Annotated in this window: 54 protein-coding genes, 1 tRNA gene and 2 other annotated features (1 of these 57 only partly in view); of the genes, 5 read left to right on the forward strand and 50 right to left on the reverse strand. The window is 44.1% G+C overall.

What is annotated here, in order from left to right; translation table 11 throughout:
• The 14 genes from BLS49_RS08710 to BLS49_RS08775 form a co-directional block, all read right to left on the reverse strand.
• Positions 1-1,184, reverse strand: a 1,184-nt coding sequence (locus tag BLS49_RS08710) for a LysM peptidoglycan-binding domain-containing protein (RefSeq protein ID WP_139173117.1), incomplete at its 3' end; no start/stop codon positions are given.
• A gap of 162 nt (positions 1,185-1,346) precedes the next feature.
• A complete protein-coding gene (gene ilvE, locus BLS49_RS08715; protein WP_091228494.1) occupies positions 1,347-2,225 on the reverse strand; it encodes a branched-chain-amino-acid transaminase in 879 nt (292 codons plus the stop codon).
• The gene (gene pheA, locus BLS49_RS08720) at positions 2,225-3,127 is read right to left on the reverse strand and encodes a prephenate dehydratase (protein ID WP_091228496.1); all 903 of its coding nucleotides are present in this window, start codon (positions 3,125-3,127) and stop codon (positions 2,225-2,227) included. Before pheA ends, ilvE begins: the two co-directional genes overlap by 1 nt.
• A gap of 27 nt (positions 3,128-3,154) precedes the next feature.
• A complete protein-coding gene (thrB, locus tag BLS49_RS08725) occupies positions 3,155-4,129 on the reverse strand; it encodes a homoserine kinase (RefSeq protein WP_091228498.1) in 975 nt (324 codons plus the stop codon).
• A gap of 36 nt (positions 4,130-4,165) precedes the next feature.
• A complete protein-coding gene (locus BLS49_RS08730; protein ID WP_091228501.1) occupies positions 4,166-5,452 on the reverse strand; it encodes a homoserine dehydrogenase in 1,287 nt (428 codons plus the stop codon).
• A gap of 57 nt (positions 5,453-5,509) precedes the next feature.
• Positions 5,510-5,947 carry an ACT domain-containing protein gene (locus tag BLS49_RS08735; RefSeq protein WP_091228504.1) on the reverse strand — a complete coding sequence of 146 codons (438 nt, stop codon included), beginning with the start codon at positions 5,945-5,947 and terminating at the stop codon, positions 5,510-5,512.
• Between the two features lie 180 nt (positions 5,948-6,127).
• Positions 6,128-7,441 carry a GTPase ObgE gene (gene obgE / locus BLS49_RS08740; protein ID WP_091228507.1) on the reverse strand — a complete coding sequence of 438 codons (1,314 nt, stop codon included), beginning with the start codon at positions 7,439-7,441 and terminating at the stop codon, positions 6,128-6,130.
• A gap of 14 nt (positions 7,442-7,455) precedes the next feature.
• Positions 7,456-8,193 (reverse strand): Spo0B domain-containing protein, encoded by a 738-nt coding sequence (locus BLS49_RS08745; RefSeq protein ID WP_091228510.1) that lies wholly within the window; start codon positions 8,191-8,193, stop codon positions 7,456-7,458.
• A 175-nt stretch (positions 8,194-8,368) separates the two neighbouring features.
• Positions 8,369-8,680, reverse strand: coding sequence for a 50S ribosomal protein L27 (gene rpmA, locus BLS49_RS08750; protein ID WP_091228513.1), 312 nt, complete (start codon positions 8,678-8,680; stop codon positions 8,369-8,371).
• A gap of 19 nt (positions 8,681-8,699) precedes the next feature.
• Positions 8,700-9,032, reverse strand: coding sequence for a ribosomal-processing cysteine protease Prp (locus tag BLS49_RS08755; RefSeq protein ID WP_091228516.1), 333 nt, complete (start codon positions 9,030-9,032; stop codon positions 8,700-8,702).
• 13 nt (positions 9,033-9,045) lie between these two features.
• Positions 9,046-9,357 (reverse strand): 50S ribosomal protein L21, encoded by a 312-nt coding sequence (gene rplU / locus BLS49_RS08760; protein ID WP_091228518.1) that lies wholly within the window; start codon positions 9,355-9,357, stop codon positions 9,046-9,048.
• 13 nt (positions 9,358-9,370) lie between these two features.
• Positions 9,371-9,453: a sequence feature (ribosomal protein L21 leader region), on the reverse strand.
• A 96-nt stretch (positions 9,454-9,549) separates the two neighbouring features.
• On the reverse strand, positions 9,550-10,743 hold the full coding sequence (locus BLS49_RS08765) for an Rne/Rng family ribonuclease (RefSeq protein ID WP_091228862.1): 1,194 nt from the start codon (positions 10,741-10,743) through the stop codon (positions 9,550-9,552).
• Positions 10,744-10,813: 70 nt separating this feature from the next.
• Positions 10,814-11,668 carry a M50 family metallopeptidase gene (locus BLS49_RS08770; RefSeq protein WP_091228520.1) on the reverse strand — a complete coding sequence of 285 codons (855 nt, stop codon included), beginning with the start codon at positions 11,666-11,668 and terminating at the stop codon, positions 10,814-10,816.
• Positions 11,661-12,548 (reverse strand): M23 family metallopeptidase, encoded by an 888-nt coding sequence (locus BLS49_RS08775; RefSeq protein WP_091228523.1) that lies wholly within the window; start codon positions 12,546-12,548, stop codon positions 11,661-11,663. The genes BLS49_RS08770 and BLS49_RS08775 overlap by 8 nt, the downstream gene beginning before the upstream one ends.
• A gap of 185 nt (positions 12,549-12,733) precedes the next feature.
• On the opposite strand from BLS49_RS08775, the gene BLS49_RS08780 reads away from it, so the two are divergent.
• Positions 12,734-13,489 carry a YheC/YheD family protein gene (locus tag BLS49_RS08780; RefSeq protein WP_091228525.1) on the forward strand — a complete coding sequence of 252 codons (756 nt, stop codon included), beginning with the start codon at positions 12,734-12,736 and terminating at the stop codon, positions 13,487-13,489.
• A gap of 272 nt (positions 13,490-13,761) precedes the next feature.
• On the opposite strand, the gene BLS49_RS08785 is transcribed toward BLS49_RS08780, so the two are convergent.
• The 32 genes from BLS49_RS08785 to BLS49_RS08940 form a co-directional block, all read right to left on the reverse strand.
• Positions 13,762-14,232 (reverse strand): SAM-dependent methyltransferase, encoded by a 471-nt coding sequence (locus tag BLS49_RS08785; protein ID WP_245742311.1) that lies wholly within the window; start codon positions 14,230-14,232, stop codon positions 13,762-13,764.
• A gap of 113 nt (positions 14,233-14,345) precedes the next feature.
• Positions 14,346-15,275: a MerR family transcriptional regulator gene (locus tag BLS49_RS08790; RefSeq protein WP_245742312.1), complete on the reverse strand. Its 930-nt coding sequence runs from the start codon at positions 15,273-15,275 to the stop codon at positions 14,346-14,348.
• Between the two features lie 20 nt (positions 15,276-15,295).
• Complete coding sequence (locus BLS49_RS08795; RefSeq protein WP_091228530.1) at positions 15,296-16,444, reverse strand: FtsW/RodA/SpoVE family cell cycle protein; 1,149 nt, start codon at positions 16,442-16,444, stop codon at positions 15,296-15,298.
• Between the two features lie 6 nt (positions 16,445-16,450).
• On the reverse strand, positions 16,451-17,245 hold the full coding sequence (gene minD, locus BLS49_RS08800) for a septum site-determining protein MinD (protein ID WP_091228532.1): 795 nt from the start codon (positions 17,243-17,245) through the stop codon (positions 16,451-16,453).
• A gap of 3 nt (positions 17,246-17,248) precedes the next feature.
• A complete protein-coding gene (gene minC / locus BLS49_RS08805; protein ID WP_091228534.1) occupies positions 17,249-17,911 on the reverse strand; it encodes a septum site-determining protein MinC in 663 nt (220 codons plus the stop codon).
• Between the two features lie 78 nt (positions 17,912-17,989).
• Entirely contained in the window at positions 17,990-18,520 is a 531-nt protein-coding gene (mreD, locus tag BLS49_RS08810) for a rod shape-determining protein MreD (RefSeq protein WP_091228536.1), read from the reverse strand.
• A complete protein-coding gene (gene mreC / locus BLS49_RS08815; protein WP_091228538.1) occupies positions 18,517-19,395 on the reverse strand; it encodes a rod shape-determining protein MreC in 879 nt (292 codons plus the stop codon). The genes mreD and mreC overlap by 4 nt, the downstream gene beginning before the upstream one ends.
• Before the next feature lie 133 nt (positions 19,396-19,528).
• The gene (locus BLS49_RS08820) at positions 19,529-20,563 is read right to left on the reverse strand and encodes a rod shape-determining protein (RefSeq protein WP_091228542.1); all 1,035 of its coding nucleotides are present in this window, start codon (positions 20,561-20,563) and stop codon (positions 19,529-19,531) included.
• Between the two features lie 139 nt (positions 20,564-20,702).
• Positions 20,703-21,392 carry a RadC family protein gene (gene radC, locus BLS49_RS08825; protein WP_091228544.1) on the reverse strand — a complete coding sequence of 230 codons (690 nt, stop codon included), beginning with the start codon at positions 21,390-21,392 and terminating at the stop codon, positions 20,703-20,705.
• 100 nt (positions 21,393-21,492) lie between these two features.
• Positions 21,493-22,119 (reverse strand): Maf family protein, encoded by a 627-nt coding sequence (locus tag BLS49_RS08830; protein ID WP_091228548.1) that lies wholly within the window; start codon positions 22,117-22,119, stop codon positions 21,493-21,495.
• 187 nt (positions 22,120-22,306) lie between these two features.
• Entirely contained in the window at positions 22,307-23,395 is a 1,089-nt protein-coding gene (locus tag BLS49_RS08835; protein WP_245742313.1) for an SPOR domain-containing protein, read from the reverse strand.
• A 181-nt stretch (positions 23,396-23,576) separates the two neighbouring features.
• Entirely contained in the window at positions 23,577-24,953 is a 1,377-nt protein-coding gene (murC, locus tag BLS49_RS08840) for a UDP-N-acetylmuramate--L-alanine ligase (protein ID WP_091228553.1), read from the reverse strand.
• Positions 24,954-24,959: 6 nt separating this feature from the next.
• Positions 24,960-26,336, reverse strand: coding sequence for a bifunctional folylpolyglutamate synthase/dihydrofolate synthase (locus BLS49_RS08845; RefSeq protein WP_091228557.1), 1,377 nt, complete (start codon positions 26,334-26,336; stop codon positions 24,960-24,962).
• Between the two features lie 32 nt (positions 26,337-26,368).
• Positions 26,369-29,041, reverse strand: a complete 2,673-nt coding sequence (locus BLS49_RS08850; protein ID WP_091228561.1) for a valine--tRNA ligase — start codon at positions 29,039-29,041, stop codon at positions 26,369-26,371.
• A gap of 118 nt (positions 29,042-29,159) precedes the next feature.
• Positions 29,160-29,433: a binding site (T-box leader), on the reverse strand.
• A 133-nt stretch (positions 29,434-29,566) separates the two neighbouring features.
• On the reverse strand, positions 29,567-30,808 hold the full coding sequence (locus BLS49_RS08855) for a LysM peptidoglycan-binding domain-containing protein (RefSeq protein ID WP_091228567.1): 1,242 nt from the start codon (positions 30,806-30,808) through the stop codon (positions 29,567-29,569).
• A gap of 116 nt (positions 30,809-30,924) precedes the next feature.
• A complete protein-coding gene (locus BLS49_RS08860; protein WP_091228570.1) occupies positions 30,925-31,869 on the reverse strand; it encodes an RluA family pseudouridine synthase in 945 nt (314 codons plus the stop codon).
• Entirely contained in the window at positions 31,866-33,167 is a 1,302-nt protein-coding gene (hemL, locus tag BLS49_RS08865) for a glutamate-1-semialdehyde 2,1-aminomutase (protein ID WP_091228573.1), read from the reverse strand. The genes BLS49_RS08860 and hemL overlap by 4 nt, the downstream gene beginning before the upstream one ends.
• Positions 33,168-33,213: 46 nt before the next feature.
• Positions 33,214-34,218: a porphobilinogen synthase gene (gene hemB / locus BLS49_RS08870; protein ID WP_091228575.1), complete on the reverse strand. Its 1,005-nt coding sequence runs from the start codon at positions 34,216-34,218 to the stop codon at positions 33,214-33,216.
• A 30-nt stretch (positions 34,219-34,248) separates the two neighbouring features.
• On the reverse strand, positions 34,249-35,787 hold the full coding sequence (gene cobA, locus BLS49_RS08875) for a uroporphyrinogen-III C-methyltransferase (RefSeq protein ID WP_091228577.1): 1,539 nt from the start codon (positions 35,785-35,787) through the stop codon (positions 34,249-34,251).
• 5 nt (positions 35,788-35,792) lie between these two features.
• Positions 35,793-36,758, reverse strand: a complete 966-nt coding sequence (gene hemC / locus BLS49_RS08880; RefSeq protein ID WP_091228580.1) for a hydroxymethylbilane synthase — start codon at positions 36,756-36,758, stop codon at positions 35,793-35,795.
• Entirely contained in the window at positions 36,755-37,420 is a 666-nt protein-coding gene (locus tag BLS49_RS08885; protein WP_245742315.1) for a precorrin-2 dehydrogenase/sirohydrochlorin ferrochelatase family protein, read from the reverse strand. Before BLS49_RS08885 ends, hemC begins: the two co-directional genes overlap by 4 nt.
• A 210-nt stretch (positions 37,421-37,630) precedes the next feature.
• A complete protein-coding gene (gene hemA / locus BLS49_RS08890; RefSeq protein ID WP_091228871.1) occupies positions 37,631-39,037 on the reverse strand; it encodes a glutamyl-tRNA reductase in 1,407 nt (468 codons plus the stop codon).
• Between the two features lie 241 nt (positions 39,038-39,278).
• Positions 39,279-39,677 carry an adenosylmethionine decarboxylase gene (gene speD / locus BLS49_RS08895; RefSeq protein WP_091228582.1) on the reverse strand — a complete coding sequence of 133 codons (399 nt, stop codon included), beginning with the start codon at positions 39,675-39,677 and terminating at the stop codon, positions 39,279-39,281.
• 299 nt (positions 39,678-39,976) lie between these two features.
• Positions 39,977-40,564 (reverse strand): non-ribosomal peptide synthetase module, encoded by a 588-nt coding sequence (locus tag BLS49_RS08900; RefSeq protein ID WP_091228584.1) that lies wholly within the window; start codon positions 40,562-40,564, stop codon positions 39,977-39,979.
• 175 nt (positions 40,565-40,739) lie between these two features.
• The gene (yihA, locus tag BLS49_RS08905; protein ID WP_091228587.1) at positions 40,740-41,366 is read right to left on the reverse strand and encodes a ribosome biogenesis GTP-binding protein YihA/YsxC; all 627 of its coding nucleotides are present in this window, start codon (positions 41,364-41,366) and stop codon (positions 40,740-40,742) included.
• A 15-nt stretch (positions 41,367-41,381) separates the two neighbouring features.
• On the reverse strand, positions 41,382-43,718 hold the full coding sequence (gene lon, locus BLS49_RS08910) for an endopeptidase La (protein ID WP_091228590.1): 2,337 nt from the start codon (positions 43,716-43,718) through the stop codon (positions 41,382-41,384).
• A gap of 107 nt (positions 43,719-43,825) precedes the next feature.
• Positions 43,826-45,556 (reverse strand): ATP-dependent protease LonB, encoded by a 1,731-nt coding sequence (gene lonB / locus BLS49_RS08915; RefSeq protein ID WP_091228593.1) that lies wholly within the window; start codon positions 45,554-45,556, stop codon positions 43,826-43,828.
• A gap of 213 nt (positions 45,557-45,769) precedes the next feature.
• Positions 45,770-46,894: a flavodoxin-dependent (E)-4-hydroxy-3-methylbut-2-enyl-diphosphate synthase gene (ispG, locus tag BLS49_RS08920; protein WP_091228596.1), complete on the reverse strand. Its 1,125-nt coding sequence runs from the start codon at positions 46,892-46,894 to the stop codon at positions 45,770-45,772.
• A 128-nt stretch (positions 46,895-47,022) separates the two neighbouring features.
• Positions 47,023-48,279, reverse strand: a complete 1,257-nt coding sequence (clpX, locus tag BLS49_RS08925) for an ATP-dependent protease ATP-binding subunit ClpX (RefSeq protein WP_091228599.1) — start codon at positions 48,277-48,279, stop codon at positions 47,023-47,025.
• Between the two features lie 15 nt (positions 48,280-48,294).
• Positions 48,295-48,882, reverse strand: a complete 588-nt coding sequence (clpP, locus tag BLS49_RS08930) for an ATP-dependent Clp endopeptidase proteolytic subunit ClpP (RefSeq protein WP_091228602.1) — start codon at positions 48,880-48,882, stop codon at positions 48,295-48,297.
• Between the two features lie 279 nt (positions 48,883-49,161).
• Positions 49,162-50,550, reverse strand: coding sequence for a trigger factor (tig, locus tag BLS49_RS08935; protein ID WP_091228605.1), 1,389 nt, complete (start codon positions 50,548-50,550; stop codon positions 49,162-49,164).
• 180 nt (positions 50,551-50,730) lie between these two features.
• Positions 50,731-51,567, reverse strand: coding sequence for a hypothetical protein (locus BLS49_RS08940; protein WP_245742319.1), 837 nt, complete (start codon positions 51,565-51,567; stop codon positions 50,731-50,733).
• A gap of 258 nt (positions 51,568-51,825) precedes the next feature.
• On the opposite strand from BLS49_RS08940, the gene BLS49_RS08945 reads away from it, so the two are divergent.
• The 4 genes from BLS49_RS08945 to BLS49_RS08960 all read left to right on the forward strand — a co-directional run bounded on the left by BLS49_RS08945 (position 51,826) and on the right by BLS49_RS08960 (position 53,879).
• Positions 51,826-51,899: transfer RNA gene (locus BLS49_RS08945), tRNA-Arg, on the forward strand.
• A 60-nt stretch (positions 51,900-51,959) separates the two neighbouring features.
• Complete coding sequence (locus BLS49_RS08950) at positions 51,960-52,169, forward strand: hypothetical protein (protein ID WP_091228609.1); 210 nt, start codon at positions 51,960-51,962, stop codon at positions 52,167-52,169.
• 648 nt (positions 52,170-52,817) lie between these two features.
• Complete coding sequence (locus BLS49_RS08955) at positions 52,818-53,399, forward strand: thioredoxin family protein (protein WP_091228614.1); 582 nt, start codon at positions 52,818-52,820, stop codon at positions 53,397-53,399.
• A 3-nt stretch (positions 53,400-53,402) separates the two neighbouring features.
• Positions 53,403-53,879, forward strand: coding sequence for a glutathione peroxidase (locus BLS49_RS08960; RefSeq protein ID WP_091228617.1), 477 nt, complete (start codon positions 53,403-53,405; stop codon positions 53,877-53,879).
• Between the two features lie 86 nt (positions 53,880-53,965).
• Here the strand turns inward: BLS49_RS08960 and pstA are convergent, their stop codons facing one another.
• The 4 genes from pstA to BLS49_RS08980 all read right to left on the reverse strand — a co-directional run.
• Entirely contained in the window at positions 53,966-54,847 is an 882-nt protein-coding gene (gene pstA / locus BLS49_RS08965; RefSeq protein WP_091228621.1) for a phosphate ABC transporter permease PstA, read from the reverse strand.
• Complete coding sequence (gene pstC / locus BLS49_RS08970) at positions 54,844-55,791, reverse strand: phosphate ABC transporter permease subunit PstC (protein ID WP_091228877.1); 948 nt, start codon at positions 55,789-55,791, stop codon at positions 54,844-54,846. The genes pstA and pstC overlap by 4 nt, the downstream gene beginning before the upstream one ends.
• Positions 55,792-55,861: 70 nt before the next feature.
• A complete protein-coding gene (locus tag BLS49_RS08975; RefSeq protein WP_091228623.1) occupies positions 55,862-56,725 on the reverse strand; it encodes a phosphate ABC transporter substrate-binding protein in 864 nt (287 codons plus the stop codon).
• Positions 56,726-56,755: 30 nt separating this feature from the next.
• A protein-coding gene (locus BLS49_RS08980; protein WP_091228626.1) for a stalk domain-containing protein crosses the window boundary here: on the reverse strand, positions 56,756-57,671 show its 3' portion. The gene runs 521 nt beyond the window's last position; 916 of the gene's 1,437 nt are visible here — the last part of the coding sequence; its start codon lies beyond the right edge, outside the window; its stop codon occupies positions 56,756-56,758.

Genomic DNA, 57,671 nt, shown 5'->3' on the forward strand with positions numbered 1-57,671 from the left:
GGCATTCCCTGCATGTTTGGCATTCCCTGCATGTTTGGCATTCCATGCACGTTTGGCATTCCTTGCACGTTCGGCATTCCATGTATATTGGACATATCATGCATATATGGCTGACCCCAACAAGGATCATACATATGATATGGGTAACATGGGTGGCATGGATAACCTCCCATTTCCATTTCTCCCATCATTAGTGGACTTGTATATGGAGCACTTGAGAGCCCAGGATATTCGCCATCCTGCATTCCCGTTCCAGCCGCATTCCACAATTCCTGAGGAGCTTGAGGAAAATCATAGTAAGACGATACAGCCTCTGCAGGCATCTGATATTGATAAAATAAATGACTATCAGGTTGAGCTTTGTTACCCGAGCACCCACATGATGATTGAGGATAGAGAGGTGCTGTGTTAGCCATCTCTTGCGGTTGATAATCATAATATGGTGATATCGGTAATTCAGGACAAGGGCATTCAGTAGCCTGAACGCAAGATGGTTCCTCATATTTTACTGGTTCATACTTTACCGGCTCATACTTTACAGGTTCGACCTTTAAAGGTTCATAAGTAATTTGTTCAATTCCAATTTCGACTTGAATAGGTTGAAGTTGTATAACCTCCGTTTTGGTTGGTTCAATTTTTACAGGTTCAACATTAGGTTTAGTTGGCTCAACTTTTACAGGTTCAGTGTTAGGCTTTGTAGGTTCAACTTTAATAGGTGCAGTATTCGGTTTAGTCTGTTCTACTTTTCCGGTCTCTGCCTTAGCAGCAGTATTTTTTTTCCCTGTTGGACCTGGATTGGCCGTAACTCCACCTTGACCTGCGTTTACATTTGATTGAGTTCCTTTTGCTGGGATATTTACAATTTCTCCTACCTTAAGTACATTTGGATCACTTAACTGAGGATTCGCTGCGATCAGGGTTTCAAGCGGAATCCCCCAAGCTTTGGACAATTTCCATAGTGTATCACCTTGCTTGACAACATGTTTATACACTCCACTTCCACTACCGCTTCCATTACCGTCTACGGACACTGCGACTGTTGGAATTTTCACCTTATCCCCAATGTTCAATTGATCGGGATTCGCAATTTGCGGGTTACTTTCAATCAGCTTCTGCAAGGGCACATTATACTTTTTTGACAGCTCGTATAAAGTGTCGCCTTGTTTTACGATATGAATTTTCACGCGTCATAAACCTCCTAGGTTTCTTCTCCGGTAGGTGATTCTATCGCCCGGGGCCCATTTAATACATCCTATGCAGAAGCCCGGTTTTTGACATCCATGAAGGAATAAAAAAAATCCCACCCACCTCTTTCGAGATGAATGGGGTCTAGTCTATTTATCAAATTACCAAACTTTAACGCCGTCCTTATCAACGATGCTGCGGAATTCGTCCAGAAGCTTAAGAGTAATAGGCCCCGCATGACCTTCACCGATAATTCGACCATCAACTTCACGCACAGCAATAACCTCAGCCGCAGTACCTGTAAGGAAGACTTCATCAGCAACGTACACATCGTGCATGGAGAATGGTTCTTCCTTGATTTTGTAGCCTTTATTGTTGCAGATTTCGATGATAGCCTGACGCGTAATACCATCAAGTGCACCCAAATAGCATGGAGGTGTAGTGATTACACCATTTTTCACGATAAAAATATTGTCTCCAGAGCCCTCTGTAACATATCCTTGAGCATTCATCATAATCGCTTCCCCCGCACCAGCGAGGTTGGATTGGATTTTTACCAAAATATTATTCAAATAGTTCAAAGACTTGATCTTTGGATTTAAAGCATCCGGAATATTCCGTCTCTGCGATACAGACACCGTTTTCAGACCAGTCTTATAAGCTTCTTCAGAGTAAATTGCAAGTTGCTCAACGATAATGATAACCGATGCATTCGGACAACGATTAGGATCAAGGCCTAAATTTCCTGCACCACGTGAAACTACCAAGCGGATATATCCATTACGCAGCTCGTTACGACGTAAGGTCTCAACCAGTGCGTCTTCCATCTCTTGATAAGTAAGTGGAATATTCAGCATAATTGATTTTGCCGAATCATACAGTCGATCCAGATGCTCTTTGCATTTAAAGATGTTACCGTTATAAATGCGGATACCTTCAAAAATCCCGTCCCCGTATAAAAATCCATGATCATACACTGATACTTTTGCGTTCTCTTTAGTTACAAATTGTCCGTCTAGATAAATCCATTGCTCAGCCACTAGTACCGCACCTCCGTTTTAGTTCCTTCAAAAGTATAGCTTGGATAGCTCCCAAGAGCCCGTACATGACATCCTAACGCTTCAATTTCTTTAATAGCGGAGGATAACAGAACAGAATCTAATGATTCGAGAACATCCATGTAAAAATAGTAATTACCCAGACGCTTCTTCGTTGGCCGTGATTCAATGCGCGACAAGTTAAGCTTGCGCCAGGCGAAAGCAGATAACACCTGATGAAGTGCTCCTGGAAAGTTCTCTGGCAAAGTGACCAGAATACTTGTCTTCGCTTCTGAACGCCCCCCTGAAATTTTGACCTGTTGATTGAATGGCTTTGGTCCAATAAGCGCGAATCTTGTATAGTTATTGTCATGATCCGTTACCTTATCCGCCAAAATATCTAACCCATGCCGCTTAGCGCCCAGCGCCGTTCCTACCGCAGTCCATCCTTCATCAGGATGCTTTTTCACCAATTCAACTGCCTCTGAGGTGCTTCCAACATGCTCCAATTCAGCGTTTGGCATCCGGGATCTGATAAACTGCAGACACTGCGCCATCGCAACAGGATGGGACAACACTTTGCCTATTTTAGAATAATCGATATCACCCGTTGAGCCAACAAATTCCTCGCGTTTGCCTATCAAATTCTGCATTGAAGGGTATACCCATTCAATTTGCATCGGGATGTCCACTTCATGAACTAACCAATCCATATGCAGGCTTACAGAGCCTTCAATCGTATTTTCCATTGGAATGACACTGTAATCAGTCTTCCCATTTGCAGTCGCCAGAAAAACATCGGAAATTTGTTTGAAATGATGCAGCTCCACAGGTTCGTCTCCAAAAAGATGAAGAACTGCCTCATGGGAAACCGACCCTTCCGGCAACAATGCTATTCGTTTCATGCCATGACTTCCCCTCTAGCTCTGTTTTCAAAAAGTCAGATTAACTTCATTCTGAATGAGATCCAGAAATGAATCCTCTGTCTCCATAGTAATCTCCGTTACACCATCCCTGCAAGGCTTCAGCCATAGTGTCTTTGCAGTAATGTTGTGTTCACCAAGTACACTCAGAAGAAACTGCTCCAGCTCCGTTCCCGCAGAAATTCGTTGATCTGCAAGAGCTAATAACGTTGGACCTGCACCACTCAGAGCAATTCCGATAGCACCATGATCCGTAGCCTCCTCAAGTATTCGAGACATTCCCGGCACAAGAGAAGCTCGGTAAGGCTGATGCAAGCGATCGGACATACATTGCGAAATCAAGTCCAATCTGCCTGATGCGAGCGCAGCGGTGAGCAATGAGGCCCGACTGACATTGTATACTGCATCGCTTAAACTTACCTGCTTAGGCAATACTTCACGCGCTTTAGTTGTTGACAGTTGAAAGTCTGGAATGGCGACCAGTACACCAAGATCAACTGGCGGTTCAATTCGAAGCGATTCAGCGTGAATACCATCCCACACCGCAGTAATAATCCCGCCATACAATGAAGCTCCAACATTGTCGGGATGATGCTCAAGAGCAGTCGCCATATCAAACAGCTTGGCTTTGCTTAGTGGAGAGCCGATAAGCTGATTGGCAGCAAACAATGCCCCAACAATCGCCGAGGCACTGCTACCAAGACCGCGCGTAAGCGGAATATCTGAGTACATCGAAATTTCCAGCTCCAGCAACGATTCACCAGCCTCAGCGAACACGGATTGTGCCACTTTGTATATCAAATTAGATTTATCCGCAGGTAAACCCTTTAAATTATCGCCATACAAATGAAAGCTTGTCGTTTGGGCAGGTTTCATCTCTATCCACGCATACAGAGATAACGCCATACCTAGTGTATCAAATCCTGGACCCAAATTGGCAGTACTTGCGGGTACTTTAACCCGGACTCCGTTAGTTCGTATCATGATGATTCACACCCCTAAACCCCTTCTGTTCCTAATTTATCCCTCTACTCGATATACACTCTTAACGCGGTGTATAACATCAAGCGACTCAAAATGGTTCAACACTTTATCCATGTTGGCTTTACTTGCGTTATGCGTCACAATTATGATTTCTGCATCCGAGGTATTCGCATTTGGTGACTGTACGACTGATTCCAAGCTTACATCATACTCTGCAAATACTTGAGTAATTTGTGCAAGCACACCAGCTTTATCAGCAACGTTCAGCAAAAGGAAGTTTTTATATGAGATTTGATCATCACTTTTTAGCTTTTTCGGTTTGTACGGTACAATGGCTTTCAAACCGTTAACACCCAGCTTCAGATTTTTCACAACAGCAATCAGATCAGCGACGATCGAAGTAGCAGTTGGCATTTCTCCAGCTCCGGCTCCATAGAACATCGTCTCACCTACTGCTTCACCATATACATACACCGCATTAAATACACCATTAACTGCCGCAATTGGATGAGTGCTCTTGACCATCGTTGGTTGTACGCTGATGCTTACTTCTTCTTCCTCTCTGTCAGCGATTCCAAGCAGCTTTAATTCATAACCCAATCTCTTCGCATGTACGATATCTTCTTTCGTAACCGACGAAATCCCGCGAACCTCAACATCCTTAAGTTCAATATCAGTTCTAAAACCAAGTGTACCGAGAATGGTCATTTTTCGAGCGGCATCAAGACCTTCCACATCGGAAGTCGGGTCTGTCTCTGCGTACCCAAGCTGTTGCGCTTCCCGAAGCACGTCATCGTATGAAGCACCTTCTAAACTCATTTTAGTCAAAATATAATTTGTTGTGCCATTTACGATCCCCATAATTTTCATAATTCGATCAGAGGAGAAGCCCTCGATCAGTGTACGGATAATCGGAATCCCCCCCGCAACACTGGCTTCATAAAATACATCACACTGTTTTTCTTGGGCTTTAGCCACAATTTCAGACCCATACAGCGCCATTAAATCCTTGTTTGCAGTAACGATATGCTTGCCGCGATCAAGCGCCTCAAGAATATACGCTTTTGTCTCATTAACCCCGCCCATAACTTCAACGATTATGTCAATCTCAGGATCGCGAATAACATCCCAAGGATTGTCTGTTAGTTTACTGCTCTCAATCTCAATATTTCTTTTCTTATCCAGACTCCTTACGGCTACTTTTTCAATAACGACAGGTGAGCCTACTTGTCTGCTCAAATCTTCCTGGTGACCTTCTACAATGCGAATAACACCAGTTCCAACTGTACCCAGTCCAAGCAACCCTACCTTCACAGGTTTCAAATTTAGTCCCCTCCTAGTTGTTTCTATCGTTTACCATTATCTATCTTCTTCTATCTTCTATCCTTGACCCACAATCTGGGTCTTCCTTACACCGGGGATACCCTGCAGCAGTTCGATCATCCCATCCAGTTCTTCTGTGAGACGTGTGGTCTCTACCGAAATGACGACATTCGCCCTTCCTTGTAGTGGTATACTCTGATTGATCGTCAACACATTCCCGCCAGAACCAGCAATAAGTGCCAAAACTTTAGATAGAATGCCTGATCGATGCTCCAAATCAAAGGATATCGTGACAATACTCTCACGTTCAATCTGATTCAGAAGATGGATGCCGTCTTTATACTTGTAATAAGCGCTTCGGCTCAGTCCTACCTGTGATACAGCTTCATGGACCGTCCTGACATCGCCAGAGGCCAGCAGTTCCTTTACCTGCAGTGTCTTGATGACAGCTTCAGGCAAAATATCCTCGCGAACCAAATAGTAGCGTTCCTTCACAAACGTCCTCTCCTTAGAGACTGTTGTATTCGTATAGTGGACATTATAACGGAATCCATCCTTTAAAACAATCCATTTTATAATCTTTGTGCGCGGATTTTTCTATTCTAGCCGTATAAAAAAACACGGGCACAACATCCTTCTAAGGACTGCACCCGTTGGTATGATCAATATATTGTCTTAGTAGTAATAACTGCTGCCTTCTACAAATTCAAATTCGAAATCCCCGATCCGTACAATCGTTCCGTCCGTCGCACCACGTTGTCTAAGTTCTTCATCTACACCCATATGTCTAAGTGTGCGTGCCAGCTTCAAAATTGCATCATGCGTGTTAAGCTGCATCCGTTTCATCATACGCTCGATCTTTACGCTCTCAACAATAAAGGTCTCGTTTTCCCGTTTTATTGTAAAGCTATCATCTTCTCGTTTATCCAGCTTGTAGACTTTTCTTTCCTCTAGCTCTGTCACTTCTTCAATGGCAGGAGCTTCTGGAATCTGATCCAGGAGATCCGTAGCTCTGTACAGCAATTCCTGTACTCCCTGACGAGTCAGTGAGGATATTGGCATAATTTCAAGATCAGGGCGTACCTTGCCTACCTGCTCTTTAAATTTTTCTAAATTGTCAGCCGATTCAGGCATGTCCATTTTGTTAGCAGCTACAATTTGCGGACGATTCTCAAGATCGGCATTATAGAGACGAAGCTCATCGTTAATCTTCTGCCAGTCATCAAAAGGATCCCGTCCTTCCGAACCCGCCATATCTACAACATGAATAATGAGTCTTGTCCGTTCCACATGGCGTAAAAACTCATGTCCTAGTCCAACGCCTTCATGCGCGCCTTCGATTAATCCAGGCAAATCGGCCATTACAAAACTACGGCCTTCACTGACATCAACTACGCCAAGATTCGGAGTAATTGTAGTGAAGTGATAAGCACCGATTTTGGGCTGTGCAGCGGATACCACCGACAATAAAGTGGATTTGCCGACACTCGGAAACCCAACCAGACCAACATCGGCCATTACCTTGAGTTCCAGCACAATCCAACGTTCTTCCCCCTCCTCGCCGTGTTCGGCAAGCTCAGGTGCAGGGTTGTTTGGCGTAGCAAAACGAATATTACCGCGTCCACCACGACCACCTTTGGCTACTACGACCTGTTGTCCATGGCGTGTTAAATCGGCCAGAACTTCTCCAGTATCATCATCAATAATGACTGTGCCTGGTGGAATGCGAACGATCATATTCTCGGCATTAGCGCCATGCTGGCTTTTATTGCGTCCCTTCACACCACGTTGCCCCTTAAAATGCCGTTGGTAGCGAAAATCCATGAGCGTCCGCAGACCTTCATCAACTCTAAAAATGACGTCAGAGCCCCTCCCGCCATCGCCTCCAGCAGGCCCTCCTTCTGGAACATACTTTTCCCGGCGGAATGCGACGATACCGTCTCCTCCGTCGCCTCCTTTTACATAAACCTTCGCTTTATCTACAAACATGCATTCACCTCATTTTAATTTCCGCAAGCTATCCTGAGTCTAAGAGAGGATATTTCCGAATCCAGCCGTTCGGCTACAACCCGTTTTTCTTTGTCCCAATTCTCTAATAATTGTGTAAGTGTATCCACACTTCCTGAGCCTTCCTGTTCAAAAATTGCGGCCACCTCATTACCTTCAAGGCAAAAGGACAGCTTAAGCCGCACTATTTCTCCCCATGATGATCGGCCGCAAAATTGATAAGCTCGTATAGTCTCCGTAATCGCCAAGGAGAACTCTTCCCCATCCTCAGTTAGCAATAGATCATCCAGATGAAGATTTTCCTGAACATATATCTCCAATTGAATGGATCCGTTCATTTCCCGAAAAGATTGCAGATAGAACACCAAAGATGGAATACCCAGTCTTGCGATTTTGCCCTCGACTGCCATTCTTTCCTTTATTCTTTCCACACAATCGGCAAGTTTATCATATTTTCCTAATTGAATATACCCATACAAAATTTGCAGATCATTCATCCAATCATGACGATGATGGCCTAACGTTGCAGTAGCTGTTCTCTGTACCGATTCAAGCAAAATTTTCCGTTCATTAACTGCCTGCCGATGTATATATCTAATATACCACCAGCACAAAATGAGTAGGCAACAGCTAATTCCAACATAGCCGACAAGCGAAGAAATGAAATAATTAGCGCTCAGACAAGCTATAGACAGAATAACTACAATAGCTGGTACCGTGAACCGATACTTCATGACTTTCCCCGTTCCTCTGACAGATTGGGTGAACTTTCCACCCTGACATCATTACACAGTATATCATAAAAATCCTTGTGAGAATGCAGGAATTACAGCTTCTCTATTGTATACAAAAAAGCCCCCGGCACTTACATGCCAAGGGCTTATGAAGTCTTACCAGTATAAAAAAATCTTAAGCTTCTACTGCAGCCGCTACAGGAGCGATTTCCACAGGGTAGACGCTCACTTTTTTACGGTCGCGACCCCAACGTTCGAATTTAACGACGCCATCCACTTTAGCAAACAGCGTATCATCCTTACCGATACCTACGTTAGTACCTGGATGAATTTTAGTACCGCGTTGACGAACTAGAATGCTTCCGCCAGTAACGATTTGACCGTCAGCACGTTTAACGCCAAGGCGTTTCGCAATGCTGTCGCGTCCGTTCTTTGTGGAACCTACGCCCTTCTTCGAAGCGAACAACTGAAGATTTAATTTCAACATTGTCCATCTACCTCCTTCTTCAAATAATAACGTTCTGTATTTTAATATACTTTCCGTATGATCCTTCGATACTTGTAAGCATAACAACCATGGAGGCAAGCAACAGCTGCACTTGTTCTATAGCCTTCGGTTCGACATGAGATGGAAGATTGGCATTTAGAAAACCATGCTTCATCTCAGAGTCCATAACAACTCCCGTTAGGGCCTCAATGGAATTGACTGTTCCAACAGTTACAGCCGAAACTCCAGCACAAACGATATCTTCACCGGGTTTAGCATAGCCAGCATGACCTGATACTTCAAATCCAGCAATGGTGTTATCACTATGGCGTAAAATAGAGACGATAATCAATTACCGCACCTTCTTACGCTTGGATTTTCTCGATAGTCACTTTCGTGTAAGGTTGACGATGACCTTGTTTTTTGTGGTAGTTCTTTTTAGGTTTATATTTGTATACGACTACTTTTTGGCCTTTGCCGTGTTTTTCGACTTTCGCCGTTACACTTGCACCAGCAACCAATGGAGCGCCTGCTACCAAACCTTCACCTTTAGATACTGCCAATACACGGTCGAACGTTACACTTGTACCGTCCTCAGCGTTCAATTTCTCGATGTAAAGAACATCTCCCTCTTGAACACGGTATTGTTTACCACCAGTTTCGATAATTGCGTACATTTACTTGCACCTCCTCATGTCTCAGACTCGCCTGATTTAGGTGCTGCTGCCTAAGCTGCAGACTTATCAACCCGATCGGAGCGGTTACAGCATGTGTACGAGGTATTCCCATAACACATACCATAGTATGATAGCATGCCCTCAACTAAAAATCAATTTATTTTTGACAAGCAAAATGCAATCATTTCTAGATCATTCACTAACCGTAACCACATTTTCATTTCTAATTCGCTTACGTGTCATTTCCAGAAGTCCTAATTTGGTCCAACCTAAAATGTGATGCTGAGTGCGGTCTCCTTTAAAAGATTTCTCAAGAGTATCCAACACTCCAGCGCGATGTTCTTCACTATTCATATCAATAAAATCAACAATAATTATGCCGCCTGTATCACGTAAGCGTACAAGCCTGGCGATTTCTCTGGCTGCTTCCAGATTCGTCAAATACACGGTATCCTCAAGATTGTCTCTGCCGGTAAATTTGCCTGTATTGACATCAATAACTGTCAGCGCTTCGGTTGTGTCCCATACGAGGTATCCGCCACCAGGAAGCCACAGTTTTCTCAGAAAATCCTTCTCTAACTGCTGCCTGATTCCATAAAAATCAAAGATAGGGGAGTCCTTCTTATACTTCACAATATTTGGCGATTCCCCGGGAAGCATCGTAGCGAGAAAATCAGCAGCTTCTTTGGCTTGCTCAGAGCTATCCATAATAAGCTCGTCCGTCTCAGGACTATACACATCTCTCATTAATCGCTGCACCATACTGAGATCGTGATGCAGCACACAAGGAGATATACCAGTATCACTCTTGCTTAAAATAGTATTCCATCGCCCTCGAAGCAAGGTTAAGTCCTCCTGAATCGCCTCACTTCCAGCATGCTCTGCATTCGTTCTTATAATGAGTCCTTCTTCTTCCGTACGCAGCTCTTCTCCTATTACTTTCAGCCGTGATCTTTCTTCTTCAGATCCGATTTTCTTAGAGACTGCCACATACCCTGCGTTCGGCATGTAGACTAACCAACGCCCTGGCAATGAATAGTGAGTCGTTACTCTCGCTCCTTTATTGCCGATTCCTTCTTTTACTACCTGCACTATCAATTCGTGTCCCGGCTTAAGCAGCTCTGTAATTAGAGGCTTCTGCTTCGGCTGCTTCTCTAAATGAGGATGCAGCAGATCATCGATATAAAGGAATGCATTCTTCTTCTGTCCAATATCCACAAAAGCAGCCTGCATACCTGGAATCACATTGACAACCTTACCTTTGAAAAAACTGCCTACCAATCCTCTTTTCTGAGAACGCTCCGCCGCATACTCCACCAGCTTACCCTCTTCAAGCAGCGCGAGCTGGATGGAATCGACACCGCAGTGAACAATCATCCGTTTCATGATCTCACCCTTCGTTTTACGTTCTGTCAGAAACATTTCTCCTTTATTATACCATGGCTAATACTATCAGTCAGATCCCGGGGTTCCCTCTTAAATAAGAAGAGATCACCCTCTGTTCAGGCACTACGGCAACTATATTCCCTTGCTGATTAACCACATAAATAAAATGATACTTTTCCCTCTTAAATAGACGCAAAATATAATCCAAAGGTTTCGATTTATCAGCAACAATTGGCTGAGCAATATTACCATTATGCTGCTCTGAAAAAAAACGTTCTCTGTTAACTAGGAATCGTAGAAAACGATAAGGAATATTTCTATAATCACTCCAATTGGAATACAGCAAAAATGAGCCTACAAGCAATAAATTAAGCTGTACTGCTCCTTGTCCAAGCAACTGAGGAATAATTGAATATGCGATGAGCATGATGCTAAATAAAAGACTTATCCGGTGACTCCAAATGAGAGTGGCGTGATACGGGAGCAGGAGAGTGCACAGGGATTGGCTTATTTTCCCCCCATCAAGTGGCAGTATTGGAAGGAGATTAAACAGAGCAATCAAAAGATTGCTATTAATAAAATATGAAAGAAATGGCCCGTCCCATAGCCCAACAGCATGAAAAAGCAATGATAAACCGATAAGCACCATGTTCTGCAGGGGACCGGCCAAAGATATTAGGATTTCACGACCTGCTGTCAAATGACCTGTATCTTCCATAATCGCAACTCCACCAAAAGGAAGCATTTGCACTGACAGCACCTTTACCCCGAGAAATCTGGCGGCGGCGACATGTCCCAGCTCATGAATGAACACGATCACAAAAAGTGCTAGCAGCTCTAATAAATGTCCTGTTAATAATGAGGTCAGCATAATGATGACAAAAAACGGATGAAAAGAAATAACGATCCCATTCCATCTAATCAAACGAAATCAACTCCGCCGGATCAATATACCGATCATTAATTTTTAGCGCAAAATATAAAGTCGCATATGGAGGTGATGATTTCGATGGTAATACTCCAATTACATCTCCACTTTCTACCCAATCTCCCTTTTCTACAAAAGGTTCATCCAGATGCCCGTAGAGGGATTCATAGCCACCAGCATGCTGGATCACTACAGTCATACCGGTTAGCGCGTCTCGCGATACACTTACAACCCGTCCGGTCTCTGTACTTTTCACCTGCACACTGCTTTCCCCCTCTTGATCAGGGATAATCTCCACACCCTTCAAGCTTAATGCAAACGAACCTGCCAGCGTTCCTTCCATTGGAGTAGAGAATCCGTTACTTGATCCAACCTTCAAGCTTTTATCTTCGTTATGTTTAAATATCGGAATAAAAGATGGGGGCCCTCCAAAAGTACGTTCATACCAAACTTCTGCTGCCGCAAAATCCATCTCTTTAGTAAGAGCATCGGCCACGAATATTCGAATGGGAAATGCCCAAGCAGGCTCATATTGATTAATTCCCCATATGCCAACGAACAAAGCAGCACTGATGACAAGCTTGATAAACATCATGCTCCAAAATGAAGAATGCTTCCGTTTCCGTCCTCCATCCTCTATATCCCTTGATCCATAGGAGCTAATATCCGTCCAGCGCCCTTGTCCTCTTTTCCATAGAAATTCTGGATCTGACTCAGTTGCTTCATCATGTTCTGTAGCAGGTGTAACTGACATCCATTTTGAATCTGTCCCATTGCCATTGCTCCATCCCGGGAGGGCAGCACGCGCTGCATCCGCAGCTGTAAGTTGTCTGATGCGTTCTTCCCGCCGCTTCTTCACATTTGATTTAACATTCATTTTGCTCTTCCCTCCCAAAGCTGCCTTCTCTATACGTAATATTTATGAGATGTATAGGACAAATATGTACGGGCTTACAGGTCCAATTATGGAGCTTATAAGGTCCAGGCAAATAAATCCTGCATAGGATATATAGGTTACACCAGTGGCCCTTACAATTTATTTGAACAGGAGAGATCGGTGGGATGAGAGAGAAAAAACACCGTAGCGTATTATTGAGCAAGTGGACCAAAACGAAAGCTCTTCTTGGTAGTAGTGAGGTGCGTCGGTTTATTCTGGACACTCGAAAATTCAGTAAGCCCAATCTTAAAACCATGCTAGAAGCCTACAACATGATATATATAAAACCTGAGATTGGCACATATGGTAAGGGGGTCACTCGTGCGGAGAGGCTAAATACCGGGGAGTACACTTATCAAATTGAGACAAAAGTCAAAACATTTCGGGATTTCGAAACATTTCACCGCTCTCTACTAAAAATCAAGGGTAAAAAAAGCTATCTTATCCAGAAAGGCATTCACTTGGTTAAGTATAATAAGCGACGTTTTGACATACGGGTTATGGTGCAGCTTAGTCCTAAAGGAATATGGGAGACAACAGGACTCATTGGGCGGGTGGCACAGCCGGGAAAAATCGTTACTAATTATCATAACGGGGGGAAGCTTATGGATGTTAGACGCTTATTTTCCGCACATCTAACATCCACTGATATGGAGAGGGTGATTCATACTTTAGAAAAACTAGGTGTCAACACTGCAAAGCATCTGCATAAAAAATATCCTGGATTCCGCCAGATTGGCCTGGATGTCGGATTTGACCGTTCATGGACCCCTCGAATTATTGAAGTAAATACGAATCCAGATCCTTATATATTCAACAAACTATCGGATAAAAGTGTATATCGGAAAGTCATGCGTTATAGACGGTTGGCTAAAATTTAGATTTATTGCCTGTTCCAAAAGTAGTTTTCGTTGACTAGTAGCTATTACTTGGAAAAAGCAGCGAAATAGGCACTATATCAGTCAACAATTCCAGGAATACCGCATCACAACACGGCTACACTTGAGAAAATGTTATAGAATCAGGAGGAATCAAGCGGTACAGGGAAGGGATAAGCTTTCTTGTACCGCTATATCTAGTTCTGACATACGAAGCGTCCCATGAACTGAACAAGCCTACTTTTGGAACAGCCCCATGATCACATATATTTTTTTCAAAAGTTAAATTCACTTTCCCAATCAAAATCACTCGACTGCTCAATGCTCTTTGGCCAGTGTCTGCACCAATCAGGAACACCTGGTGATTCGACCCGATCAAGGCTTGGGGTATACGGCTTTAAATCAATAACCGGTGATCCATGATTCGCATCAATATAAGGAATTCGAATTATACCTCGGTCTTCATCCACGTTAATGATTTGCACTACAGAGAGAGCAACCGGATTGGGTCTGATTGGAGAACGTGTTGCAAAAATGCCCATTTTTTGAGGAGCTTTTTTATAAGGAGCTTCCACTTCTACTATACTTCTCGCTTCTACATTGTCAAAATCGTCGAACCACCAAATCACATTAACATGACTAAATCCGGTCAGCTCTTTTAACGCCTGCTTGTACTTGCTTTCGACAATGATAAGTATTTCGTCTTGATCCACAGTGATTTTTCCGATTGGATTTACATTAAACATCCTCATCATAACCTCCTGAATTTTCATTTACTACAATTTCACTGTAAAACCTACCACCATGTGAGAGTCAATTCTAAAAAAAAACCGACAGTATATTCTGTCGGCGGTTGGTATTAATCTCCAGTATTGAGCTGACTTTCCACGGGAATTTGTATTTCAGTAAGATAGCGATCAGGATCCTCTTCGTTCCATGGACCCCTATGACAAATTTGCCTGTTTCTACCTTTCATTCTATATTGATTATGCTGCTGAAGCCAATGAGCAAACGACGAGTAACCAGAAGCAATATTTTCAAACGGACCGTATACCCAGGTATAAGCCATAGTATCGACTTTTTCGGTCTGGCGAAATGTAAAGCCATCTTTGCTGATTCCTGATTGATTTACAACGACGCAGACCTCTACATCAACATTAGCCTCTTTATACTCATCATCATGATATATAGCAAACGAACTACTATTTTGTGAAATATTCAATCCTTCCTCTTCAATAAAACGTGTAAGTTCTTTCCATAATAGTTCCTCAGAAAAATAATCAGGAATGATCTTTCGCAAGGAGAGCACCTGTAAGCTTGGTATGCTCTTAAGAGAAACATCGTAATGTACCCTCGTTTTTCTTTCTGTTAAGTCATGAAGTGCAGTTTCAATTTTTTTTAGTCTCTCTTGTTCTCTTGTAATGGCACGTTCGATTTCCAGATATTTGTCCTTAAGCTGATCGGTCAGGAATGCATCTTCCCAACAATTTAATGTAACTGCAATTTCAGACACCGAAAATCCCGAATCACGCAAAAAAATAATTTTATGTAAATGAGATATTTGTTCAACAGAATAGAAACGATAGCCTGTGAATTTATCTATTCGCGCTGGTTTTAACAGGCCAGTCTCATCATAGTATCGTAACATTCTTATAGAGACCTGAGTTAGCTTTGAAAATTCTCCAATTTTAAAAATAACAATACCTCCCCTTCCTTTAATAAAATTATCAATCACTATAACATGGATGAGCTTTCGTTCACTATAAGAAAGACCACTGGAGAGATTCACTCCAATGGTCTTATCAAGTGCTAATCCACCTTATATTTCTCCTGATGCAGCTTAATGCTGAACACTAGCCCAATACACAGCATATTGATCAATAGGGAGGTTCCCCCATAGCTGATAAATGGCAACGTAATACCTGTTATCGGCATTAAGCCAATCATCATACCAACGTTCTCAAATATTTGAAACAGAAACATCGCTACGATGCCTATTATGATATAAGCGCCTCTTTTATCAATACAACGCATTGCAATCAAGATCATCCTGTAAATAAACATGAAATAGAGCAGTAACAACAATGAAGATCCTACAAATCCAAATTCTTCACCTACAACGACAAAAATGGAGTCCGAATAAGGATAAGGAATGAACTTCTTATTCTTCAGCTCGCCATTCATGTATCCATCACCTAGAAGCCCGCCTGAGCCTATTGCCATTTTAGCGTAGCTGGATTGATGTCTTTCATCGTTGGATGCTTGATCTGGATTAATAAACGTGTTGATCCGCTGATACCAGTGTTGCTTGTTATTCTCTTCTAAATACTCACGAATTTCTGTATTAAAAGTATTAAATAATGTAACGAAAAGAATGAGCGCTCCCAGCAGGATGGTAAATGCAATGACCACATGACTGTACTTGGCATTACCGATCCATAGCATAGCTACAAGTATAATCAAATAAATAATGGCGTTACCAAGGTCAGGCTGGATAACCACGAGTACAAAGGGTATGAGGGTTACTGCAGAAATGGGGATAATATCCCTGCCAAAACGCAAATGTTGTTGTTCTCGTTGTCCCAATAAATATGCAGTAGTCAGAATCAGGATTACTTTCACGAGCTCGGCAGGCTGGAACAATAGGTTACCAGGCAATTCAAACCAGCTTCGGGCACCATTTTTTACGGGAGCAAAAAGATAGACCAGGATTAGCATCAAACAACCTGCTCCATAAATAAACCAGCTGTATTTCAAAATTGTACGATAATCTACTAAAGACATGCCAAACACAACGATAAATCCTATAACATAGAATACTAACGTCTTAAGATCATAGGCATTAAACTTACCCTCATACGGAGCAATCGCACTTCGAACTAATAACGAACTAAGCACCATAAAAATGACAAGAATGCCTACCATAGGCCAATCTACTTTTTTCAGCTTAAAAAACAACGAATATCAACCCATTCCAAAAAACTTTTTGAAACGCGTAAACATGCCTTTCTTCTGATCGATTAACATTAGGGGCACGGTATCTCCCAAAATTCTTCGCGCAATGTTCCGATAAGCGATAGCTGCTTTGGAATCGGGATTCATTACTGTGGGTTCACCTGAATTTGCAGCTTTGATCACAAGCTCATCATCGGGTACAATACCGATTAAATCGATATTAAGCACTTGCAAAATATCCTCAATATCAAGCATATCCCCGGATTTCACCATGTTAGGCCGAATCCGGTTTACAATCAATTTTGGCGCAGCCACATGCGAGCTTTCAAGCAAACCGATAATTCGATCGGCATCACGAACAGCAGCATGTTCCGGCGTTGTAACAACAATAGCCTGATCAGCACCTGCGATTGCATTTTTGAAGCCTTGCTCAATCCCGGCAGGACAGTCGATAATAACGTATTCGTATTCCTTCTTGAGCTCCAGGATGATGTCCTTGACCTGTTCCGGTGTAATGGCATTTTTGTCTTTTGTCTGTGCTGCAGGCAGCATGTACAATTCGTCAAAACGTTTATCCTTAACAAGAGCCTGATTTAATCGGCAGCGCCCTTCCGCTACATCAATCAAGTCATAAATTATTCTATTCTCCAGACCCATCACGACATCCAGATTACGCAAGCCGATATCCGTATCGACCAGACACACCTTTTTACCCAGCAATGCAAGTGCCGTACCAATATTGGCCGAGGTTGTCGTTTTACCTACACCGCCCTTGCCTGATGTGACAACGATAGCTTCTCCCATAATTCACACCCCTTTAAACACATTAAAATCCGGTCTGATCCGGAACATATTGGTCATTTTGTCAATTTGCATCTTTCCATCACACAAAAAAGCAAATTCCATGCTTGTCTCACGATTTTCCCATTCATCCGGCGGTCTGCTAATAACTTCGGCAATGCGAAGCTGCGTTGGAGCCAAATAAGAAGCTGCAATCACTGCCCCTTCGTTACCTTCTATTCCTGCATGAGCCATTCCTCTTAGTGAACCAAGAATAAAAATATCCCCAGTACAGGCAATTGTTCCTCCTGGATTCACATCACCCAAGAACATCAGGTTCCCATTGTGGTGAAGTACCTGACCAGAACGAACAATTCCGCTCATCGTGGTCAATATTTCTTTAGTCTCTGACTCTTCATGGAGTTCAGGCATCTCGAAAGAACGGATTAACAGATTGCCCTTTTGCTTTAATATATCAAGAATCATCTCTTTCTGATCTTCCGTTACGATTCGCTCACCCAGCTTCACATCTACATGAACGATCGGGCCAGTCAAAATATTTTGGTGGCTGTACTCCAATTTATAACGAAGTTCCTCAAGGAGAGCCGAAAATTCACATGTATCGTCTAGCAGGAAAACCAGGCCATCTTTGATGCCTTTAATCGTAACGTGATTGGATTTAACTGTCATAAGCCTGTACCTCCCTCCTATTCAATTCGCGTAGAAGCAGACAAGTTCCTGCTTGCTATGATGAAAAGTCATAAAGAGTCAGGCTTTCTCCTCAGGAGAACGACGTCTTGTGATGATCTCCAATTCCCGCCGGAGCGGCACATAAACGATGAGTGCAAAAATAAATTGAATAAAAAGGTTGGGAATAATATGATTCATCAATGCCCATGTATAAGGTTGATGAGTAAGCTCAAATAATCGATATGTCCCGAACAATATGGAATCCAGAAGCATACTTCCAACCATGACGACAATCATCATAAGCGGAAGCGGGGCCTGGCGCACGCGGAATATCAGACCCATCAAATAGCAGGATAAACCCATAGCAAAGGAGTAGGCTCCTATCAGTGCTCCATAGTAGACAACGTCTTGAAGTAATCCGAAGCATAATCCGAGAACAAGGCCAGTATGCCTGTTATCGTAAATCGAAATAAACAATATAGCCACGTACACCAGATGAGGAAAAATTCGAGTCTGCCATGAACCCGGAACAAGCCAAGGTACTATGGCCCCCTCAACAACAAACAACAGAAACAGCTGCAGAATCAGGATATATTTACGCTTCCTCACTCTTTTTCAGCCTCCGGAGTAAATACTACAAACAGCTCTTTCCAATCCGTAAAGGTAGCTGCCGGTTCAACGTATGCTGTATAAGTCAGGCCGTATTCACCTACCTGAATGTCAGTCACCTTGCCAACGACAATACCACGCGGAAATACCCCGCCTACTCCCGAAGATATAATCGTATCACCCTTAGCAATCGGAGTGGAATCTTCGATTCTGCTCATGAGAAACGTACCGCTTGTGCTGTCATATGATTCAATGACTCCAAACACGTCATTCTCCTTGCCCTGAACAGTAACGGCAATACCGTTGGAGTTAGGATCTCTGGCATCCATCGTAGTAGCCAACTTCACTGTTGAAGTAAAATTGCTGACACGACTGACCACCCCTACTAATCCTAAATCCGACGAAACAGCCATTCCTTCTCTAACACCTTCTCGACTACCAATGTCAACTACAATTGTATTAGTGACCGGATCATTGTTTACACTAACGACCTGGGCAATTTTCCAAATGTAATCATATTGTTTCTTCTGGGCTTCCGTAAAATCGAGCTTCTGTTGCAACCGTTTATTATCCTGTTCAATCACATTAAATCTCGCTTTATCTCTAGTATAATGAGCCAAAGCAATCTTCAGCTCCTCATTCTCTTCCTGAAGCGCATGCAAATCTGAAATATCTTCAAACAAGCCCCCTATATAAGCAGCGGGCTTGTAAAACACATATTGCACAAAGCCAACGGTATCCTTCACGAACTTCTCCGGCCAGGACAAGCCGGCCCTTGCTCCAAGAGTAACGCCCATAACCGCTATAAATAGAATAAGTCCAATAAGCAAAATAAACAGTCTTTTATTGCCAAGCAACTTAAACAGTTTAAGCACCCTCCAACCTTACAATATTCTCCCTAATCCCGAAGAAGGGATCGCATACAATAAAACAATCCAAAAATAAGAGAAAACGGTCGGCCGTCCTACAGGACGGCGCCGCTTATCATCAAGGTTGTATTCTTATAGTTTAGCGTTTGGAACGAAGGGCAGAACTGCTTTTTGTTTTGAATAAATGAATGTTGTCTAACGCTCTACCTGTTCCGATAGCTACGCAATCAAGAGGATTTTCTGCAACAATTACAGGCATTCCTGTCTCACTAGCTAACAGCTTATCAAGATTACGAAGCAGCGCTCCACCACCAGTCAATACGATTCCACGATCCATAATGTCTGCAGCCAATTCCGGTGGACATTTCTCAAGAGTAACTTTCACGGCATCAACGATTGCGCCTACTGTATCGCTAAGTGCATCGGAAATTTCGTCAGATGTAATTGTGATTGTCTTAGGAAGACCTGATACAAGATCGCGGCCGCGAATTTCCATCGTTTCTACTTTTTCAAGAGCCAGAGCAGAACCTACGTCCATCTTTAACTGTTCTGCAGTTCTTTCACCAATCATTAAATTGTATTGTCGTTTGATATATTGAATGATTGATTCATCCATTTCATCACCAGCAACACGTACAGATTTGCTCGTCACAATACCGCCAAGAGAAATAACAGCTACCTCTGTTGTACCTCCGCCGATATCTACGACCATGCTGCCAGTTGGCTCCCATACCGGCAAATCTGCTCCAATTGCTGCTGCGAATGGCTCTTCAATTGTATAAGCTTCACGTGCACCAGCTTGTTTCGTTGCATCCTCAACAGCTCTTTGTTCCACTGCCGTAATCCCTGAAGGTACACACACCATTACATTAGGATGACGTTGGAATAATGAACGCTGCTTCTGTGCCTGACTAATAAAATATTTGATCATCGTGGCAGTCGTATCGAAATCAGCGATTACTCCATCCTTCATAGGACGAATCGCCCGAATGTTCCCAGGAGTTCTACCGATCATTTTCTTGGCAGACTCACCAACTGCGACAATACCTTTAGTATCGGTGTTAATAGCTACTACTGAGGGCTCTCTTAGAATAATTCCCTTTCCGCGAGTGTAAACCAGAGTATTCGCCGTCCCTAAATCAATTCCTAAATCTTTCGTAAAGCCACCAAACATGCTGTAATCTCCCTTTCCATCTGTATCTAATCTATTATATTAGAGGTTGTTCAAAAAGTCAGCTTTTGATCGCTAAGCAGACTAATGAAGCATAATCGACTTTGAATCACTGAAAACCCGACTTTTTGTACTCGCATTATTACATCAAGCCTTGCTCCTTCAAGCTAACAAATTCCCCGTCTCCGATGACGATATGATCTAGCACATCGATACCAACAATTTCTCCAGCCTCGCACAGACGGTTCGTTATGAGAATATCCTCTGAACTTGGTGTCGGGTCTCCGCTGGGATGATTGTGGGCGCAGACGATAGAAGCACTGCAACACTTGATCGCCGCACGAAACACTTCCCGTGGATGAACAATCGATGCGTTAAGGCTTCCAATAGAAAGCGTCTCCTGAGCAATGATATGATTTTTCGTATTCAAAAATAGACACACAAAATGTTCCTTTTGCAAATATCGAAGTTGTTCCATAACGATGTCCGCAGCATCACGAGGACTGCGAATAATTGGTGCCTCGGGCTGGCGTGACACTGTCAAACGTTGCCCAAGCTCGATTCCAGCCTTGATTTGTACCGCCTTGGCCGGACCGATTCCCCGCATCTTCGTTAATTCTTCAAGACTAAGGTCCATAAACCCTCGAATTCCGCCAATTTCTCCAATCATGCGTTGAGCCATATGGATGGCGGATTCTTGATGAGTGCCTGTCCGAAGTAAAATGGCTAGCAGTTCAGCCTGACTGAGCACGCCTGCTCCATACTTCATCATTCGCTCTCTTGGTCTTTCCTCATTAGGAATGTCACGCAGCATATAGGTTGTTTTTCCCATACTTCATACTCTCCCCCGAATGTTAATAAACATCTCGGAAGGATATGCTTTATCTCTTCCTAACGTATGACTTTATCATTTGGTTAACAAATCGCGTCTGTTACTTTTTTCCATTATCCAATATCCTGATACCGAAATGTTCAAGCATTTGAGCAAGCAATGATAATGGTAGTCCAACTACATTAAAATAACAACCTTGAATCCCGGTCACAAGTGTCGCACCAAGACCCTGTATAGCATATGCCCCGGCTTTATCAAGTCCTTCCCCGCTTCTAGCGTATGCAAGAACCTCTTCGTTCGATAAACTTCTCATCGTAACCTCAGTAGAGCGATAATCCACCAGCGTCTCCCCAGTATTACTGTCTATACAAGCTACTCCAGAATACACGGTATGACTTCTACCTTGAAGCGAAGAGATCATCGTGGCTGCCTCATCTTCATCACTTGGTTTGCCCAGCACTTCTCCATCCCTTACAACAATCGTATCACTGCCAACAATTACTCCATCTGGGCTACTGGAACCGGATGACTTCAAAGAGCTATAGACCGCTTCAGCTTTACGCTTGGCGAGTTCTGTCACAATTTGATCTGGACTCCAATTCTCGGGTGTGGTCTCATCAGCATGACTTGGTACGATATCGTACGGAATATTAAGGGAAGCTACAAGTTCCTTGCGTCGCGGCGAGGTCGAAGCCAGTATAACACGACGTAATGATGGGGATGCCAAGTTAAAAACTCCTTTATAACTATTGTAATATTAGACGGTATAACAGCTTTACACTGTCATCCTCGCCATTTTTTGACACTTTATTATTATAAGGTTAATTCACCAGCAATACAAACAGAAAAAAGCAGGGGGAAATATTGCCATATCCCCCTGATCATTATTTCCTCAAGGACCATTTTTCACCGAACTATTGAAGCATACTTTGCTGGGCCATAATATAGCGCATGATTTCGTTTTGAACTTCCCACAGCAAGGTTTTAGCACCTTTTTTGTTATACTCCCCCATCGCCTCAACCGCACTATTGATTGCCTTCTCCATCTCATTCGCATTAGTCTCCAAGGCTGATGATAAATGTCCTCGCACAGCCGCCGCACTCTCCGTCCATTGTTGATGACTCTCACCAAGCGTCTTAGTCTCGTCCGAACTCAGCATCTTGGGTTCCGATTCAACAAGGCGAGAAGCTGATGAAGCGCTTAACTGCTTAACAAGTTCAGCACTCTGCGTTAAGTATCGCTCCAAATGTGATTTGTCTCCATCATATTCTACATTAGCTGATGCAGGCAGCGAAATCTCATGTAAAATGAGATGAACACCTGCCGACTTAAGCTGGCTGCTAAGCAGCTTGGCCTGTTCCCGATCCGTCGATACTCCTGCATAGACCCTTTTTGTATCCACAGTATCTCTGGCAGCAGCAATACCGGAATCCTGCAGCTCCTTCTGAGCCAGCTCTACACCTTCAGCAGTACTGAATACCCCGTATTGTAAAAAGTGATAGGTTTGAACAGGTAAACGAACCTCAACCTTTGTCACTATTTCCTCCGCAGGCAGAAGAGCTGTTTCCTCCGAGATTTGCCCGATTACCGGGATATCCGCTGCTCCGCCTTCTGCCGACTGCTTGGATGTGCCGATTCCTGGAACAGGAAAGGTCACTTCCTGATTAAATAACGATAATACCACAAACCCGAACAGAGCCCCTGTCACAATCGCGCCCGTTATTGAACCGGCGACTTTCCACCAGGAAGTACGAGGGGAGGTTACGGAATATGCCGGAACCATTGTTCCTCCGGTTTCAGTATAATCTGTAAAAGGATCTCCCCAATCCTGATTTTGTTCAACAACTCGGTAACTATTATTCCACAAGTCCTCATTATCGACATTAAATGCCTCTAGCGATGCTTCATCTGTTATATAACGATCCTGATTGACAGGACCTTGTGATGAATTACTTTCACGTCCATGCTCATCAAATCGGAATGTCATTCTGCCCTTATTCACTCCAAGCACGCTCCTTGTCCATTCATCTACCATATCCATATGAATTTCAAAGAGCTTATATGCTAGCTATGCAATCCGTCCAACCAAAAATATTGTGTCATCAGAGTAAAAATAAAACGACCTGCTCATCGAATCTATCGATTCGTGAAAAGGCCGTCTATATATTGCTTACTTCAGCTTCTTACTTCTTCAGCTTCTTAGCTAGCTCATATCCAACTTTCCAAATGTCACCGGCGCCCATAGTAAGCACCAGATCGCCAGGCTGAAGCCGATTCTGAAGTTCGCTTAGAACATCTTCCTTAGTCGGAAGATATCTTGCTCCCGCGTTGCTATTTTCCTTAATCAATTCTACCAGCTTCGAGGAATTAATTCCTTCAATCTGCTTCTCACCTGCTGGTGAATAGATATCCGTAATAATAACTTCATCCGCTTCTCCAAAAGCACGACTAAATGCATCCAGCAAAAAGAACGTACGAGTATAGCGCTGCGGTTGAAATACGGCAATAATCCGCTTGTCAGTCGCCTTGGCAGCAGTAATCGTAGCTTGAATTTCTGTAGGATGATGAGCATAGTCGTCAATGACAAGAATGTTGTTGCTCTCTCCGAGCACTTGGAACCGTCTCTTTGCACCATGGAATTGTTTGATTGCAGCCGTAATGTCCTTAAACGGAATTCCCGCTTCTAGACACACAATAATGGTTGCCATCGCATTATAGACATTATGTCTGCCAGGTACTGAAAGCTCAACAGAACCTAGCTCCTCAGTTCCCCGTTTCATCGTAAAAGCTACACGGCGATCTCCAAGCGTAATTTGATGAGCCGAGTAATCACACTCGTTCTCAATACCATAAGTGATCACGCGACTGCTTAACTTAGTTAATAGCTCACGAATGTTATCGTCATCGCCACATACAACGGCTACCCCATCAGGCTTGATCTGGTTCAAAAATTGGACGTAAGCTTCTTTGAGCCGCCCAAATTCCCCGCCGTAATTTTCAAGATGGTCTGCTTCGATATTGGTTACAACACCTAATGAAGGATGGTACTGAAGGAAAGAACCGTCGCTTTCGTCCGCTTCCGCTACGACGCATTTTCCTTTCCCTGCCTTTGCATTCGTACCGATATCCATAATTTCGCCACCGATGATATATGTCGGATCGGTTCCACACTGCTCCATAACGAGAGCAATCATTGAAGACGTGGTAGTTTTCCCATGAGCTCCGGCCACAGCTACTCCGGTACGTTCATTCAGCAATCTTGCAAGCATCTGTGACCGATGCAAAATCGGAATACCTTGCTCCTCAGCTTCAACTCGCTCCACATTGTCCTTTGGCAATGCTGTAGAATACACGACTAAATCAGCACCATGTACTTGTTCCGCCGTATGACCGATATAAATTTTTGCTCCTTTTGCTGCAAGTTTCTCTGTAAGTTCTTGAGCTGCTACATCTGATCCAGTTACAGTATAGCCCATTTCAAGCATTACACGAGCTATTGCACTCATGCCATAGCCGCCTATGCCTATAAAGTGTACATGTTGTTCTGTCGTATTTAACAATTCATTTCACCAGCCTTTTTCAGAATCGGTTTGATGCAAAAGGGTCGCACGCACATCGGAAATCATGTACAAAGAACCTGCTACTACCCCAAGATCTTCCCGTTCCGTTCGCGACTGAAGCAGCGTTAGCGCCTTTTTCCAGTCGCGTTCTACAATAATTTCCAAATCTGTTTTCGCATATGCTTCTCTTAATTGTTCAACGAGGGCAAAGAGTGCCTCGGCATCCAGCTTCCTACGAAAATCAGGCTCGGTCAGAATCAGTGTATCCACTATAGGTAATATATGCTGCAAGTATGCACTATGATGCTTATTAGCAAGCATCCCCATCATCAAATTCAGCTTACGATAGTGATATACCTCAGGGATTGTTTTCGCAATAGTTTCTGCCCCTTCAGGATTATGTGCACCATCCAGCACTATACGCGGCTCATCCGTCACTTTTTCAAGACGTCCTGCCCAGAAGGTTGCACGGAATCCTGCCAGAACATGTTCGTCATCCAATACAAATGCCATGTACTGTCGCAGCACTTCGAGCACCATCATGACACCTGCCGCATTTTTGCTTTGATGTTCTCCCAACATAGCTATATTAAATTCCAGCTCACGAAAAGGCCCACGGAATCGCACGCCTTGTCCATCTTCACTCACCTGAGTTCGTTTAAAGGAAAACTGTTCTCCCAATAAGTATAGTGTGGAATTTTTCTCTATTGCGGTCTCTTTTAATATGGATATCGCCTCAGGCTGTTCTACACAGCTGACGACAGGAATTCCCGGTTTAATGATCCCCGCCTTTTCACTGGCGATTTGTTCGATAGTGTCACCAAGAACGTCCATATGATCATGCCCAATATTCGTTATGAGAGATACGATCGGCGTTACAATATTGGTTACATCCATCCTTCCCCCAAGACCTGTCTCCCATACTACAACATCAGGATAACATTCCTCGGCAAAATAAAGAATGGCAAGCGCAGTGCTGACTTCAAACATCGTAGGAGAGCCTTGTTCACTCTCCGCCATCTCCTGTACCAAAGGAAATAAACGACCAGCAATTGAAAGCAGCGTATCTTCCGGAATATCCTGATCGTTGTACTGAAAGCGATTCGTAAATTTAGTGATATAAGGGGACGTATATGTCCCCACACTATATCCGCACTCCATTAATGTTTGAGTCAAAAAGGCGCAGGAGGAGCCTTTACCGTTCGTCCCCGCGACATGAATAAATTTAAGTCTACGGTGCGGGTTGCCCAAACGTTCCATCAGAAGCTCGATCCGTTCCAGACCCGGACGTATTCCGAACGGAATCAATCCGTTTATCCAATCAACCGCCTCTTTATAATTGTGAAACGGTATCTGATGATCCCCTTCAGTATAAGCCCTCATGTAGTTCACCTTCATTTTGAATGTTAAATTACTTATCTTTTGAGTTCTTCAATGCGAGTCAGTACCTTGTCACGTTTATCAGCATAGTCAGCCATCTTGGCACGCTCTTCTTCAATTACTTTCGCAGGTGCTTTAGCGACAAAGCCCTCATTAGCCAATTTCTTCTCAACGCGCTCAACTTCCTTATTAAGGTGATCAAGCTCTTTTTCAAGTCTGGCAATTTCCTGGCTAATATCGATCAAACCGGAAAGGGGAAGATACAGCTCTGCCCCTGTTACTACTGCAGTCATCGCTTTATCAGGCACAGCAGCATCCAGAGACGCTTCGTATTCTGAAGTGTTACAGAAACGACGGATGTAATGACCGTTGCGGTTCACAATGTCCAGCATATCTTCAGATCCTGGTTTTACGATCAATTCGATCTTTTTGCTCATCGGAACGTTCACTTCGGAACGGATATTGCGTACAGCTCGAATCACATCAATCAGCAGATTCATTTCCTGAACTGCATCTGGTGCTTCAAGTGCAGCATCGTACTGCGGCCATTCCGCCACAGTAATCGATTCGCCACAATGCGGCAGATGCTGCCATATTTCCTCGGAAATAAACGGCATAAACGGATGGATCAGCCGCAGCGTGCGATCCAATACATATGCAAGCACAGATCGGGTCTTGCGTTTGGATTCACTATTGTCACCATAGAGAGTTAACTTCGCGAATTCAATATACCAGTCGCATAGGTCATCCCAGATAAAGTTATACAGTAAACGTCCTGTTTCACCAAATTCGTAGGAATCGATCAGACGTGTAATATCGCGAGCTGTCTCATTGAATCGATGCAAGATCCAACGATCTGCAGTAGACAAGTCTCCACTGATGTCGATGTCATCATAGGTTACACCTTCCAGATTCATTAATGCGAAGCGGGAAGCGTTCCATATTTTGTTAGCAAAGTTGCGTGCTTGCTCAACACGTTCCCAGCGGAAACGAAGGTCTTGCCCCGGTGTGCTGCTCGTAGAGATCATATAGCGCATGGCATCTGCACCATATTTTTCAATAACCTCTAGAGGGTCTACACCGTTACCGAGTGACTTGGACATTTTACGTCCTTCGCTATCGCGAACCAAGCCATGGATCAGAACATCCTTGAACGGAATTTGCTCGGTAAATTCAAGCGACTGGAAGATCATACGTGCTACCCAGAAGTAAATAATATCGTACCCTGTAACGAGTACATCTGTTGGGAAGAAACGTTTGAAGTCCTCACTGTCCTCATTTGGCCAGCCAAGGGTAGAGAACGGCCATAGAGCGGAGCTGAACCAGGTGTCGAGCACATCATTATCCTGTACAAGATCATCGCGTCCAAGCTTCGCTTTAGCTTCTTCCTCATTGCGAGCTACAACCATTTCTCCTGTGGATTCTGAGTACCAAGCCGGAATACGATGGCCCCACCACAATTGACGGGAAATACACCAGTCGCGTACATTTTCGATCCAATGCAAATATATTTTCTCGAATCGGTCAGGGACAAAGCTTACGCCCTTGCCTGTTTTTTGTGCTGCAATTGCTGCCTCAGCGAGCGGCTTCATTTTTACGAACCATTGTGTAGAAAGGTAAGGTTCTACAACTGCCCCGCTACGTTCACTATGACCTACCTGGTGCACATGATCTTCAATTTTGATCAAAACACCCATATCCTGCATGTCTTTAACAATTTGCTTGCGACATTCACTGCGATCAAGTCCTTGATACTTACCGGCAGCCCCGTTCATTGTTCCGCTCTCATCCATTACAGTGATTTGCGGCAAATCATGACGAAGACCTACCTCAAAGTCATTCGGATCATGCGCTGGTGTAATTTTAACCGCACCGCTGCCGAATTCCTTCTCTACATATTCATCGCCGATGATCGGAATTTCCCGTTCGATAATAGGCAGAATTAAAGTTTTGCCGATCAGATGGCTATAACGCTCATCCTCTGGATGAACAGCTACAGCGGAATCACCAAGCATCGTTTCCGGACGTGTTGTCGCGACCGTAATATAACCACTGCCATCCTTGAGAGGATATTGCAAGTGATACAGATGGCCGTTAACTTCTTTATATTCAACCTCAATATCAGAGAGTGCTGTACGAGCAGCAGGGTCCCAGTTAATGATATACTTGCCGCGATAGATCAAGCCTTTTTCATACAGCTTTACAAACACTTCACGAACGGCATCGGACAGACCCTCGTCAAGTGTAAAACGTTCACGGGAATAGTCAAGTGAAAAGCCCATTTTAGCCCATTGCTCATGAATCGTTTCCGCGTATTGATCCTTCCATTCCCATACTTGTTCAAGAAATTTCTCGCGACCCAAATCATAGCGGCTAACTCCCTGTTCACGCAGCTTTTGTTCTACCTTAGTTTGTGTAGCAATCCCTGCATGGTCTGTCCCAGGCAGCCATAATGCATCGTAACCCTGCATCCGCTTAGTCCGGACTAAAATATCCTGAAGTGTAAAATCAAGCGCATGGCCGATATGAAGCATACCGGTTACGTTAGGCGGTGGAATCACGATCGTATACGGCTTTGCATCTGGTTTTTGCCCGGCTTTGAAAAAGCCGCCTTCCATCCAGTGACGGTACCATTTCTGTTCCGCCGACTTGGGATCATACGTTGTCGGCATTTCCGCTGAAGAATGTTGTCCTTGGTTTTCTGTCATTTGTGTCAACCTCCGTTACAAATAAGCATAGCCTTGGCGAAAATAGGCTAATCTCCCTAATGGGCATGGCCTGCTTTTTCGTCTCAAGAGCGGTAAAAAAACAAAAAAAGCCCTCGTCTCAAAGGACGAAAGGCTTTACTTTCGCGGTACCACCTTTGTTTCGCAGACTCTCAAGCTATATTTCCCACCGGGAAATATACAGCGAAAGCCGCGACACTCTAATGCAGATAACGGCTGCAACCGATCCGTTCTAAAAGTAAGAAGGAATTCATACTGCTCAAACGGACGACTCCCGGGCGACTTCGATCAGCTATATCCTGCGGTATCTTTCAGCGACACAATCCCGCTCTCTGAAGGGTTTACTGCCTACTCTTCCCGTTCCAAGTCTTTAATAAAGACATTTTCTAAAGTATATCTACACTATAATAACTTGGAAAAGAACAGTAGTCAATATTGCCCATCATATTCGCACTTAAGAAACAAAAAACTGCGCATAGACTGCGCAGCAAAATTATTTTCTTAACATCATGGTATATATAGCACTTGACCTTCAGCCAACTGCTGCTCGGACAAGCGATTATATAATTGTAATTCTCGCGAGCTCAGATGGTATCGCTGTGCAATATCCTCCAGCGTCTCTTCCTGCTGAACGATTACAAGCTTCAATTTACGGAATGGCTCTTGTTCTCCGCTTCGAATAAAGAGCTTTTTCCATTGCAAGTCCTCTGCCTCTCCTCCACCAGTTGCTGCAAGAGACTCCTCATCCTGTTTGTTCAATAGCTCCAATTGACTTTGATTAGGTTCATTGCCGATCCGATTGCCGGTTATTAGATTCGTTATTCCAAATCCATCGTTCGGTACATCTACAGTATTCTTTTTACTGCCAAGAGCAATTTTGAGTTCCTTCTTCTCTTCCAGTTGCGGACGGCTTGGTTCAGATTGTTCATCCAGCACCTGAGCCTGTTCCAATCCATCATCTAAGCCAATTTCACCAGAAACAGGAAAACCAAGATCAGGTCCATTTTGAAAATCATATGTTTCAACTTCATTCTGTACAACAGCTTCAGCAGACACTTCATCAGGGGAATTCTGTCTCTTCTCAAAATTCTGGAACCAAACATGTTGTTCCTCCTCAGGCAGCTCTTCTGGATCTCTAGAAGTTACTTCCGATTCCAGAACAGCCTCAGGCTCCTCATTATCCTCAAATATCGCTGGTGTTTGAGCAGAAGCGAAGCTATTATTCCATGACAGTGGTTGTTCCTGCTCGTCCGTATTCGAGACTTCATGCAGCTCATTCACTTCTTCAGACCTGATCCACTCGGAAGACGGGTTATTCGCAGTCTCCTGAAAAGGCTCATGCGCTACAACATACTCTCTGTCATTCCAGCCTTCTGTATCTACTGCTACAGAGGAAGTCTCAATTCCCTGCAAGGATAATACACCTGTAATGTTTAGACTACGAGCACTAAGCAAATCTACATCAAAGGTCTCAATTTCAACTGCGATATCCTCCAGTTTATTCACCCGACTAAGAGGAATCGTAATTTCAACTGGAATCCAATGCTCTAGCTCACGTGTCTCACCTTCTCCCAGGTACAATCCGGATAACAGTAAATGACCCCGCAGCGCCGCATAATCATCGCCGGGAATAACTTGGATTCTTGGAAAAAGTTCTATTTCCTCCAATTCTTCGATGCCGACCACATCTTCCGATAAATGAATGCGCTCATAAATATCGAAACGCAGGCCGTAGGATTGATCAACCAAGAGCGTTACCTCCCTTCAGCATATCCAAACATGATTTTGTATCCTTAATAACACATGATCCAAATCATCGCTCGTTTAATCTATATGCTTGGAAAAGGAGGGCATTCCTGCTTTTTTTATATTTGCTTCATAGAGAGCCGCTTTTGTACATCATTCCATGCTTCCGGCCAGGGATCACTGATATGTAGCAATTCTCCTGACAAAGGGTGCTGGAAAGAAAGACTTTCACCATGAAGCATTTGATAGGGATATAGCTTCGTACTACCACCATATAAAGTATCACCAATCAACGGATGTCCCTTGTGACTTAAATGAACACGAATTTGATGAGTTCTGCCCGTTTCAAGTGTAAGCCGGACAAGACTGGCATTTTGATAGGCTTCTATCAGTTCTACATGCGTTACAGCTCGTTGACCAGTACGAGACACAACTCTTCGAGAATTATGATGACGATCTTTGCCAATTGGTTCATCAATCACATGCAAGGAAGGATTCACAACTCCCTGAACAAGTGCAACATATACTCTCCCGATATCCTTTTGGGCCATCGCGGCATCCAGTTTTAGCTGAGCAAAAACATTTTTAGCATACAGCACCGGGCCTGAAGTATTTTCATCAAGCCTATGGATATGCTGAGGCGCGACTGATTCACCTCGACTAGAATAGATCGCAGAGACCATATTAGCTAATGTTGGGACATGACTTCCACCATCGGGATGTACTTTCAAACCAGCTGGCTTATGAACTACAAGGCAAAAATCATCCTCATAAAGTATTTCTACTGAACGCTCTCCGCGCACTGTCGGCTCGTATACCCCAATATCCGTTGGCTCGTATTGAGAAGTTTTAGGTGGAAACAGCTGCAGCCGGAGACGATCTCCGGCCAGCTTAATCCCGCCATCGTGTTCTAATCTACCCAGCAGTTTGGCAGGCACACCTAACACTCTCTCAAGCCATAGAAGAGCCGCTTCGTAACGCCCTCCGCCTTCAGGGACAGGAAGCTTGCCGGGTGTAAGCTCCAGCCATTCTCCGCGGCGGTTTCCAGAAATACGCTGACTCACAGCGATTGCAGCGCGCGGCGCTGCGCTTCAATTGTTGCATCAATATCAGCTTCAGTATGAACTCCAGAAACAAACATTCCTTCGAATTGAGAAGGAGCGATGTTAACCCCTTGTTCTACCATTGCCGCAAAATAACGGCGGAATAAATCCAAATCACTGCTCTTGGCAACATCGTAATTGATCACAGCATGATCCGTAAAGAATGGGCAGACCATCGAACCTACACGATTAATTGTGCATGGAATTCCTTTTTCCTTAGCATTAACTGTAAAACCAGCTTCAAGTCTTGCAGATAAAGCCTCCAGCCGATCGTATACTTCAGGTGTAAGAAGCGATAACGTTGTGTAGCCTGCTGTCATAGCAAGTGGATTACCACTCAAAGTACCCGCTTGATAGATTGGACCTGATGGGGCGATTTGCTCCATAATTTCCTTTTTACCGCCATATGCTCCTACTGGCAGCCCTCCGCCAATAACCTTGCCTAGACAAGTCAAATCAGGAGTGATACCGAAACGTCCTTGGGCACAGTTCAAATCCACACGGAATCCGGTCATAACCTCGTCGAAAATCAGAAGACTGCCATATTGCGTAGTTAAACTGCGCAATCCATCCAGAAATCCCCGCTGCGGAGGAACGACACCCATATTGCCTGCAATAGGCTCAACTATTACACCAGCAATTTCTTCGCCATAGCGTTTAAATGCCAATTCCACAGATTCCAAATCGTTATATGGAACGGTAATCGTGTTGATCGCTGTTCCTTCCGGAACACCGGGACTGTCAGGAAGACCTAAAGTCGCTACCCCGGAGCCTGCCTTGATGAGCAAGCTATCCGCATGTCCATGATAAGAACCTTCAAATTTCATAATTTTGTTTCTTCCAGTATATCCACGAGCCAGACGAATCGCGCTCATAGTCGCTTCAGTACCGGAGTTTACCATCCGAACGATATCAATCGAAGGTACACGTTCAGCTACTAGCTTTGCCATTTTCGTCTCAATCAGCGTAGGCGCTCCAAAGCTAGTTCCTTTTACTGTTGCATCCAACAATGCTTTTACCACTTCTGGATGAGCATGTCCCATAATAAGCGGTCCCCATGATGCAACATAATCTATAAATTCATTGCCATCGATATCAAAAACATGTGAGCCCACACCATGATCAATATACATCGGGGTTAACCCGACGGATTTAAAAGCGCGTACAGGACTGTTAACCCCACCCGGCAAATATTTTTTGGCTTCATCAAAAGCTTCGCGCGACAGCTGTTCACTGCGGCGTCCGATCCCTTCACTCATTCAAGACACTCCTTATCATTTGACGTATTGATATATCAATGTTCAATTATTTTCCTTCACGAAGCCATCTGGCGGCATCTTTGGCAAAGTACGTAATAATGATGTCTGCTCCCGCACGTTTCATGCCTAGCAGCATTTCTGTCACAATCGCGCGCTCATTTATCCATCCTTGCCGGGCCGCAGCTTTGACCATCGAATATTCACCACTGACATTGTACGCTACAAGCGGGAGATCAAATTGATCCCGCAGCATACGCAAAATATCCATAAATGCGAGCGCCGGCTTGACCATCAGCATATCCGCACCTTCCAGCACATCGGACTCCGCTTCACGAAGCGCTTCTCTCGCATTGGCCGGGTCCATCTGATACGTTTTGCGATCACCAAACTGCGGTGCTGAATCAGCCGCTTCACGGAACGGGCCATAGAAAGCCGAAGCATATTTTACTGAGTACGACATAATCGGCACATGGCTGACCCCATTTTCATCAAGTCCTGCTCGAATGGCCTGCACAAAACCGTCCATCATATTCGATGGCGCAATAATGTCAGCCCCTGCCTTCGCTTGGGATACTGCGGTACGAACTAACAAACCAAGAGATTCATCATTCATTACATCTCCGCATACATGACCATCACGTTCAAAGGTGTGAACCATCCCGCAATGACCATGATCCGTAAATTCACACAGACATGTATCTGCGATAACTAGCAAATCGGGATAAAGCGATTTGATCTTACGAGTAGCTTCCTGTACGATCCCATTCTCTGCAAAAGCAGAAGAACCTACGCTATCCTTGCTCTCTGGAATACCAAACAGAAGCACCGCAGGAATCCCCAGTTCCACGATCTCTTTAACCTCTTCCTCCAAATTATCGAGTGAGAAGTGAAATACACCTGGCATTGAAGAGATTTCCTTCTTGATCCCACTGCCATATGCAACAAATATCGGTTGAACAAAATCATCTACCGTGAGCACTGTTTCGCGTACCATACCACGAATAGCCGCCGATTGACGTAAACGGCGATGTCTTACTATTGGAAAAGTCATGATGATTACCTCCTGAATTTCAAACTTACACTAGTTGTTTTGCAGCTTCCACGCACATAAACCGGCAACCAAGCTGTCGATTGTTGCTTCTTCAGCAAGAATGTCTACCTCAAGGCCGGCCTTCTCTGCAGTATTTGCAGTAACCGGACCAATACATGTTATCTTCACTCCGTTCAACGCTTGAACCGGATTTTCAACACCCATTTGAGTTAATGCCGCCAGGAAATTGGTTACTGTTGACGAGCTTGTAAAGGTCGCAGCATGAATTCCACCCTTATGAAGCAGCCTTAGCAACTCATCATCTTCATCATGGGTAGGAACGGTCTCGTACATTATGGCTTCAGTGACAGACAAGCCCTTCTCTATCAAAATTTCAGGGAGCCAGGATCTCGCAAGATCCCCCCGAGGGAGCAACACCTGCTGCCCTGCCTTCAATAAATCTCCAAACGCCTCAATAAGCCCTTCAGCCTGAAACCTTCCCGGCAGTTCCTCCGAAACAATACCATACCTTCTAAGTGCCTCTTTTGTCGCTGGTCCTACAGCGGAGATACGAGCTTTATGGAGGCTGCGAATATCTTGTCCCAGTCTCTCCAGATGATGAAAGAAATACTCTACCCCATTTACGCTTGTGAAGAATACCCAGTCATACTCTGATAAGCGTTGCAGAGCGGCGTTTGTTGCTTCAAGCTTCTCTTTAGCCGGCATCTCTATCTCAATAACAGGGAACTCATACGTTTCCCCGCCTAAATCCTCAATCTTTCTAACCAAATCGCTGGCCTGAGTACGAGTGCGTGTTACCAGGATACGAGTACCAAAAAGCGGCATATTTTCCGCCCATTTCAGCTTATCACGCTGATTCACCACATCACCAACAACAGTAACCGCAGGCGGCTTGAAGTTTGCCTCTTTAACTTTTTGTTCAATGTTCCCTAAGTTTCCAATCAAAGTATCTTGTTCAGCACGTGTGCCCCATCTGATGAGAGCAACAGGTGTATCCGAAGGCCGACCGTGCAAAATAAGCTGCTTTGAAATGTGTCCAATATTGGCGACCCCCATCATGAACACCAGAGTCCCGGTTGCGTTAGTTACCTTCTCCCAGTCTATCGACTCATCAAGCTTATCCGGACTTTCATGACCTGTAATAATTGACATGGAGGAGGCAAGCTCCCGGTGTGTTACGGGAATGCCTGCATATGCCGGAACCGAAATAGCCGCAGTAATACCCGGAACGATTTCGTATGTTATTCCATGCTTACGTAGCATCTCGGCTTCTTCCCCAACACGGCCAAAAATCGTAGGATCACCGCCCTTAAGGCGGACCACATTTTTACCGGATAACGCTAAATCAACAAGGAGCTGATTTATTTCCTCTTGCTTGAGCGTGTGCCGATCCGTGCGTTTACCCACATAAATTTTCTCCGCTCCACGCTTCATCTTCTTTAACAGACTTGGATTAGCCAGACGATCATATACAATAACGTCTCCCTGCTCTATGCAATTCAAGCCTTTTACTGTAATTAGTCTCGGATCACCAGGACCCGCACCTACCAAATAGACTTTTCCCACCATCTCTATCACTCCTTGGCAGCTGCCAATATTTCGTCCGCTCCTCTTGAAATCAGTGCGTTAGCAACCGCCTCCCCAAGACGAAGTGGATCATCCCCTCTAAGACTTTCCTTCAAAATAATGCTTCCGTCCGGAGAGCCTACCATTCCTGTTAATACGATACCCCTGCTACCTTGTATTTCAGCATCCGTCTTTCGATCATCTACCAAGGTAGCATAAGCACCGATCGGAACCTGGCAACCCCCATTCAGCTTCCAGAGAAAACGACGCTCTGCCGCTACGGTTAGTGCGGTATCGCCATCATTGTACAGTGATAGCAAATGACGTACCTCATCATCGTTCTCACGGCACTCGATGCCAAGAGCTCCTTGGCCAACAGCAGGGAGACAAACCTCAACCGGCAAATAGGCGGTGATCTTATCCTCCCAGCCCATCCGCTGCAGCCCTGCCGCAGCTAATATAATTGCATCAAAATCCTCTGTCTCAAGCTTGCGCAGCCGAGAATCAATGTTCCCACGAACAGGCTCTAAAATAAGATCCGGACGATAAGCACTCAGCTGACTTGAACGTCTCAGACTGCTTGTGCCCACTTTAGCTCTATGAGGAAGCTCATCAAGATTAAGCCCTCCTTTAGAAATCAACGCATCCCTTGGATCAACCCGCAGCGGAATAGCCCCACTCATCAATCCATCCGGAAGCTCAGAGGGCATGTCCTTCATACTATGTACTGCAAGATCAATTTCTCCAGCCAGCATTGCTTGTTCAATCTCTTTAACAAACAAGCCCTTCCCGCCTACCTTTGATAAAGTAACGTCCAAAATACGGTCGCCCTTTGTCACAATTTTACGAATCTCGAAATCAAACGGAAGTTTATGCTCTTCACAAATTGCAATTAACGCATCAATAACCTGCCCCGTCTGGGTTAAAGCCAATTGACTCTGTCTTGTACCTACCACTATTGTACGCTTTGTCATCTCATTTCCTCCTGATGTTCTGCAATCACTTCTTCAATCCAGCATCTGATCATGTCCTGATCCCAATTATGAAAAGTTCCAGCAGAAATTTGTGACAATATGTCCAGCTCTGACAATAACCTGAATATTTTTTTCCGTAGTCCTTCATGATGAACCATTCTCTTTACTTCCGATCTAACACTACTAAGAAAATGTATATACATCTCATAATCATCGCCATAATGCTCATTAATAGTACGACATAAATCACGAGAAGCTCCTGGACCCGCACCTGAAGTGGATACGGCCACAACAAGCTTCTCGCGACGCAGAACACTAGGTGTTATAAAAGAACCTCTCTCTCCATCACCTGTATGATTAACCGGAATGTTAAGATAGTTAGCTTCCTGAACAACAGCGTCATTAACCTCAGCTTGGTTTGTAGCTGCAAAAACTAGAAAAGCTTCATTTAGATCTCCGCGCTGATAATTGCGATTCATCCACAATAATCGTCCTTCTTCATATCGATGTCGCAGCGTTTCTGTCATCTCTGGACTAATTACAACAATCTCAGCTCCGGCATCAACCAGTGAGCTGACTTTACGCTCTGCAACATGACCCCCGCCGACAATAACGCAACGCCTTCCATGCAGGTCTAACATGACAGGAACATAGTATGCCAATGGTTATCACTCCCCGGGAGACAAAATCGAATGATCTGCATATAACTCCATACAGTAATGCATATAGCATACTCTAACCTGCTTGATTTTTCCATTCACAGCTCACCAAAAACAACAAGCCCTGCGCTCATCCGCTTCGATTCCTATCCGCATGATCTGCAGCATGGAAATAAAACAGAAGGCTCAGGGCATATATTTCACAGCTCTACCTTATACCGAAACCTGTACTAAAGGAATCTTTGACTGTACCTCTTGCTCTTGAGAAGGCTCTGTCTCAGGAGGTATATCCTGTATAGCATACATCTCCTGAGAAGCCCCGCTCTCATTATGACCTTCTGCCATAACCTCAAGCTGCTCTTCCAACGCAAAAATATGAGTGAACATATTTAGCGCATCAGAACCATGCTCTTCTCCGGCAAGCTCCTTAATACGATTAATCGGATCATGCATCATTTGATTGACAATACTTTTAGTTAGACGACGAATCACTTTCCGCTGATGTTCATCAAGCTCCGGGAGCTTGTTAAACAGACTATCCAGCGTGTTCTGATGAATGGTCGAGGATTTCTCCTGAAGCGCGCGAATGACCGGTTTGACGCCTAAAGTCTGCAGCCATTTACCGTAAGCAGCAATTTCCTCTTCAATCATTTGCTCGATTTTGACTGCCTCTTCCCGCCGCATTTCAAGATTACTCTCTACGATTCCTTCTAAATCATCAATATCATATAAGAACACATTAGGCAGCTCACTAATTGCCGGTTCAATATCACGAGGCACAGCAATATCAATCATAAATAACGGACGATCCTGACGGGACTTCATGCTCTGTGCAACCTGGGATGATGTAATAATGTATCCTTCCGCTCCAGTCGAGCTGATGAGAATGTCCACATCAGATAATCTTTGCATTGCCTCTCTCATTGTACACGGCGTTCCGTCAAATTTAGAGGCAAGCTCCTGTGCACGACCAAATGTCCGGTTAGCTACGATAACCTCTTTAGCCCCACCACCGCTAAGGTGTTTTGCTGTCAATTCACTCATTTTCCCTGCACCTAGAATAAGAACTCTCTTATCTGTAAAGCTGCCGAAAACTCGCTTGCCAAGCTCAACTGCCGCATAACTAACAGATACTGCACTTTCTCCAATAGCCGTCTCGGAATGCGCACGTTTGCTAAGTGTAATAGCCTGCTTGAACAATGTGTTGAACCATTTGCCAGTTACATGATGGCTTTGGGATAACAAAAATGCACTTCGAACTTGACCTAAAATTTGTGTCTCACCGAGCACCATTGAGTCAAGTCCACAAGCCACCCGAAACAAATGACGAATTGCATCCTCATTCTCATACATATATAAATGCTTGGTAAATTCCTCTCTCGGAACCCCAAACCATTTCTCCATAAAGGAACGTACATAATAACCACACATCTGCAAACGATCCACTACAACATATATCTCTGTGCGATTGCAGGTCGCTATAATAACGCCTTCCAATACACTTGTAGTGCGTTTAAGCTCCTGAAGGGCTTGTGGCAAATCCTTTTCCGCAAAAGAAAAACGTTCCCTGACTTCCACAGGCGCCGTTCGATAGTTCAAACCGACAACGACAATGTGCATTGTAAGTTCACCTGCCTTTATTTTCATGTCAACAATAAGCATGAATCTCCAACAAACTATGTTAATTATATCACAGGGTTTGTCCTATCCCTTGTGATTTGAATAATATTTTTATGAATTATTTATGAATTGTAAACGCTCATCCTTGAAAAAAAATAACCATGGAGTACCTCCACGGTTATCTTATTCTTCCCAATTATTCAAAAACTAAAAAGATTTGAACAATTAAGTTTATCATTCTTTATACAAGTTCCACCTGATTCAAATCAGGTGTTACTACTTCTAGTTCACCTAAGCCGCGAATGAGCTTCTTCGCGTAAGCTTTCTCCGGTCTCAAAACGGATACCAGGTAATCAATCGCCAATTGCGGATCTACATCCTCCCCGCAAGTGTAACAATCAATAGCAGCAAACCCTCTCTCAGGATACGTATGAATCGAGAGGTGGCTCTCCGACAGCAAAACAAGTACTGTGGCACCTTGTGGCTCAAACTGTCTGGATTGCATCGACAACACTGTAGCTCCGCAAGCTTCGGCAGCTTCTACCAAATGGGCTTGCAATAGCTCCGCATTGTTGAGCACATCAAAGTCTACTCCCCAAGTATCAACAGCAACGTGTCTTCCGAAAGTTGAATATTCCATCTTTCGGTTCCCCCTTCCTAGGAATAAAATGTTTGAAGAAATTTCATCCGCTAGGACCTACGTCATTCACTTCTCGAGGGAAAAATCTCTCGCAACATGTCCATGTCCTGAGTGAATCCTGGTTCCTATATTCTTTTCAACGAGAATAAAAATAACATCTATCCATGACAAATGCAACTCTTTTTTTAAAGCACACACATTATTGCCACATAAAAAACTACCCTCATTAAGGGTAGTTTATACAATTCACATTATGCTGTCATTCTTCATATGGTGACAGGTAACTAGCTGCCCATTGTTCAGGCTTCGAGAACAAACAATCTCCGCGTATGCTGCCGAAGTTCATCGTCAATACCGCTTACTTTTGCATGATCATTCGTTACAAATCGTAAATCCAGCAATGCATTAATGCTTTTTTGGATCAAAGCTATTTCTTGCTCCACATCATTGCTACGGAAAATCCTTTGCAGTTCTCCTGCCGTATCCTTGAGTTCAAACACAAGCTTATAGGAATCACGAGAATATTCTACAATTTTACGAACACGGCCTTCTTGATAATAATACATCATCATGAATCCATTATAAATTCTTGTAACCATACCCGATCCCTTAAAAGCAGCGAATAGAAGACGCATTACATTAGTTAGGTGGGGTTTTTCCAAGCGGAAAGACAACTCGCAGACATAATAACCGTCTTTGCGGTCAAAAGGCAGATGGACTTCATCACCGCCGTCATCCTCCAGAACCACTTCATGGCCACCATTCTCCAGCACTTTTACCCGCTGTTGAACATGAGGATCATACACTTTGTGAACAAACTGAGACATCTGAACTTCCGACAAACGCAAACTGGCATTAACATACTCTGTGGCTAACCGCTGAGCCATAAAAATCTCCTCAATTCTCTTTTAACAATCCTTTGTAAATAATTATACACTAGACCTCGAAGCATTTGCTCAGCGACCAAAACGTGAATTCCCGCCATATTTCAGAAAAAAATGGATTAAGACGTTTTTATCTGCAAAAATCCCCCTGCATACTCACTTTCCTACCGGAAGTTCTTTAAATCCCTTCTGTATCCATCGATTCGTGATAGTTTTCCGTTTCCCCTGTATGCTGCATTATTTGGTTCCACAGCTCGTCCTTTCCGATCCCTTCCTCGGAAGAAAACATGACAAACGAATCCTGTGGCCGCATAACCAAAGCATCTTTAATAATTTTCATATGCTTTTGCCAACGCGATTTAGGAATTTTATCCGCTTTGGTAGCTACTACGCATACGGGAAGATCGTAATGCTTCAGCCAATCATACATCAGCTCATCATCCTTGGAAGGCGGATGGCGCAAATCGATAACAAGAAGAACAAGCTTTAACGTATCTCTTTCAAGCAAGTACTTCTCAATCATACTCCCCCACACTTGACGTTGCGATTTGGATACCTTCGCATAACCATAACCCGGAAAATCGACGAAATACATGCTGTCGTTAATCCGGTAATAGTTCAAATGCTGTGTTTTACCCGGGGTTGAGCTTGTACGGGCTAAGTTTTTACGATTGATCATACGATTGATCAACGAAGATTTGCCCACGTTCGAACGCCCTGCCAGAGCAATCTCTGGCAAGGCATCGTCAGGGTATTGATCAGGGCCTACGGCGCTAATAATAAATTCTGCCTTTGTTACTTTCATCGTTCCAAATCCTCTCTAATGCACCCCTGGTTGTTCCACAAGCGCATGCTCCAGCACCTGATCCATATGCGATACAGGTACAAAGACAACATCTTCTTTTACACTGTCCGGAATGTCACGCAAATCGCGCTCGTTGTCTTTTGGAAGCAGTATTTTTTTGTATCCCGCACGATGGGCTGCCAGAGATTTCTCCTTCAGCCCTCCAATTGGAAGAACACGTCCGCGCAAAGTAATTTCTCCTGTCATAGCCACGTCCTTTGAAACATGACGCCCTGTCAGAGCAGAAATTAACGCAGTTGCAATCGTAATGCCAGCGGAAGGGCCGTCCTTTGGAATAGCTCCCTCAGGAATGTGAATGTGAATGTCATTCTTCTCATGGAAATCGGCTGAAATTCCTAGCTCTTCCGCTTTGGAACGGGTATAGCTGAATGCCGCCTGAGCAGATTCCTTCATCACATCACCTAGCTTGCCCGTTAGAGTCAGCTTGCCCGCACCGGGAACTACCGTTACTTCAATGACAAGAGTCTCACCGCCGACCTCTGTCCAGGCAAGGCCTGTAACTGTACCGACCTGATCCTCTAATTCAGCTACTCCATGACGGTATTTTGGAATTCCTAAATAATCCTTAACATCCTCAGGGTTAATGATAATTTGTTCCTTGTCCTCAGACACAATCTTTCTAGCTGCCTTCCGGCACAATGCCGCTACCTGCTGCTCCAGATTACGAACACCCGACTCACGTGTGTATTCACGAATTGTCCGCAAAATAGCATCATCCCCAATTTGAAGCTGTTCCTCTTGAAGTCCATGCTCCCGCTTCTGCTTAGGAAGTAAATAACGAGTCGCAATTTGCAGCTTCTCAAGCTCCGTATAACCCGGGATATATAACATTTCCATACGATCCAGTAGTGGGCGCGGGATGTTATGCACCGCATTTGCTGTCGTTACGAACATTACATTGGACAAGTCAAACGGCACTTCAATAAAGTGATCGCTAAATGTGTTATTTTGTTCTGGATCAAGAACCTCCAACAGAGCTGACGAAGGGTCGCCGCGGAAATCGGAAGCCATTTTGTCAATCTCATCAAGCAAAAATACCGGATTCAGCGTACCGGCTGTTTTCATTCCTTGGATAATGCGTCCCGGCATTGCCCCAACGTAAGTACGCCGATGTCCACGAATTTCAGCCTCGTCACGAACACCGCCTAAGGAAATACGAACAAATTCTCTGCCAAGTGAGCGGGCGATTGAACGGGCAAGCGAGGTTTTACCTACACCCGGAGGCCCTACCAGACACAGAATTGGCCCTTTCAGCCTCTTAACCAGCTTTTGAACAGCCAAATATTCAAGCACTCGCTCCTTCGGCTTATCAAGGCCATAATGATCCTCATTCAGCACTTGTTCCGCCTTAGCCAGGTCGAGATCATCTTCAGTTTTATTGTTCCATGGCAAGCTGAGCAGCCAATCAACATAATTGCGAATTACGCCGCCTTCCGCAGAGCTCGCAGGCATTTTTTCGAGTCGATCAATTTCTTTAAGCGTCTTCTCGCGTACTTTGTCAGGCAGACCTTTCTCTTCAAGCTGTGCACGAAGCTCTTCAACTTCACCTGCACGGCCTTCCTTTTCACCCAGTTCTTTTTGAATGGCTTTCATTTGCTCACGAAGGTAGTATTCTTTCTGCGTCTTCTCCATCTGTTTCTTGACACGTTGACTAATTTTGCGTTCAAGCTCAAGAACTTCACGCTCATTGTTCAAAATATCAAGCAGCTTTTCCAGACGCTTTCTGACATCAATCAGCTCCAGAATTTCCTGTTTATCCTTGATTTTGAGTGATAGATGGCTCGTAATGACATCCGCAAGCCGTCCTGCCTCTTCGATATCAGATACCGCGGCCAGCGTCTCAGGGGTCACTTTCTTGGATAAATTGATATAGTGTTCAAATTGTGCAAGAACCGTACGCATAAGGGCGTCCACTTCAGGATCATCAGTTTCCTCTTCTGGACGTTCCTTCGCAATTACTTCGTAATATTCTTCATTGTCCAAATACTCTACAATTTCGGCGCGTTCCATTCCTTCAACCAGCACTCTTATTGTACCGTTGGGAAGCTTCAGCATCTGGCGTACTTTCGCCACTGTACCGATCCGGAATATATCCTCTTGGGTCGGTTCTTCAATGTTCACCTCAGATTGAGAACACAGGAGAATTAAATTGTCGTCGACCATCGCTTTTTCCAGCGCTTTGACCGACTTTTCCCGACCTACATCCAGATGGAGCACCATACTTGGGTAGACGAGAAGGCCGCGCAAAGGCAATAAAGGAAAACGACGACCTTTGGATTTATGGGGTCCCATCGCTTTCGCACCTCCAGAAGTTCTCGGGTCAATATCATTCCTATTTTAGCAAATGTTACATGAAAACACCAACGAAGGGCGACTGCATGATGACAGCCGCCCAATTGTTACATTACGTTATTGGTAGACGGTGATTCAGCATGGAGAAATGAGGTTGGGGCCGGAGTTGATGCTGGAGCCGGAGCAAACAGTTCCCCTCCCGGGGCCAGTCCGAAATTTTTCTCGGCTTCTGGACCAAATACATGCAGGAATACTTCGCTGACAGCTTCAACCGGAATAACACGCAAACCATCCAGCCCTTCAAATAGTGTCTGCCAGTTATCCTTCGGAATAAGCACCGTCTTGGCTCCAGCCTGAAAAGCTGCTTCAACCTTAGCAACAACACCACCAACCGGCTTCACTTTACCGTAGATGCCCAGCTCTCCAGTCATCGCAATCTGATGATCGACAGGCATGCGCTTTATCGCTGATGCAATCGCGGTAGCTATCGCCAGACCAGCCGAAGGACCATCAATCGGTGTTCCGCCAGGAAAATTAATATGCAGATCATATCCGGAAGGATCTAGTCCAATTCGCTTCAACACAGTGAGTACGTTCTCCACAGAACCCTTAGCCATGCTCTTGCGGCGCAGCGTCCGACTGCCTCCTCCAATTTCTTCTTCATCAACAACCCCGGTAATGTTGTACGTGCCTCTCCCAGGTTCTACCGGAACTGCAGTCGCCTCAATCTCCAGCAGAGTGCCCATGTTGGCTCCGTACACCGCAAGACCATTCACTACACCGATTTCCGGACCGGCTGGAATTTTGCGATCCGGACGCGGTGCTAGCTGACTGCTCGTTGCAACCCATTCAAGATCAGATGCCAGAAGATGGTCCCGTTTCTCGGTAAGCGCGAGTCCAGCTGCAAGCTGAACCATGTTGACTGCCTCCCGGCCATTGGTCGCGTATTTTTTAATGACTTCAACTGCCTCTGGACAAGGCTGAAATCCTATTCTTTTTACTGCATCCTCAGCGATTTGCGCAATTTCCTCTGGAAGAAGAGGACGGAAATATATTTCCATGCAGCGAGAGCGAAGCGCTGGCGGTATCTCTTGAGGTGAGCGGGTGGTGGCACCAACAAGTCTGAAGTCTGCTGGCAATCCATTTTGAAAAATATCATGAATATACGCCGGAGTTCCCAAGTCCTCCGAGTTGTAATAGGCGCTCTCAAGATATACTTTACGATCCTCCAGCACCTTAAGCAGTTTATTCATCTGCATCGAATGCAGTTCACCGATTTCGTCGATAAATAAAATTCCTCCATGCGCCTTGGTTACCGCCCCTGGCTTCGGCTGTGGAATTCCTGCAACACCCATAGCTCCTGCACCCTGATAGATTGGATCATGCACCGAACCGATCAACGGGTCCGCAATGCCGCGCTCGTCAAATCTGGCAATCGTCGCATCAATTTCCATAAATTTTGCATCTCCCTTAAACGGGGATACCGGATTTTTCTTGGCCTCCTCCATCACTACACGCGCTGCCGCAGTCTTCCCTACTCCTGGTGGACCATAAATGATCACATGTTGCGGATTGGCACTGCAGAGCGCAGCTTTTAGAGCTCGAAGACCATCCTTCTGTCCAACGATGTCATTCATCGTAGACGGCCTTGTTCGCTCGGCCAGCGGTTTAGTCAATGACACTGCTCTAAGCTTGCGCAGCTTTTCCATTTCTTTCCGCGATTCACGGTCCACTGCTGTCCTATTGCCTTTTTGACTACGCAATTGATTCCAGAAGTAAATACCAATCACAACCGCAAAAAACATTTGAACTGACATCAGGATAATATTCAAATCCATATGACTGAACCTCCCCATTTTAATGACAATTAGAACCAGCTCTTTAACTGATACTTGGTAGTATAGCCTTTTCAATCCATCATAAAACGGGGTAATTAACAAAAGTATGCTGAACAATGGTGCATAAAGCTGCCAAAAGAAAAACCGCAGGCTGCTTAATGCAGCTTACGGCTATTTAAAGCGAAACTATTATCTAGCAAAATGTAATTATGATTACGCTTGTGCATGATGCCCACGGTGTTCTTTTCGGCCTGGAATTTCACCCGTCTCTTCATACACCTTAACAATGTGGTCGATTTCTTTTTTGAGCTCATTCAATAGCTCTGCTTCAGGAACTTTACGGATCATCTCTCCATAACGGAACAGAAGTCCCTCCCCACGTGCACCGGCGATACCGATATCTGCCTCACGCGCCTCACCTGGGCCATTAACTGCACAACCAAGCACCGACACCTTAATGGGTACCTTCAGGTTCGAGATGTACTCCTCTACTTCATTAGCGATGGAAAACAAGTCGATATCAAGGCGCCCGCAGGTTGGGCAAGATACAAGAGTGGCCGCATTCGTAATAAGTCCAAATGTCTTCAGCAGCTCCCGAGCCACTTTCACTTCTTCAACCGGATCTGCACTAAGCGAGATACGCAGGGTTGAGCCGATACCCATAGAGAGAAGTGCACCAATACCCGCAGCGCTCTTCACCGTGCCTGTAAACAATGTACCTGCTTCTGTAATCCCTAAATGAAGTGGGTATGGGATAACTTCGGCCGCTTTTTTGTAAGCAGCAATTGCCATAGGCACATCCGAAGCTTTTAATGACACAATGATATCGTGAAAATCCAGCTCCTCCAAAATCCCGATATGGAACAGAGCACTTTCTACCATAGCTTCTGGGGTTGGATAACCATATTTCTCAAGAAGATGGTTCTCGAGCGAACCGGCATTTACGCCGATCCGAATCGGAATGCCACGCTCTTTGCATGCTTTAACTACGGCTTCCACTTTTTCCCTTCGGCCTATATTACCCGGATTGATCCGCACTTTATCAATGCCATTCTCAATCGCAAGCAGAGCCAATTTGTAATTAAAATGAATATCAGCTACAAGTGGAATATGAATTTGTTTCTTGATCTCTTTGATCGCCGCAGCCGCCTCTTCATTGTTCACCGTCACACGCACCAATTGGCAGCCTGCTTCTTCTAAACGAAGAATCTCGGCGACAGTAGCGGCTACATCAGCCGTTTTTGTTGTACACATGCTCTGAATGATCACTTCGTTACTGCCGCCGATCGTCAGATTACCGACCCTCACTGGCCGCGTATCTTGTCTCAAGAATGTCATATCAGGTCTCTCCTAATAACGCCAAAGCTCCACCCCCACATACGGAATCACACAACTTCTGCGTCCCGTTAAGCAAAGGTGGAGAATTTGACATCTATTTTGTCGCGTTGCTTGTCACTTATGACCTCTTACGCGCTCTCTTCTTGCTTCTTGCTCTTTGTCGTTTCGAGCTCCGGCAGCGTCTTTTCCTGAACGACCTTTTCCGTAATAACACAGTCGGAAATGTCATCACGGGAAGGAACCTCGTACATCACATCCAGCATAATACTTTCAATGATAGCCCGCAGTCCGCGCGCACCTGTGTTGCGTTTGATCGCTTCACTTGCAATGGCTTCAAGAGCTTTCGGTTCGAATTGCAGGTTCACATTATCCAGTTCCAACATCTTCTGATATTGTTTAACCAGAGCATTCTTAGGTTCGGACAAAATACGAACGAGCGACTTTTCATCCAGCGGCTCCAAAGTAGAGATCACTGGCAAGCGACCTACAAATTCAGGAATCAGGCCGAACTTAAGCAAGTCCTCTGGAAGTACCATAGACAAGTATTCGCCTGGCTTCAATTCCTTTTGTCCATCGTTAGCCGTGTTAAAACCGATTACTTTCTTACCGATCCGACGCTTGATCATTTGCTCAAGTCCGTCAAACGCACCGCCGCAAATAAACAGAATATTCGTTGTATCAATTTGAATAAATTCTTGATGAGGGTGTTTACGTCCACCTTGTGGCGGTACTGAGGCAACTGTACCTTCAAGAATTTTCAATAGAGCCTGCTGAACGCCTTCACCGGATACATCGCGTGTAATGGATGGATTCTCGGATTTACGAGCTACCTTGTCAATCTCGTCGATGTAAATAATGCCGCGCTCAGCTTTTTCAACATCATAATCGGCAGCCTGAATCAGCTTCAGCAAAATATTCTCAACATCTTCCCCGACATAACCCGCCTCTGTAAGCGATGTTGCGTCAGCGATAGCAAAGGGTACATTCAAAATTTTGGCCATTGTTTGTGCCAGCAAAGTTTTACCTGAACCCGTAGGCCCTAACAGCAAAATGTTACTTTTCTGCAGCTCAACATCCTCGATTTTGCTCTGCGTATTCACCCGTTTGTAATGGTTATATACGGCTACGGATAGTGATTTTTTTGCAAAATCCTGTCCGATAACATATTGATCCAGAATATCGCGGATTTCTTTTGGCTTAGGAATTTCTTTCAGATCAAACTCTTCCTCATGCCCGAGTTCCTCTTCCACAATCTCTGTGCATAGTTCAATACATTCATCGCATATATAAACGCCGGGACCGGCAACAAGCTTACGAACCTGTTCCTGCGACTTGCCGCAGAATGAGCATTTTAATTGTCCTTTTTCGTCGTTAAACTTAAACATATATACACCCCTTTATCATTTAATGGGCTTACTGATTACCTGGTCTATAAGACCATAGTCTTTAGCCTCTTCCGCGCTCATGAAGAAGTCGCGGTCCGTATCACGCTGAATTTTATCAAGGGGTTGACCCGTCCGATCCACATAAATCTGATTCAGTTTTTCCCTTGTCTTGATAATCCAGTCGGCATGGATTTTAATATCCGTCGCCTGGCCTTGAATACCTCCCAGCGGCTGGTGAATCATAACCTCACTGTTAGGCAATGCAAAACGCTTGCCAGGCGCTCCTGCAGTCAGCAAAAGAGACCCCATGCTGGCAGCCATCCCTACGCAAATGGTAGATACGTCAGGCTTGATGTATTGCATAGTATCATATATACCCATCCCTGCAGTCACAGAACCACCAGGAGAATTGATATACAAATGAATATCCTTCTCCGGATCTTCTGCTGCCAGGAACAATAGTTGGGCTATCACGAGATTGGCTACATCATCGTCAATCGCGTTACTGAGAAAAATGATACGATCCTTGAGCAGTCTTGAATAAATATCGTAAGACCGTTCTCCTCGGTTTGTTTGTTCTACGACCATAGGTATCAGACTCATGTGACCAACCTCTTTTCCTTTTCAATTAACCTGCACTTACAGATTCCATTCTATCACGTTTAAAAACGCATGTCATTTTTCACACTATACAGTCTATGACCTTCGAAATACAATATATACCCCATCACTCTCCAAGGATAATATGGAAAAAATTGTATATGTAAAAGGTGAAAAATTAAGACACGCATTAGTATACGTGCCTTAACATTAACTTGATTTATGTGTCAACTCGATGTCAGTTGAAGACATGTATTGTATGACTAAAAATCAATCATTCGATTATTCTTCAGTTGCTTCTTCAGCTTCCTCTGTTGATTCAGCTTTAGTTGCCTTTTTTGTCGCTTTTTTAGCGGATTTTGCTGAAGCTTCTTCCTGGGCAGCAACTTCCTTGCTATTTTCAACGAGGAATTGAACTGTTTTACGAAGAGTCACATCTTCATTCAAGCTACCGAGCGAACCGTTAGCTGCAAGAATGTTGTGAATTTCATCTGTAGTACGCTTGTAGGCACTCGCCATATCTTCGAGTTCCTTGTTGATTTCCTCTTCAGTAGCTTCGATTTTCTCAGCCTTGGCTACTTGTTCAAGAACAAGGTTGTTACGAACGCGTTTTGTAGCGTCATCCTTCATTTGTCCTTTCAGATCATCAACAGTTTGACCGGAGAAGGAAAGGAACATATCAAGGTTCATCCCTTGGGAACGAAGACGGTTGTCGAAGTCGCGAACCATGTTTTGAACTTCGCCCTCTACCATAGCTTCAGGGATTTCAACTTCAGCGTTCTCGCCTACTTTGTCGACAACAGCTGCTTCTTTAGCTCCTTTAGCTTCTTGTTCCTTACGGGATGCCAATTGTTTCTTCAAATCTTCTTTATATTCATCCAATGTATCGAACTCACTTACATCTTTAGCGAATTCATCATCAAGTGCAGGAAGCTCTTTACGTTTGATTTCATGAACTTTCACATTGAAAACGGCTTCTTTGCCAGCCAAGTCTTCAGCATGATACGTTTCTGGGAAAGTTACAGTTACGTCCTTGAAGTCACCCGTTGCAAGACCAACTACTTGCTCTTCAAAACCAGGGATGAACGAACCGCTGCCAAGCTCCAGAGAGTAACGTTCTGCTTTACCGCCTTCAAACGCAACACCATCAACGGAGCCATCAAAATCGATAACTACAGTGTCACCATTCTTAGCTGCTTCATCGTCAATTACAACGAGTTCAGCATGGCGTTGTTGCAGACGTTCGAGCTCTTCGCTCAACTCTTCTTCGCTTACTTCAACGTTTACTGCAGGAACTTCGATTCCTTTGTAGTCTCCAAGAGTAACTTCTGGTTTAACAGTTACTTTAGCCTTGAATTTGAACACCTGTCCTTTTTCGAATTGCTCTACGTCAATTTCAGGACGATCCACTGGGAAAATCTCAGTATGATTAATAGCCTCTGAGTATACCTCTGGAAGCAGAATATCGATAGCGTCCTGATATAAGCTCTCCACGCCAAAACGAGATTCAAAAATACTCCGAGGTACTTTACCTTTACGGAATCCTGGTACGTTAACTTTCTTTACTACTTTTTGAAAAGCTTTATCCAGTGCAACAGATACACGATCTGCTTCCACTTCAACCTCGAGTACGCCGAGGTTCTTCTCTATTTTTTCCCAAGTTGCTTTCATTTTATGCTTTCCCCTCCAAATTTCACTATACTTAAAATACTGAAACCAAATCGCGATAAAGCAGCTATCCGGGTTCCAGTATAGCTGTCCTTAGTCCACGTTCAGAATAACCATTATATTATAAACAACAATACATCTTTTTACAAGAGCCGTTAAAAGCAGGATTACACATGAGCTATTTTAACTATGGGCACCGGCAGCTACAAACTGACGCATTGAGCGACAAGCCTGCTCAAAACGGAGTCTCAGGCTATCTGTAATCCCGTATAGACCACGGATTTCCTCATCTGTTATTCCACCAGGAAGACTGTCAGAGATCATTTGATGAAGCGCTGCCGCCCAAATATCGATCACTGCGTGATCTTCACTCATCATGGAATTATAATCCATCGTGCCATAGACAGCCATAACAAATTGAGTCCAAAGCTCCTGAGCAAAATAAAACAAGGTTGGATCATGCACTTGAGTTTGTGCCCCTACTCGTTCCAGAACGCTCTGTACCGATTGGGGAAAATCCTCCGGCTTTAAGGGCACTGCCTCAATCTCGATATTTACAAGCTCTCCCCTGCGATACAAGGAGATTACTCCCTGTGTCCCTCTTCGCTTCAATATTTGAAGAACCCGGTATTGTAGAAGCGGGTGCAATGAGTTCTGTGTAAGCCACTGGATAAGTTCATCGTCAACTTCAGATCTATCCAGATAAGCCAGCTGTTCGAGTGCCAAAAAAGTCTGCTCCGACAATGGTTTGTCCATCACAGTCCTTAAGAGTTTATCAGCATAATCCTGATCTTCAGCAAGCTTGGCTTCTACATGCTGTCTAGCCAAAGCCTCCTCGTCGTCGTCATCGTCATGGTCAAAACCAGCATCCTCAGAATCACTTCCCAGCTTTGGAAATGCACTGATTAGCCAATCGAGTAGCGCCTGCCATTCTTCATAATGCCTGGGATCTTGCCCCTGACATTGAAGCAGAAATCTCAGCAGATCAGCAGCTTCCCCATATCTTTCAGTCTCCAGCATTCTTGTTAATTCTATCTGATATAAATCAAGTGTTTTTGGAAATAGTACGATGTTGTCCACGTTATCCTTCTCATCAGGTCGATAATTGCTAATACGGGCACCTCCTTCCAACCGAGTTAAGCTTACTTGAAATTATAACATAGTGGTTATCGAAGTAAAAAATCTCACCCCGTGTTGGATTAAACTATTAGAAGATATTGCATATCTTCATTTCCTGTGGTAAACTATTTTTTGCTTGCGTTTTATTTAATATCATATGTCCCAGTAGCTCAGCTGGATAGAGCAACGGCCTTCTAAGCCGTCGGTCGGGGGTTCGAATCCCTCCTGGGACGTAAAGTAAGAGGCTCTCCTTTTGGAGGGCCTTTTTACTTTACGTCAGGGATGAGAACCCCATGGGGTTCGTCGGAGTGAAGGTCACCGCGGTTTGCGGGTGGACTGAACGGAGTCTCGCACTGGTAGCACGAGTACGCGACTGGGACGATCAGGGGGCTGTCCCAAAAGTAAGTTTACTGTCAAACCTAGAAATAGCGGTGCAAGGAAGACGATCCCTGCACCGCTTGATCCTGCCACTTGCTATGATCGTATCTCATATCTCATGGTAACAGTGTCGTGATGCGGAATTCCTGTAGATTCCTGCAAATGTGCAGGCTTTGTTTATGTAAATCCTCTAAATGCCCTAAATTGCTGCAAATGCGCAGGCTTTCTCTAAGAATTCTCTTCAAGCAAGTCTATTCTGAACAATTTTCCTGCATTTTTGCAGGCTTTTGTTCATCCTTTTATGGCTACTTTGAAAAAAACTGCATTTTTGCACGCCCTGATATCTTGCATCTCCACCGCTGAAAAAGAAGCGCCCTCAAAATTTACTTAGTAAACGGCCTCTTTTTACATTACGTCAGTGGATGAGAATCCCATGGGGTTCGTCGGAGTGAGTCACCACGGTTTGCCGGTGGACTGAACGGAGTCTCGCACTGGTAGCGCGAGTACGCGAAATATACCCAATTTTCCGGACACAGGAGGCCTCATTAATTAATATTTCAGCTGATTTATCTCTATTTTGCTAAATAAGATCATCCCTTTCCGTCAACTAATTCCGACCGACTGATCGATATCCATATCAAAAATGCTGCTTTCTCGCATCACGAACGAGCAAATTCTACTATAAAATACTACAAAATTGAGATTTCTTCATAAAATAGAGTACAATAACGTTGATCTGATTATGACTATTAAACTGAGGGAGGTTTGATGAGATGAGTTTTACTTTGGCTCTTGGGGCTAAGGCTCCTGATTTTCGTTTACCTGCAACTGATGGCGCTTCATATTCGCTCGATCATTTTTCCAACAAGCCTTATCTAGTTGTATTTTTCACTTGCAATCACTGCCCGTATGTCATTGGATCAGACGAAGTTACACGACAAACAGCAGAGAAATATCATGATCGTGGTGTGGCTTTTGTAGCTATCAATTCAAACAGTGAGAACACGAATGCAGATGATTCCTTTGAGCATATGGTGAAACGGATGGAAGAGCATAATTTCCCATGGGTATACCTTAGAGATGAGGATCAAGAGATTGCAAAAACTTATGGTGCTCTCCGTACTCCGCATTTTTATGTTTTTGATAGTGGACGCAAGCTTGTGTACACAGGCAGAGGTGTAGACAGCCCTCGTGATACGTCCAAAATGACTATAAACGACCTTGACAGAACGCTAGAGGAGCTCACTTCAAATCAACCGATTTCGACTCCAGCAACAAATCCGATCGGTTGCAACGTTAAATGGGAGGGACAGGATGCCCACTGGATGCCAGCTGATGCCTGTGATTTGGTGTAAGAGATGAACATTTACGATATCAAGGTAACTACCATTGATGGCAAAGAAACCTCACTTGACCTCTATAAAGGCAATGTCCTACTCATCGTTAATACCGCGAGTGCGTGCGGGCTGACGCCGCATTATAAGGGACTTCAACAGCTGTACATTAGCTATCAGGAGCAAGGTCTGGTTGTTATGGGCTTTCCATGCAATCAATTTGCAGGACAGGAACCAGGTACTGATGAGGAAATTCAGAGCTTTTGTGAATTAAACTATCAGGTTACCTTTCCTATGTTCAGCAAAATAGATGTTAAAGGCGAGCACGCGCACCCCCTTTACCAATACCTTGTGGAAAACACTCCAGCTCCCTACAAGACAGGCGACATTGAATGGAATTTCGTGAAATTCCTAATTGATCGTGATGGAAACATCGTGAAGCAATTCAGCGCACGTACGGAACCTGCCGAATTAGAGGAAGAGATCAAACAGCTTCTATAAAATTAACTAAATTCAAGCCAACACAAACAACCTTCAACCCCACTTGTTCCGTGGTTTGTTGAAGGTTATTTATTGTTAGAAGCTCTCTATTTTCTAACATTTCGTTTGTTAAACCATAAAGGCACCCGGAACACGAAATTAATCAAAAGCACAACGAACACAAGCACGGCTGCTGATTTATCCGCAATTTGGCGGGCATCCTCCACGATCGCTTCGGATTGTACATACCACAAATGAACAGCTAACGTCTCACCAGGCGAGAAGAGATTAAAATCCCACATTTCTCCTGAAGTACTTAATCCAGCCGTCAAGATAATAACCGCGGATTCACCAAAAGCACGTCCAGCCACCAAGCAAATACCTGTAATGATCGCTTCCATAGCTACAGGAATAACGATCGTTTTTATCGTCTGATACTTCGTAGTGCCGAGCGCATATGCAGCGTTGCGCAAATCGTTCGGAACAGCGCGTACAGCCTCTTCCGTAACTCTTGCAAGCATGGGCAAATTAAGGAAAGCCAAGCTGACTGCACCACCAAGAATCGTTAGGCCAACACCAAAATATTCAGCAAAAATGGCCAGGCCCAACATTCCGAACACAATCGATGGAACCGATGAGAGCGACTCTACACAAATCCGAAGCATCTCGGTAAATTTATTCTTTGGTGCATACTCAGCCATGTAAATGCCTGCACCAAGTCCGATCGGGACCGAAATCAGCAGAGACAGGATTAATATATAGAAGGAATTAAACAGCATCGGCCCGATACCGCCACCAGCAGCAATCTCTTCCGGCAATTTAATCAGAAACTCCGGTGTAATATCAAAGAGTCCCTTGCTCAAAATGGTAACCAGAAGCCATGCTATAAATAAAAGAATCAATGCACCAAGACCATAAAAACATCCCGTTGCAAAACGGTCCATGAACAAGGCGCGCGCGTTTTTTTGCGTTCTGGCAAAGCTATTCATGCTTCATTACCTCCTTTTCTGCCCAAATAACGAATGAACAGAATCAGAATAAATGAAATAATGAGCAGCAAAAATGCCATCATATGGAGCGCATGATTCCAGGTTGAGTCGAATTCAACATTTGAAATCTGCATGACGATGTTGCTCGTCAACACGGATGCAGGGGAGAATAAGGATTTTGCCAGCTGAGCCGTATTTCCAATAACCATAACAACAGCCATCGTTTCCCCGATTGCTCTTGTCATACCTAAAATTATCGATGCAATAATCCCCCGACTTGCCGCTGGAAGGACCACTTTAAAAATAACTTGTAATCTAGTCGATCCAAGGGCATAAGCGGCTTCGCGATATTTTGTAGGGACAGCTGTAATAGCATCATCACTTATACGGCTAATCGTCGGAAGAATCATGATCGTAAGCACTAGCGCAGCAGCCAATATACCGTCACCCAATCCTTCTCCACTTGCTTCCCTAAGGATCGGAAGTAGAATGGTGAGCCCTAAATACCCGTATACGATCGAAGGTATTCCTACGAGCAGATCAAGGACGGGGCGAATGAAATTTCTCATCCACTTCGGTGCTATTTCTGCAATTAGAATGGCCATTCCTACAGAGATGGGCACCGCAATAATTAATGTCAATGCAGTAAGAAACAATGTATTTATAATAAATAAAGCTGCTCCGAAATACCCTTCCTCTGGAGTCCAGTTCAGGGAAAAGAAAAATTCAGCGATTGAAACTTCCTTAAAAGTGAGAATTGCAGTTCTGCCAATAAAAAAGATAACCATCGCAAGGACAAAGCACAGCATTAAAATGCTGAGCAAAAAATAGTTTTTAAACAGCCCATTCATGAAGTTGGCCCGGGCTTGCCGCTTGGTGAATTTTCCACCAACCTTAAATTTTGGCCCTAACTCCTCCTGTGAAAGTGCTTTTTGGACTGACATGCTCACTTTTGCTTCCTCCTATACAGCAGCCAGCCCTGAAAATATAGGGCTGGCCGGTTAACGACTTTTACTATTTCATCGCTGAAATCGGGATAAATTTCAACTTTTTAAGGGAACCCTCCTGGAACTTTTTGCTTTGTACATATTCAATGAAAGCTTTCGTTGCACCAGTTGGTTCACCCTTAGTCATGTAGTACCCATAGGACCAAATTTTATATTTACCGCTAATTACGTTTTCTGTCGTTGCGGCTACTCCGTCATGCTTTACTGCTTTGATGTCACTGCCGCTGATGTAGGTCAAATCGATGTAGCCAATGGAGTTAGGAGTTGTAGCTACAGCTGTCTTCATATCGCCGCTGGAGCCAACCTCCTTGTAGTTCTTTTCTTTCTTAACGATGTCACCGCCGCCAAGAGCTTTTGATTGGTAGTTAACACGTGTACCAGAACCAAATGAACGGGTAATAACTACGATATCTTTATCTTCACCGCCAACATCTTTCCAGTTCGTAATTTTACCGGAGTAAATTCCTTTTAACTGTTCTGTCGACAAGTCATCCACTTTAACACTTTTATTTACGATAGTAGCAAATGGAATTACTGCTACCTTGTTAGCTACTTGACCGGAAAAAGCTTTAAATCCAGGTACATCAACGCTTGCATCCCAGTCGCATGCACCGATATCAGCGATCCCTTTTTTGACTGCTTGTGGACCAGTAACTGAGCCTTTACCGGAAGCCGCGATCTTTACCTTTGGATGCAGCTTTTGGAATTCTTTCGAAGCTTGAAGCGTAAGCGGCAGCAATGCCGTAGAACCGTTAACTGTAATTTTCCCCTTCAAATCGTCTTTTGCCATTGCAGGTCCTGCGATCGCTGACGTTAATACAAATGCCGATGCAAGCGTAATAAGTGATAGTTTTTTAAAAAATTTATTCATTAAATTTATAACTCCCTTCAATCCTCATTATTATTTTGTAAGTTCTGTGTTTACTCCACCTTGTACCAGGACAACTTTTCCCTCTTCAATCAGGACGATGCTTCCGGTAGAAGAAACGGCAAATTCACTAACGCTTTGCTCTGTACTATATAACTCTGTCTTAGCTCCGGTGGATGTAACTTCATAAATTTTGCTGTTGCCATTAACTTCTGCCAGAACGATCAGCTTGCCGGATACCTGCTTAGCAGAAATTACATCAATATCGGCTGCCAGATCCGACAGCTTAGTGCCATCAGTAGAAATGACCTTCAGTACACTATTTTCAATGACGCCATCTGGATCGGCACTCACATAAACAATCTCACCACTGCTTAATAGCGATAAGAAAAGCTTGTTATCAAGTTTGTTGGTTAATTGAGCTGGCTTAGCATCCTTTTTAGTAATATCAAGTGAAAACAACTGTGTTCCAGCTTTAGAGTAGTCGATTTTCAAAGACTCCTCAGTTCCCGCTTTATCCGTTTCTGCTGTTCCCGTTACATTTACGAAATAAACTATTTTACTTTGATCTGCTGACACTTGAACTTCGGATTTATTCTCGACCTTATCAGCAAGCACTCCTGTTACTTTCCCGGTTTCTACGTCTATGTATGCGATCTTCTCTTGTTTGTCGCCTTGGATAAAGTAGATTTTTTTACCGTCTTGAGTCCATGCCAAGTCCGTTTTTACCGTAGTATCTGATCCAAGCTTGCTAATATAGCCATTTGACGTATTCAGAATGAATAGCTCACCTTTATCATTTGTAAAGGCTGCCTTTGTACGATCTGGTGAAAGAACAGAGCTAACTGCATTTTCATTAGATGAGAAACTTTCATAGTCTCCACTTGCCGATGTATGGAGCTTAACCAATTGTGGAATTTCCCCATCTTCTTTGCTAACTACTACATTT

The sequence above is a fragment of the Fontibacillus panacisegetis genome, from assembly GCF_900102215.1.
Lineage (GTDB): Bacteria > Bacillota > Bacilli > Paenibacillales > Paenibacillaceae > Fontibacillus > Fontibacillus panacisegetis.

Bases quoted from the DNA above. Each gene is read 5' to 3' on its own strand.
- hemL (WP_091228573.1), bottom strand. From the start codon at position 33,167: ATGAGTGAAGGGATCGGACGCCGCAGTGAACAGCTGTCGCGCGAAGCT.
- thrB (WP_091228498.1), bottom strand. From the start codon at position 4,129: ATGATACGAACTAACGGAGTCCGGGTTAAAGTACCCGCAAGTACTGCC.
- ispG (WP_091228596.1), bottom strand. From the start codon at position 46,894: ATGACATTCTTGAGACAAGATACGCGGCCAGTGAGGGTCGGTAATCTG.
- BLS49_RS08960 (WP_091228617.1), top strand. From the start codon at position 53,403: ATGAACATTTACGATATCAAGGTAACTACCATTGATGGCAAAGAAACC.
- BLS49_RS08900 (WP_091228584.1), bottom strand. From the start codon at position 40,564: ATGGCTCAGCGGTTAGCCACAGAGTATGTTAATGCCAGTTTGCGTTTG.
- BLS49_RS08850 (WP_091228561.1), bottom strand. From the start codon at position 29,041: ATGACAGAAAACCAAGGACAACATTCTTCAGCGGAAATGCCGACAACG.
- BLS49_RS08745 (WP_091228510.1), bottom strand. From the start codon at position 8,193: ATGAAGTATCGGTTCACGGTACCAGCTATTGTAGTTATTCTGTCTATA.
- lonB (WP_091228593.1), bottom strand. From the start codon at position 45,556: ATGGATTTGAATATTATCCTGATGTCAGTTCAAATGTTTTTTGCGGTT.
- hemA (WP_091228871.1), bottom strand. From the start codon at position 39,037: ATGCACATTGTCGTTGTCGGTTTGAACTATCGAACGGCGCCTGTGGAA.
- obgE (WP_091228507.1), bottom strand. From the start codon at position 7,441: ATGTTTGTAGATAAAGCGAAGGTTTATGTAAAAGGAGGCGACGGAGGA.
- speD (WP_091228582.1), bottom strand. From the start codon at position 39,677: ATGGAATATTCAACTTTCGGAAGACACGTTGCTGTTGATACTTGGGGA.
- BLS49_RS08955 (WP_091228614.1), top strand. From the start codon at position 52,818: ATGAGTTTTACTTTGGCTCTTGGGGCTAAGGCTCCTGATTTTCGTTTA.
- hemC (WP_091228580.1), bottom strand. From the start codon at position 36,758: ATGACAAAGCGTACAATAGTGGTAGGTACAAGACAGAGTCAATTGGCT.
- BLS49_RS08780 (WP_091228525.1), top strand. From the start codon at position 12,734: ATGAGAGAGAAAAAACACCGTAGCGTATTATTGAGCAAGTGGACCAAA.
- minC (WP_091228534.1), bottom strand. From the start codon at position 17,911: ATGACAGTTAAATCCAATCACGTTACGATTAAAGGCATCAAAGATGGC.
- BLS49_RS08820 (WP_091228542.1), bottom strand. From the start codon at position 20,563: ATGTTTGGTGGCTTTACGAAAGATTTAGGAATTGATTTAGGGACGGCG.
- pstC (WP_091228877.1), bottom strand. From the start codon at position 55,791: ATGTCAGTCCAAAAAGCACTTTCACAGGAGGAGTTAGGGCCAAAATTT.
- cobA (WP_091228577.1), bottom strand. From the start codon at position 35,787: ATGGTGGGAAAAGTCTATTTGGTAGGTGCGGGTCCTGGTGATCCGAGA.
- BLS49_RS08940 (WP_245742319.1), bottom strand. From the start codon at position 51,567: ATGCTGGAGACTGAAAGATATGGGGAAGCTGCTGATCTGCTGAGATTT.
- minD (WP_091228532.1), bottom strand. From the start codon at position 17,245: ATGGGAGAAGCTATCGTTGTCACATCAGGCAAGGGCGGTGTAGGTAAA.
- yihA (WP_091228587.1), bottom strand. From the start codon at position 41,366: ATGAAAGTAACAAAGGCAGAATTTATTATTAGCGCCGTAGGCCCTGAT.
- BLS49_RS08845 (WP_091228557.1), bottom strand. From the start codon at position 26,336: ATGAGGGCTTATACTGAAGGGGATCATCAGATACCGTTTCACAATTAT.
- BLS49_RS08765 (WP_091228862.1), bottom strand. From the start codon at position 10,743: ATGAAACGGATGATTGTTCACTGCGGTGTCGATTCCATCCAGCTCGCG.
- BLS49_RS08950 (WP_091228609.1), top strand. From the start codon at position 51,960: ATGGGGTTCGTCGGAGTGAAGGTCACCGCGGTTTGCGGGTGGACTGAA.
- lon (WP_091228590.1), bottom strand. From the start codon at position 43,718: ATGGGACCCCATAAATCCAAAGGTCGTCGTTTTCCTTTATTGCCTTTG.
- rplU (WP_091228518.1), bottom strand. From the start codon at position 9,357: ATGTACGCAATTATCGAAACTGGTGGTAAACAATACCGTGTTCAAGAG.
- radC (WP_091228544.1), bottom strand. From the start codon at position 21,392: ATGGGAAAAACAACCTATATGCTGCGTGACATTCCTAATGAGGAAAGA.
- pheA (WP_091228496.1), bottom strand. From the start codon at position 3,127: ATGAAACGAATAGCATTGTTGCCGGAAGGGTCGGTTTCCCATGAGGCA.
- rpmA (WP_091228513.1), bottom strand. From the start codon at position 8,680: ATGTTGAAATTAAATCTTCAGTTGTTCGCTTCGAAGAAGGGCGTAGGT.
- tig (WP_091228605.1), bottom strand. From the start codon at position 50,550: ATGAAAGCAACTTGGGAAAAAATAGAGAAGAACCTCGGCGTACTCGAG.
- BLS49_RS08785 (WP_245742311.1), bottom strand. From the start codon at position 14,232: ATGTTTAATGTAAATCCAATCGGAAAAATCACTGTGGATCAAGACGAA.
- pstA (WP_091228621.1), bottom strand. From the start codon at position 54,847: ATGAATAGCTTTGCCAGAACGCAAAAAAACGCGCGCGCCTTGTTCATG.
- BLS49_RS08975 (WP_091228623.1), bottom strand. From the start codon at position 56,725: ATGAATAAATTTTTTAAAAAACTATCACTTATTACGCTTGCATCGGCA.
- clpP (WP_091228602.1), bottom strand. From the start codon at position 48,882: ATGAGTCTGATACCTATGGTCGTAGAACAAACAAACCGAGGAGAACGG.
- BLS49_RS08775 (WP_091228523.1), bottom strand. From the start codon at position 12,548: ATGAATGTTAAATCAAATGTGAAGAAGCGGCGGGAAGAACGCATCAGA.
- clpX (WP_091228599.1), bottom strand. From the start codon at position 48,279: ATGTTTAAGTTTAACGACGAAAAAGGACAATTAAAATGCTCATTCTGC.
- hemB (WP_091228575.1), bottom strand. From the start codon at position 34,218: ATGACTTTTCCAATAGTAAGACATCGCCGTTTACGTCAATCGGCGGCT.